Source organism: Streptococcus oralis (genome assembly GCF_004127215.1).
Lineage (GTDB): Bacteria > Bacillota > Bacilli > Lactobacillales > Streptococcaceae > Streptococcus > Streptococcus oralis_BD.
This window is the reverse complement of record NZ_QEWJ01000001.1, coordinates 230,687-288,357: the sequence shown is the minus strand read 5'-3', so window position 1 is coordinate 288,357 and position 57,671 is coordinate 230,687. Positions and strand designations below refer to the sequence as shown.

Annotated in this window: 50 protein-coding genes, 4 pseudogenes and 2 other annotated features (2 of these 56 running past the window's edge); of the genes and pseudogenes, 50 read left to right on the top strand and 4 right to left on the bottom strand. The window is 41.6% G+C overall.

What is annotated here, in order from left to right; all coding sequences use genetic code 11:
• Positions 1-506 carry the 5' portion of a DEAD/DEAH box helicase gene (locus tag DF216_RS01365; protein WP_129325704.1) on the bottom strand. It extends 577 nt beyond the left edge of the window, so 506 of the gene's 1,083 nt are visible here — the first part of the coding sequence; its start codon is at positions 504-506; its stop codon lies off the left edge, out of view.
• Positions 503-1,480 carry a Gfo/Idh/MocA family protein gene (locus tag DF216_RS01360; protein ID WP_129325703.1) on the bottom strand — a complete coding sequence of 326 codons (978 nt, stop codon included), beginning with the start codon at positions 1,478-1,480 and terminating at the stop codon, positions 503-505. The genes DF216_RS01365 and DF216_RS01360 overlap by 4 nt, the downstream gene beginning before the upstream one ends.
• Before the next feature lie 155 nt (positions 1,481-1,635).
• Between DF216_RS01360 and DF216_RS01355 the strand changes: the two genes are divergently transcribed.
• The 15 genes and pseudogenes from DF216_RS01355 (at position 1,636) to DF216_RS01285 (ending at position 21,811) form a co-directional block, all read left to right on the top strand.
• Positions 1,636-2,322, top strand: a complete 687-nt coding sequence (locus DF216_RS01355) for a YoaK family protein (protein WP_129325702.1) — start codon at positions 1,636-1,638, stop codon at positions 2,320-2,322.
• A 64-nt stretch (positions 2,323-2,386) separates the two neighbouring features.
• Positions 2,387-2,506: a sequence feature (ribosomal protein L21 leader region), on the top strand.
• Between the two features lie 33 nt (positions 2,507-2,539).
• Entirely contained in the window at positions 2,540-2,854 is a 315-nt protein-coding gene (rplU, locus tag DF216_RS01350) for a 50S ribosomal protein L21 (protein WP_125827743.1), read from the top strand.
• Positions 2,855-2,869: 15 nt separating this feature from the next.
• On the top strand, positions 2,870-3,214 hold the full coding sequence (locus DF216_RS01345; RefSeq protein ID WP_129325701.1) for a ribosomal-processing cysteine protease Prp: 345 nt from the start codon (positions 2,870-2,872) through the stop codon (positions 3,212-3,214).
• Positions 3,215-3,230: 16 nt separating this feature from the next.
• Positions 3,231-3,524 (top strand): 50S ribosomal protein L27, encoded by a 294-nt coding sequence (rpmA, locus tag DF216_RS01340; RefSeq protein WP_003032879.1) that lies wholly within the window; start codon positions 3,231-3,233, stop codon positions 3,522-3,524.
• A 413-nt stretch (positions 3,525-3,937) separates the two neighbouring features.
• On the top strand, positions 3,938-13,081 hold the full coding sequence (locus tag DF216_RS01335) for a beta-N-acetylglucosaminidase domain-containing protein (RefSeq protein WP_129325700.1): 9,144 nt from the start codon (positions 3,938-3,940) through the stop codon (positions 13,079-13,081).
• Between the two features lie 124 nt (positions 13,082-13,205).
• Positions 13,206-13,454: pseudogene (locus tag DF216_RS01330) on the top strand (DNA/RNA non-specific endonuclease); the annotation flags it as partial.
• 97 nt (positions 13,455-13,551) lie between these two features.
• Complete coding sequence (locus tag DF216_RS01325) at positions 13,552-13,788, top strand: DUF2829 domain-containing protein (RefSeq protein ID WP_000141913.1); 237 nt, start codon at positions 13,552-13,554, stop codon at positions 13,786-13,788.
• On the top strand, positions 13,781-14,479 hold the full coding sequence (locus tag DF216_RS01320; RefSeq protein ID WP_129325699.1) for a 3-oxoacyl-ACP reductase: 699 nt from the start codon (positions 13,781-13,783) through the stop codon (positions 14,477-14,479). Before DF216_RS01325 ends, DF216_RS01320 begins: the two co-directional genes overlap by 8 nt.
• A 9-nt stretch (positions 14,480-14,488) precedes the next feature.
• On the top strand, positions 14,489-14,989 hold the full coding sequence (locus tag DF216_RS01315) for an NUDIX hydrolase (RefSeq protein ID WP_129325698.1): 501 nt from the start codon (positions 14,489-14,491) through the stop codon (positions 14,987-14,989).
• Positions 14,976-15,704 carry a GNAT family N-acetyltransferase gene (locus DF216_RS01310; protein WP_129325697.1) on the top strand — a complete coding sequence of 243 codons (729 nt, stop codon included), beginning with the start codon at positions 14,976-14,978 and terminating at the stop codon, positions 15,702-15,704. Before DF216_RS01315 ends, DF216_RS01310 begins: the two co-directional genes overlap by 14 nt.
• A 41-nt stretch (positions 15,705-15,745) precedes the next feature.
• Entirely contained in the window at positions 15,746-16,594 is an 849-nt protein-coding gene (locus tag DF216_RS01305) for a putative PEP-binding protein (RefSeq protein ID WP_129325696.1), read from the top strand.
• A complete protein-coding gene (locus DF216_RS01300) occupies positions 16,591-17,031 on the top strand; it encodes an ASCH domain-containing protein (protein WP_129325695.1) in 441 nt (146 codons plus the stop codon). The genes DF216_RS01305 and DF216_RS01300 overlap by 4 nt, the downstream gene beginning before the upstream one ends.
• Positions 17,032-17,153: 122 nt before the next feature.
• Positions 17,154-19,700: a M1 family metallopeptidase gene (locus DF216_RS01295; protein WP_129325694.1), complete on the top strand. Its 2,547-nt coding sequence runs from the start codon at positions 17,154-17,156 to the stop codon at positions 19,698-19,700.
• Positions 19,701-19,809: 109 nt separating this feature from the next.
• The gene (gene ciaR / locus DF216_RS01290; protein WP_000590630.1) at positions 19,810-20,484 is read left to right on the top strand and encodes a two-component system response regulator CiaR; all 675 of its coding nucleotides are present in this window, start codon (positions 19,810-19,812) and stop codon (positions 20,482-20,484) included.
• Entirely contained in the window at positions 20,474-21,811 is a 1,338-nt protein-coding gene (locus DF216_RS01285) for a sensor histidine kinase (RefSeq protein WP_129325693.1), read from the top strand. Before ciaR ends, DF216_RS01285 begins: the two co-directional genes overlap by 11 nt.
• Positions 21,812-21,874: 63 nt before the next feature.
• Here DF216_RS01285 and DF216_RS01280 read toward each other — a convergent pair whose 3' ends face one another.
• Entirely contained in the window at positions 21,875-22,159 is a 285-nt protein-coding gene (locus tag DF216_RS01280; RefSeq protein WP_001276160.1) for a DUF3270 domain-containing protein, read from the bottom strand.
• Between the two features lie 385 nt (positions 22,160-22,544).
• Here DF216_RS01280 and DF216_RS01275 point away from each other — a divergent pair, with 385 nt between their 5' ends.
• The 9 genes from DF216_RS01275 (at position 22,545) to deoD (ending at position 30,356) form a co-directional block, all read left to right on the top strand.
• Positions 22,545-23,600 carry an ABC transporter permease gene (locus tag DF216_RS01275; RefSeq protein ID WP_129325692.1) on the top strand — a complete coding sequence of 352 codons (1,056 nt, stop codon included), beginning with the start codon at positions 22,545-22,547 and terminating at the stop codon, positions 23,598-23,600.
• A 13-nt stretch (positions 23,601-23,613) separates the two neighbouring features.
• Positions 23,614-24,294, top strand: coding sequence for an ABC transporter ATP-binding protein (locus tag DF216_RS01270; RefSeq protein WP_129325691.1), 681 nt, complete (start codon positions 23,614-23,616; stop codon positions 24,292-24,294).
• A 127-nt stretch (positions 24,295-24,421) separates the two neighbouring features.
• On the top strand, positions 24,422-25,351 hold the full coding sequence (locus DF216_RS01265; RefSeq protein WP_049518552.1) for a peptidase U32 family protein: 930 nt from the start codon (positions 24,422-24,424) through the stop codon (positions 25,349-25,351).
• A gap of 105 nt (positions 25,352-25,456) precedes the next feature.
• Positions 25,457-26,140: a ribose-5-phosphate isomerase RpiA gene (gene rpiA / locus DF216_RS01260; RefSeq protein ID WP_129325690.1), complete on the top strand. Its 684-nt coding sequence runs from the start codon at positions 25,457-25,459 to the stop codon at positions 26,138-26,140.
• A 13-nt stretch (positions 26,141-26,153) separates the two neighbouring features.
• Positions 26,154-27,365 (top strand): phosphopentomutase, encoded by a 1,212-nt coding sequence (locus DF216_RS01255; RefSeq protein WP_129325689.1) that lies wholly within the window; start codon positions 26,154-26,156, stop codon positions 27,363-27,365.
• A 1-nt stretch (position 27,366) separates the two neighbouring features.
• Positions 27,367-27,927, top strand: coding sequence for a DUF1697 domain-containing protein (locus DF216_RS01250; protein ID WP_129325688.1), 561 nt, complete (start codon positions 27,367-27,369; stop codon positions 27,925-27,927).
• A complete protein-coding gene (locus tag DF216_RS01245; protein ID WP_129325687.1) occupies positions 27,924-28,733 on the top strand; it encodes a purine-nucleoside phosphorylase in 810 nt (269 codons plus the stop codon). Before DF216_RS01250 ends, DF216_RS01245 begins: the two co-directional genes overlap by 4 nt.
• Positions 28,734-28,742: 9 nt before the next feature.
• Entirely contained in the window at positions 28,743-29,456 is a 714-nt protein-coding gene (locus tag DF216_RS01240) for a LemA family protein (RefSeq protein ID WP_129325686.1), read from the top strand.
• Between the two features lie 189 nt (positions 29,457-29,645).
• On the top strand, positions 29,646-30,356 hold the full coding sequence (gene deoD / locus DF216_RS01235) for a purine-nucleoside phosphorylase (protein ID WP_129325685.1): 711 nt from the start codon (positions 29,646-29,648) through the stop codon (positions 30,354-30,356).
• Positions 30,357-30,389: 33 nt separating this feature from the next.
• Here deoD and pavA read toward each other — a convergent pair whose 3' ends face one another.
• Entirely contained in the window at positions 30,390-32,045 is a 1,656-nt protein-coding gene (gene pavA / locus DF216_RS01230) for an Rqc2 family fibronectin-binding protein PavA (RefSeq protein WP_084973743.1), read from the bottom strand.
• A gap of 104 nt (positions 32,046-32,149) precedes the next feature.
• On the opposite strand from pavA, the gene ybeY reads away from it, so the two are divergent.
• From ybeY to DF216_RS01100, 26 genes and pseudogenes are all read left to right on the top strand, one after another.
• Positions 32,150-32,647, top strand: coding sequence for an rRNA maturation RNase YbeY (gene ybeY, locus DF216_RS01225; protein ID WP_084973741.1), 498 nt, complete (start codon positions 32,150-32,152; stop codon positions 32,645-32,647).
• Complete coding sequence (locus tag DF216_RS01220; protein ID WP_061409093.1) at positions 32,628-33,023, top strand: diacylglycerol kinase family protein; 396 nt, start codon at positions 32,628-32,630, stop codon at positions 33,021-33,023. Before ybeY ends, DF216_RS01220 begins: the two co-directional genes overlap by 20 nt.
• A 16-nt stretch (positions 33,024-33,039) precedes the next feature.
• Positions 33,040-33,939 carry a GTPase Era gene (gene era / locus DF216_RS01215; protein WP_000143274.1) on the top strand — a complete coding sequence of 300 codons (900 nt, stop codon included), beginning with the start codon at positions 33,040-33,042 and terminating at the stop codon, positions 33,937-33,939.
• A 108-nt stretch (positions 33,940-34,047) separates the two neighbouring features.
• Positions 34,048-34,596 (top strand): hypothetical protein, encoded by a 549-nt coding sequence (locus DF216_RS01210; protein WP_129325684.1) that lies wholly within the window; start codon positions 34,048-34,050, stop codon positions 34,594-34,596.
• A gap of 12 nt (positions 34,597-34,608) precedes the next feature.
• A pseudogene (locus DF216_RS01205) lies at positions 34,609-34,740 on the top strand (DNA mismatch repair protein MutT); the annotation flags it as partial.
• A 1-nt stretch (position 34,741) separates the two neighbouring features.
• Positions 34,742-35,086, top strand: a pseudogene (era, locus tag DF216_RS01200) (GTPase Era); the annotation flags it as partial.
• A gap of 48 nt (positions 35,087-35,134) precedes the next feature.
• A complete protein-coding gene (mutM, locus tag DF216_RS01195; RefSeq protein ID WP_129325682.1) occupies positions 35,135-35,959 on the top strand; it encodes a DNA-formamidopyrimidine glycosylase in 825 nt (274 codons plus the stop codon).
• Positions 35,959-36,564, top strand: a complete 606-nt coding sequence (gene coaE, locus DF216_RS01190; RefSeq protein ID WP_129325681.1) for a dephospho-CoA kinase — start codon at positions 35,959-35,961, stop codon at positions 36,562-36,564. The genes mutM and coaE overlap by 1 nt, the downstream gene beginning before the upstream one ends.
• A pseudogene (locus tag DF216_RS01185) lies at positions 36,551-37,750 on the top strand (multidrug efflux MFS transporter). Before coaE ends, DF216_RS01185 begins: the two are co-directional and overlap by 14 nt.
• Positions 37,750-37,899 (top strand): 50S ribosomal protein L33, encoded by a 150-nt coding sequence (gene rpmG / locus DF216_RS01180; protein ID WP_001809104.1) that lies wholly within the window; start codon positions 37,750-37,752, stop codon positions 37,897-37,899. Before DF216_RS01185 ends, rpmG begins: the two are co-directional and overlap by 1 nt.
• Before the next feature lie 39 nt (positions 37,900-37,938).
• A complete protein-coding gene (secG, locus tag DF216_RS01175; RefSeq protein WP_007519515.1) occupies positions 37,939-38,172 on the top strand; it encodes a preprotein translocase subunit SecG in 234 nt (77 codons plus the stop codon).
• A 95-nt stretch (positions 38,173-38,267) separates the two neighbouring features.
• Positions 38,268-40,622, top strand: coding sequence for a ribonuclease R (rnr, locus tag DF216_RS01170; protein ID WP_129325680.1), 2,355 nt, complete (start codon positions 38,268-38,270; stop codon positions 40,620-40,622).
• Positions 40,585-41,052, top strand: coding sequence for an SsrA-binding protein SmpB (smpB, locus tag DF216_RS01165; RefSeq protein ID WP_061416701.1), 468 nt, complete (start codon positions 40,585-40,587; stop codon positions 41,050-41,052). Before rnr ends, smpB begins: the two co-directional genes overlap by 38 nt.
• A gap of 14 nt (positions 41,053-41,066) precedes the next feature.
• Positions 41,067-41,927: an SAM-dependent methyltransferase TehB gene (gene tehB, locus DF216_RS01160; RefSeq protein ID WP_129325679.1), complete on the top strand. Its 861-nt coding sequence runs from the start codon at positions 41,067-41,069 to the stop codon at positions 41,925-41,927.
• 171 nt (positions 41,928-42,098) lie between these two features.
• Positions 42,099-43,247 carry a DUF1887 family protein gene (locus DF216_RS01155; protein WP_129325862.1) on the top strand — a complete coding sequence of 383 codons (1,149 nt, stop codon included), beginning with the start codon at positions 42,099-42,101 and terminating at the stop codon, positions 43,245-43,247.
• Between the two features lie 74 nt (positions 43,248-43,321).
• On the top strand, positions 43,322-44,278 hold the full coding sequence (locus DF216_RS01150; protein ID WP_129325678.1) for a competence protein CoiA: 957 nt from the start codon (positions 43,322-43,324) through the stop codon (positions 44,276-44,278).
• An 18-nt stretch (positions 44,279-44,296) separates the two neighbouring features.
• A complete protein-coding gene (gene pepF, locus DF216_RS01145) occupies positions 44,297-46,099 on the top strand; it encodes an oligoendopeptidase F (protein ID WP_129325677.1) in 1,803 nt (600 codons plus the stop codon).
• A 1-nt stretch (position 46,100) separates the two neighbouring features.
• On the top strand, positions 46,101-46,814 hold the full coding sequence (locus DF216_RS01140) for an O-methyltransferase (protein WP_129325676.1): 714 nt from the start codon (positions 46,101-46,103) through the stop codon (positions 46,812-46,814).
• Positions 46,815-46,862: 48 nt separating this feature from the next.
• A complete protein-coding gene (locus DF216_RS01135) occupies positions 46,863-47,438 on the top strand; it encodes a recombinase family protein (RefSeq protein WP_129325675.1) in 576 nt (191 codons plus the stop codon).
• 352 nt (positions 47,439-47,790) lie between these two features.
• Positions 47,791-49,377 carry an LPXTG cell wall anchor domain-containing protein gene (locus DF216_RS01130; protein WP_129325674.1) on the top strand — a complete coding sequence of 529 codons (1,587 nt, stop codon included), beginning with the start codon at positions 47,791-47,793 and terminating at the stop codon, positions 49,375-49,377.
• Between the two features lie 189 nt (positions 49,378-49,566).
• Positions 49,567-50,514 carry a peptidylprolyl isomerase PrsA gene (prsA, locus tag DF216_RS01125; protein WP_061453507.1) on the top strand — a complete coding sequence of 316 codons (948 nt, stop codon included), beginning with the start codon at positions 49,567-49,569 and terminating at the stop codon, positions 50,512-50,514.
• 190 nt (positions 50,515-50,704) lie between these two features.
• On the top strand, positions 50,705-51,928 hold the full coding sequence (ftsW, locus tag DF216_RS01120; RefSeq protein WP_084972253.1) for a cell division peptidoglycan polymerase FtsW: 1,224 nt from the start codon (positions 50,705-50,707) through the stop codon (positions 51,926-51,928).
• Positions 51,929-51,951: 23 nt separating this feature from the next.
• The gene (gene ppc / locus DF216_RS01115) at positions 51,952-54,648 is read left to right on the top strand and encodes a phosphoenolpyruvate carboxylase (RefSeq protein WP_129325673.1); all 2,697 of its coding nucleotides are present in this window, start codon (positions 51,952-51,954) and stop codon (positions 54,646-54,648) included.
• Between the two features lie 96 nt (positions 54,649-54,744).
• Positions 54,745-54,961, top strand: a binding site (T-box leader).
• A 114-nt stretch (positions 54,962-55,075) separates the two neighbouring features.
• Positions 55,076-56,071 carry a tryptophan ABC transporter substrate-binding protein gene (trpX, locus tag DF216_RS01110; protein WP_129325672.1) on the top strand — a complete coding sequence of 332 codons (996 nt, stop codon included), beginning with the start codon at positions 55,076-55,078 and terminating at the stop codon, positions 56,069-56,071.
• Between the two features lie 65 nt (positions 56,072-56,136).
• Positions 56,137-57,003, top strand: a complete 867-nt coding sequence (locus tag DF216_RS01105) for an ABC transporter permease (RefSeq protein WP_129325671.1) — start codon at positions 56,137-56,139, stop codon at positions 57,001-57,003.
• Positions 57,000-57,671 carry the 5' portion of an ABC transporter ATP-binding protein gene (locus tag DF216_RS01100; RefSeq protein WP_129325670.1) on the top strand. 87 nt of this gene lie beyond the right edge of the window, so 672 of the gene's 759 nt are visible here — the first part of the coding sequence; its start codon is at positions 57,000-57,002; the stop codon falls past the right edge of the window. The genes DF216_RS01105 and DF216_RS01100 overlap by 4 nt, the downstream gene beginning before the upstream one ends.

Genomic DNA, 57,671 nt, shown 5'->3' with positions numbered 1-57,671 from the left:
CGAGGTGCGTAGTGGGTAATTTTCTCAACAAAGTGAATCTGAGAATCATCGAGCAATTGGTCAAATTCATCTAGAATGATGGTTTCCACATTCATCATCTTGATTTTTTTCAATTTAATCAACTCAAAGATACGGCCGGGAGTTCCAATCAGAATTTCTGGTCCTTTTTTTAGGCGTTCAATCTGACGTTTCTGACTCGAACCTGATAAGAAGAGCTGAGCAGTCAAGCCGATAGCCTCTGCCCACGTTTTACATACATCAAAAATCTGTCCAGCAAGTTCCGTATTTGGTGCTAGAATCAAGAGTTGCTGGGCTTTTTTCTTTTGTAGTCTGAGTAGACTTGGGAGTAAGTAAGCGAGGGTCTTACCAGTTCCTGTTGGGCTCACTCCTAGGAGGTTTTCTCCAGCAAGAATGGGTTCAAATAGTTGAGTTTGAATGGAAGTAAATTCTTGGAAACCGAGTTGGTCGCTCAATTCCTGCCATTCAGTGGGTAGTTTGGTTTTCATTTTTCTGCCTCAAATCTAATGCCAGCAGTCTGGCGCATAGTATATAGTAGCTCATGAACAGAGCCTGCATCATCCAGCCAGTTCTGGTAACGTGTCTTGTCTGGTTGCTGGATCATGTGTGCAAATGCAGCGACTTCCTCAGTCATCGTATGAGGAGCCTGTTGGATAGGGAGCTGGACTCGATTTCCTTTGTGGTCAGTAAAAATAGCTGAGTGGACATGCTCAATCGTGTTGAGAGTCAAGGTTCCATCTTCTGTGTAGATCTCGCAAGGAAGATTGGAAGTGATGTTTTTTCCAGCCTTGATATGAACTTGAAAGTCAGGGTAGAAGAGCATACCGTCTCCATTTAGGTCAATGCTATTGTCGAGCTGTTGAGCCTGATAGGTCGCGTCCTGAGCTTTTCCAAAGAGGCGAACGGCAGCGTAGAGAGGATAAATCCCCAAGTCCATAAGAGCTCCGCCAGCAAAACGGTCTGAAAAGACATTTGGCGTCTGCCCAGCCAACAAGTCCGGCATCTTGGAAGAATACTTGGCATAGTTGAAATCTGCTCCCAGCACTTGCTTGTCTGCTAAAAAGTTTTTGATAGTAGTAAAAGCTTCCTCGTGGTAATTACGAGCGGCTTCGAAGATAAAACAGTGATTTTCCTTAGCCGTTTGAACCAAATCTAGCCATTCATGTGGCTGAGTGACAGCTGGCTTTTCAAGAATGACATGCTTACCAAAAGACAAGGCAGCCTTGGCTTGAGCAAAATGCAAGGAGTTTGGACTGGCAATATAGACAACATCAAAGGAACTCTTGAAGAAGTCCTCTAATTGATCAAAGAGCTGGATATCTTGATAGCGAGAAGCAAAGGTTGCTGCGGTTTCTAGTTTTCTAGAGTAGACAGCGACCAGCTGGTATTCTCCACTGGCATGGGCTGCTTCTATGAAGTGATGACTGATAGCACTAGTTCCGATAACACCTAATTTAAGCATAGATACTCCTTTTCCGACTTTAAATCCTTCCTTCATTATAGCATAGAAAAGAAGGACTATCCAACAGATGGTAAAAATTTTCAAATGGACTACGAATTTCTCAAAGAAAGTGGTACAATATTTAGATAAGTAGATGAAATGAGAAGGGGGAGAAAATGAGATTATTACCAATAAGAAAAATATCACGTCAGTCTAAAAGACTAGCGCTTTTTTTGACTTTTTGTGCAGGATATGTAGATGCCTATACCTTTATCGTGCGAGGGAATACCCTAGTAGCAGGCCAAACTGGGAATGTCGTCTTTCTTTCTGTAGGACTCATTCAACACAATGTGTCAGATGCCAGTGCAAAAGTAATGACCTTGCTTTCCTTTATGATGGGGGTCTTTTTACTGACATTGTATAAAGAAAAACTACGAATAGTTAAAAAGCCAATTTTGTCCTTGATACCACTTGCAGTCCTGTCCCTAATTATTGGCTTTGTGCCGCAAACAGTTGATAATATCTATCTAGTACCGCCCTTGGCCTTTTGTATGGGACTGGTAACAACTGCTTTTGGAGAAGTGTCAGGTATTGCCTATAATAATGCTTTTATGACAGGGAATATCAAACGAACCATGTTAGCTTTTGGGGATTACTTCCGGACCAAACATACGCCTTTCCTACGAGAGGGCTTGATTTTTGTTAGCTTGCTTAGCAGTTTTGTCTTTGGAGTCATTTTTTCGGCTTATTTGACGATTTACTATCAGGAGAAGACCATTCTTGGTGTTCCTATTATGATGAGTATCTTTTACATCAGTATGCTTTTTGCTTCTTGGAGGAAAAAAGGAAAAGAAAAAGCTTAAATTTGATTGATTTCGCTTGTAAGAAAAAAGAAGATATGCTATACTTGAAGAGTTGACTATGCACAGTCCTGTGCAACCGCACGAACATCGTTGCTCATCGTATAACAAATTTAAACTTTGTTATACTTAGAGCTCATTTACTAAGTGGTTCGTCCCACGATGCTAGGCGAGTCTTCACAAAATACGGGGAAACCCAAAAAATCATAGGAGGTGCATAATGAGCACATACGCAATTATCAAAACTGGCGGAAAACAAGTTAAAGTTGAAGTTGGTCAAGCAGTTTACGTTGAAAAATTGAACGTTGAAGCTGGTCAAGAAGTTACTTTTAACGAAGTTGTTCTTGTTGGTGGTGAAAACACTGTTGTCGGAACTCCACTTGTTACTGGAGCTACTGTAGTTGGAACTGTTGAAAAACAAGGAAAACAAAAGAAAGTTGTTACTTACAAGTACAAACCTAAAAAAGGTAGCCACCGTAAACAAGGTCACCGTCAACCATATACAAAAGTTGTCATCAACGCAATCAACGCTTAATTTTAAGGAGAACACATGATACAAGCAGTCTTTGAGAGAGCCGAAGATGGCGAGCTGAGGAGTGCGGAAATTACTGGACACGCCGAGACAGGCGAATACGGCTTTGATGTCGTGTGTGCATCGGTTTCTACGCTTGCCGTTAACTTTGTCAATTCCATTGAGAAATTTGCAGGCTATGAACCAATCCTAGAATTAAACGAAGATGATGGTGGTTTTTTAAGGGTTGAACTACCGACGGCTATCCCGTCACACCAGAGAGAAATGACCCAGTTATTCTTTGAATCATTTTTCTTAGGTATGGCAAAATTATCGGAGGACTCATCGGAGTTCGTCCAAACCAGAGTTATCACAGAAAACTAACACGGAGGAAAACATAATGTTAAAAATGAATCTTGCAAACTTGCAACTTTTCGCCCACAAAAAGGGTGGAGGTTCTACATCAAACGGACGTGATTCACAAGCGAAACGTCTTGGAGCTAAAGCAGCCGATGGACAAACTGTAACAGGTGGATCAATCCTTTACCGTCAACGTGGTACACACATCTACCCAGGTGTAAACGTTGGTCGTGGTGGAGACGATACTTTGTTCGCTAAAGTTGAAGGCGTAGTACGCTTTGAACGTAAAGGTCGCGATAAAAAACAAGTTTCTGTTTACCCAATCGCTAAATAAAAAGGTCCAGTGAACCTTTTTATCCCGAGCCTTGAAATGTAAAGGCGAGGAAGCTAGAAGTAGCATTAAATAAGGCTTTCCGAGTTTCTCGGAGAGCCTTTTTGTTATATGTGTATTAATCCGTCTCACGCTGTAAGGTCTCAAACAAGTAAATTAATCACTATGCTAGTGTGATATTTGATAAGTTTATTAGAGATAGTGTTCAGTAATATCATGATTTCTTTGAGAGGCATATAAGGAATCAAAACCGTTAGTTACTCTCTAGAATGTTTGATACTTGAGTTAATTAGAAACTTTAAATTTTTTTATAAAAAGACTTGACATTTTTAGGGAAGGGTTGCATAATAGAGATAATAATATATAAAATGCGTTATTTGAAAGCGCTTACTCAATTTTAGGAGGAGAAAAGGAAAATGGATAAGAGATTTTTTGAAAAAAAATCTACCTATAGCATTCGGAAATATGCTGTAGGAGTGTGCTCTGTTGTGATAGGAACTATGTTATTCAGTTCCCAACCAGCTGCAGCTGCAGAAGTTACCCCTACAAGTCCTGTTTCGAGTGCTAGCTCGGCGACTGAGACTGATGAGACTGCTTCGGGGGCGGTAGAGAAGATTCAACCCTTAGATGAATTGCCAGCAGATTTAGCTGATAAACTAGCTAAAGCAGAGGCGGGGGGAAATGATACTCCAAGTATAGAAGGTCATGAACCAACTTCCGAAGCATCTGCAGAAGCGACTTCACCTAAACCAGCTCAACCTAAGGTGAGCAATGAACCAACTCATCCAGAATCAGCAACAACTGCACCAACAACAGAAGTGGAAAAGACCCCTGATATCAATCATTTATTAAATGTTCGTGTAAGCGCATCCAATCACGAACAAAACACTTCTTTTACTGCTGATAAGGCAGTCGATGGAGATAATACTAGTCGTTGGGCGACAGATAAGGATGTAGTCAATCCTCAGTTGACTATGACACTAGATAAAGTGACATCAGTCAAACGGATTGAGATTGATTGGGATCGTAGACAGAGGACAGGAAAGCCGAACGATCCAAATATTCAAGGATGGAAACTATACTATGCTACAGCTGAAGCTATCAATGAAGAGGAAGCGACACGTAAGTGGAAATTGGCTTATGAAAAAGATGGTCAACCAGTTTTAGACGAAAGAGTCAATTTGGATGTTCCGATTGAAGCTAAATATCTCAAATTGGAAATCACTAAATATGCTGAAGGTAGTATGCGCTGGCGCAATGTCGGTATTCAGGAAATACGAGCTTATTCTAACATTCCAGAACCAGGTAAGGTGACAAGTCTTAACCAAGTAGAGTCGCTGACTTTGGCTCAAGATGGCCATTCACTTGTCCTACCTAAATTACCGGGTAAGGTTAGCTTAGTTGGTAGCAATAAAACAGGTGTGATTGACCTGAATAATAAAATCTACCAGCCTCTAACGGAGCAGACAGTTAAAGTTTCTTTGCAACAAGTGCATGAAGGTCAAACCATTACCAAGGAATTTGAAGTTAGAGTTCCTGGTCGCTATGTAGATGAGGGAGTTGGAGACAAACCAACAGTGGCTCCAACTGTTCAGCAATGGCATGGTGAGGAAGGACGTTCTTCTATTTTGGAAGATACCGTTCTATCTGTTGGAGATTCAGGATTTGACAAGGCAGCTAATTTCTATGCCAATGATTTGATTTCTCGAGGTTTAGAGCTTGCCAAGGGAGACAGTACTTCCGCGCATCGTATTGAGTTTAAAAAGGTAACGGACAAGGGCTATGGTGAAGAAGGCTATGGTATTACGATTCGTGATAATGTCTTTACCATTGAAGCGCAGACCAATAAAGGTGCCTTTTATGCTACTCGAACCTTACTTCAAATGGGGCAAGAGAATATCCAAAATGGTGAAATTCGAGACTTTCCAAGTTTTAGCCACCGTGGATTTATGCTAGATACTGGTCGTAAGTTTATTCCTTATGATACTCTTGTGGACATTATGCTAAACATGGCTTACTACAAGATGAATGACTTGCAGTTGCATTTGAATGATAACTATATTTTCCTCAAGGAGCACTTAGCAGGTAAAAATCTGACCAAGGAGCAGGAAATTGAGTATGTGCTCAATCATGCAGATACAGGTTTCCGTTTACAGACAGATATTGTCGGTGACAATGGTGTGCCTTTGACTTCCAAGCAACACTATACCAAAGATGAAATGCAAAGACTCATCGCTTTGGCTGATGAGCTAGGAATCAACTTGGTGCCAGAAATTGATACACCGGGGCATGCTTTATCATTTGTGAAGGTTCGTCCAGACTTGATGTATAAAGGACAGCTGAGTCCGAATAAGCACAATGTAGAGCGTGTTGCGATGCTTGATTTGGATAAGAATTATGATGAAACATTGCGCTTTGTCAAGTCTGTTTATGATAAATTGTTGGATGGAGAAAATGCCCCACTTCGAGGTGTTAAGACGATTCACATCGGAACAGATGAGTACTATGGCAACAATGAAAACTATCGTCGTTATGTCAATGATTTGATTACCTACATTAAAGGTAAGGGTTATACGCCACGAATTTGGGGTTCACTTAGCCGTAAGAGTGGTCAAACCCCAGTTGATTTGAAGGATGTCGAAGTGGATATCTGGAGTCTAGGATGGCAACATCCCCAAGCGGCTTTGAAGGCTGGTGCTAAAATTATCAATATTACTGATGTTCCGACTTACAGTGTGCCAAATGGTAATAACCAGCAAGGAGCATATGGTGATTACTCTTCTTATGAGTATCAATATAATCGTTGGACACCAAATGATTTTACGACAGCAGGAAATGGTCCAAAATTAGCGGCTTCAAACCCTCATATCTTGGGTGGTGGACATGCTGTTTGGAATGATAATATTGATCTCCACGAAACAGGCATGACTTCTTATGATATTTTCAAGCGCTTCTTTGAAGCAACAAGAGTTACTGCTGAAAAGACATGGGGATCAAATCGAGCTGCTAACAACTTTGAAGGAAGAACCTTACCACACGCAGACTATGTTTATGCACCAGGTAGTAATCCAGAGTACAAGATTGATGATACTGAGACCTATGAAATCAATTCAAAGACAATCAAGCGTTACGATGCAGAAAACATCACACAAAGCGCTAAAGGTCTAGTCTTCAATAAAGAAAGTAAGATTGAAAATGCTATTGGGAACGTCGGTCCAAGTCACGTCTTAAAAGTTGATGTGACGGTTACAGGTGATGGTGTGCAGGAGTTAGCTTCTAGTGAGGGGAACAAGCTCTATTTGTCTGATGAGTCAGGTAAAGTAGCCTATAAGTTTGAGCAACACCATATTCAGTTTGATAAGACATTGGAAAAAGGTAAACGCTATGAGCTAGTCTTTGTCACCAAACCTCAGTCAACTGAGCTCTATGTCAATGGTGAAAAGATCAATCGTATTGCTAACCCAGCTCACCCAAGATTGGCTCACACAAGTCTTGTCCTACCTCTTGAAAAAATCGGAGGTTTTGAAGGTACTTTGCACAATCTCAGCTTGTCTGATAAGCCATTTGTCAATCCACGTTTGATTGCACAGGATCAGATTGCTCGTGTGGAGGCAAGCAGTGAGCAACTACCAGGAAATGCGACAGAAGGAGCTGTTTCTAAAGCCTTTGATGGCAATCCTGCAACCTTCTGGCATTCACATTGGACGAAGAAGGATCCGTCTTATACGGTTACTATGACCTTGAAGCAAGCGACAGCTGTAAATGCTTTGACTTATCTTCCTCGTCCAGGTGGCGGAAATGGTCTTGTGACTAAATATGAAATCTATGCTAAAAAGGCTGATCAATTGGTTAAGGTAGCTGAAGGTACTTGGGATAATAATGCAGCTGAAAAGATTGCAAACTTTGAAGCTGTCGAAACGGATACAATCCAGTTGAAGATTCTACAGGGAGTAGAAGGATATGCTAGTGCAGCTGAAATCAATCTTTTGAAACCAATAGCTACATCAGATGAGCCTGCTACACCACCAGCACCAAAACCAGATCCAAAACCCGAAACTCCAGCTCCGAAAGATGACGGAACTGTTGAATTGGAAGATACCTTTATCGCTAAAAAACCAGCAGATCCAAGTGTAGTAGAAGCAGCTTTGAGAAGCCAAGAATACCTTAAGAAACAGTATAAGATTTTCCCAACTCCTCATAAGGTTACTTATGGCGATGGCTTGGTACGTCTAGATAAGAAAGTTCATTTGGTAATTGGTGAGCAAGTTGATATTTATACTCGTAATCGACTCAAGTCTATTTTGCAAAATAGCAATATCTCCTATACTACTGGTAAGACAGCCGAAGCTGGAGCAACTAATATCTATCTGGGAGTTCACCAGACTGGCTCAAAAGCGGAAGAAGCTCAGAAAACAGAGTCTGTCAACCAAGGACTATTTGATAAGATTGATGCTTATTCATTAGTGGTTAAAGGTCAGCAAATTTCCATTGTCGGAAAAGATACAGATGCTGTCTTCTATGGACTAACAACACTCAAGCATATGCTAAATGATAGCTCTGCTCCAGTTCTGCGTGAGGTCAATGTTGAAGACTATGCTGATGTGAAGAATCGTGGTTTTATCGAAGGCTATTATGGTAACCCATGGTCCAACGAAGATCGTGCGGCCTTGATGCGCTACGGTGGTGATTTGAAACTGACCCAGTATTTCTTTGCACCAAAAGATGACCCATATCACAACAGCAAGTGGAGAGAACTTTATCCAAAAGAAAAACTAGAAGAAATCCGTCAGCTCGCTAAGGTGGGGAACGAAAACAAGACTCGTTATGTTTGGACCATTCATCCATTTATGAATAGTCGAATTCGCTTCCAAAACGAGACGGTTTACCAAGAAGACTTGAATGCAATCAAGGCTAAATTTACCCAGTTACTGGACGTCGGCGTTCGTGAGTTTGGTATCCTTGCAGATGATGCAGCTCAGCCTTATGGTGGTTATGAAAGTTATAACCGCTTGATGAAAGATATGACCGATTGGTTGACTGAAAAACAAGCGACTTATCCGGGCTTGAAGAAAGAGATGATCTTTGTTCCAAGTCAGTATTGGGGCAATGGTCGGGAAGACGAATTGCGTTCCCTAAACCGTAATCTTCCGAAAAGTAGCATTATGACTCTGACAGGAGGAAAGATTTGGGGTGAAGTTTCTGAAAACTTCTTGACTCAACTTAAGCAAAATATAGAGGCATCTGGTCAACCATATCGTCCTGTTCAACTTTGGATCAACTGGCCGTGTACAGATAATTCTAAACAACACCTTATCTTGGGTGGTGGTGAGAAATTCCTACACCCTGGTGTGGATCCAAGCCTAATCGGTGGGGTCATGCTCAATCCGATGCAGCAATCAGAACCATCTAAAATTGCTCTCTTCTCAGCTGCAGAGTACAGCTGGAATATCTGGAAGAATGAGGCGGAAGCCAAGGCTGTTAACGATGTAGCTTTCAACTTTGCAGAAACAGGTCGTTTCACAGAGACCAAAGAATCTGCAGCCTTCCGTGAGCTAGGTAAGCACATGATTAACCAACATATGGATAATCGTGTTGTGAAGCTAGAAGAGTCTGTAGAGCTAGCTCCGAAACTGACAAACTTCATGAGCAAGCTGAAAGCAGGTCAAGATGTCTCAGCTGAGCGCAAAGAGTTGAAGGCAGAATTTGCTAAGCTAAAAGCTGCAGCTGAGACCTATAAAGCATCAGGAAATGAACAGATGCGTGAGCAGATTAAGTACTGGCTTGACAATACCATTGACCAGATGAATGCCTTAGATGCTCTCTTGACAGCTACTGAATTTATTGGTAGTAAAAATGCTGACGGCCTTTGGAATAATTACTACAAGGGCTTGAAAGATTATGAGCAATCTAAGAAACATTCCTTCTGGTATGTTGACCATTACGAAAATGCTGAGCTAGGTGTACAGCATATCCGTCCATTTATCCTTAACCTTAAGGAATATCTGGCCAAGGAAATCGAAAAAGAACTGAACCCAGATAAAGTTGTAACGACCTTTATTACTAACCGTACAGGTGGTGAAGGAGATTTGACTCAGGTCTTGGACGGAGACTTGTCAACTCAAGTTATCTTTAAAAATCCAACCAGAATTAGCACTGGTGATTATGTTGGTCTGCAGTTTAACAAGCCTGTTTCTATCAAGAAGTTGAGCTTTGCTATGGGAGCTGTTAGCAATCCGAAAGACACCTTTAATAAGGCTAAGGTTGAATACCTAAATGAAGCCGGTGAATGGACTGCCCTTCCTCAAGGTAACTATGTCGGCAATGAGTCTGAGATTACCTTAGATAATCTTGATATCAAAGCCAAAGGTATTCGAATGGTTGCAACAGAAGATCGAGACAATACTTGGTTTGCAGTCCGTGAAATCGCAGTTAACCGTCCTCTTGAAAATGCCAAGAAGAAAGCTGGAAGTATTACCATCAGTCCAAATCTGGTCTATAAACTCAATACAACGGCTGCCAAGATGACTGACAATAGTGATAGCACAGAAGCAATGTTGGCAAGTTCTTCAACAGCAAATGGAGAAAGAGATACAACCCCAGTAGATGCTTGGGTACAGTTGGATCTTGGTTCTCAACAAACAGTCAAGAAGATTCGTTTGGTACAAGGAGTGACAGATAAGCTAGCAGCTGGTGTCATCGAAGTCTCTACTGACGGACAAAACTGGACAACGGTAGCCAACTTAACAGGTGAGCAAAGCAAAGAAGTTGAAACCAATCAGAATATCCGTTATGTACGCGTTAGAAATACGCAAAAGACTAATTTCTGGTGGCGAATTGGCAACCTATCTGTCGAGTCAGAGACTGGAACAGACCAATACACAGACACTAATGTTGAACAACTCAAGACTACTCAAGTCCATGAAAAATTGGGCCGCTACGAGATGGATATTCCAGCTGGAACAACTTTAGATGCGGGCCAATATCTTGGAATGAAACTAGATCGTCTCCATGAAATTGAGGATTTGAAACTGGGTGAGAATGCTAATCAAGCACTCCAGCTCCGCTATTCTCCAAATGGAGTGGAGTGGTATAGTGCCTCTGAGTTACAAGATCACCAGCTTGTCCGCTATGTACGTCTTGAAAACAAGACAGGTCAGAAACAGGCAATCGGAACGACTTCCTTGTTCTTGACTACTAAGGAAATTCAACCAACATCAATTGAGTCTACCAGCATGGGTATCAATCCTAACTATGGTAGCGGAGATGTTCGTAAAGCGAAAAACCTAGACCAGCTCTTTGATGGTGATTTAAACAATTATGTTGAATTTTCTGATTATCCACAAACCGATGGTCATATGACTCTCAATCTTGGAGCAACCCGTCAAATCAAGAAGATTCGTGCCTACATTAAAGATGGTACACAGAACTATCTTCGTGATGGAAAGATTCAAGTTAGCGCAGATGGCAAGACCTGGAAAGATGTAGTTTCAGTAGGAGACGGTCAGGAAAATCCAGCACGTGATGACTCCTTAACTGATGGCTGGAAACATGATTCACAGCGACCTGGAAATCGCTATATTGAGGGAGAATTGCCAGAAGCAACTGCAGCGAAATATCTCCGAGTGCTCTACACAGCTCCTTATCGTCATCGCTTTGTTGGATTTACAGAGTTAGTTATCAATGATGGAGAATACACTAAGTCAGTCAATAATCCAACTGTGGAAGGTGCGGGTACAGAGAGCAAGTCATCTGAAAAGAATAATATAGCAGATGGCAATATTCTCAGCAGTTACAAGGCGACCCAAGACAGCGGTGAGTTGATTTACCATCTATCTGAAAAGACAGAATCAAATCATGTTCGCCTGATTTCAGATATTCCAGCAGGAAGCTCAGCGCACGTTTGGGCAAAAACCATTTCCAAAGATGGGCAAACAGCTTGGCAAGACTTGGGTGCGGTTACCACAAGCTTCCAAACCTTCCAGCTCGCTAACAGCGCCTACTTATTAGATGTTAAATTGAAGTGGGAAGGTGGTCGCCCTGAGTTTTATGAGGTTTCTACCTATCATGCTGAGATAGCTGAGACACCTAATCCAGATACACCAATACCACCAGTTCACAAGACGACACCAGCTGAAGGCGTTCAAGCTCCTGTAGTTGAACAGCCGCGCTTGGATGTGGTAACTGAAGAAGTTGGCTTCAAGACCGTCGAACGCGAAAATCCGCAATTGCCTAAGGGCACTCGAAAAGTTGTCCAAGAAGGCAAGGTTGGTGAGAAAACCACGCTTGTTGAAGTGACGATTGAGAAGGGCAAGGAAATCGGTCGAGTGACTCGAGATAGCTTTGTTTCCAAAACTCCAGTCGATCAAATCGTGGAAATCGGTAAACCAGTTGAGCAGGTAACGCCAGCTGCGGGCGATAAAGAACTTGTAGTTGAACAGCCACGCTTGGATGTGGTAACTGAAGAGGTTACTTTCAAGACCATCGAACGCGAAAATCCGCAATTGCCTAAGGGCACCCGAAAAGTTGTCCAAGAAGGCAAGGTTGGTGAGAAAACCACGCTTGTTGAAGTAACGGTTGAGAATGGCAAGGAAAGCAGCCGAGTGACTCGAGATAGCTTCGTTTCCAAAGTTCCAGTGGATCAGATCGTGGAAATCGGTAAACCAGTCGAGCAAGTAACACCAGCTGAAGGCGTTCCAGCTCCTGTAGTTGAGCAGCCACGCTTGGATGTGGTAACTGAAGAGGTTGCTTTCAAGACCGTCGAACGCGAAAATCCGCAATTGCCTAAGGGCACTCGAAAAGTTGTCCAAGAAGGCAAGGTTGGTGAGAAAACCACGCTTGTTGAAGTGACAATTGAGAATGGCAAGGAAATCGGTCGAGTGACTCGAGATAGCTTCGTTTCCAAAGTTCCAGTGGATCAAATCGTGGAGATTGGAAGTAAGGAAGAAAAACCAAGCACTCCACCAGTACCATCTAAACCGGAAAGTGATTTGCGTATTCTGACTGATAAAGCTACCAAGGTTCAAGTCATTGGTACCAAGGCTACACTGGATAAAGTTGTTAGTCTGAAAGTCAAGAAAGTGACAGCACAAAACTTGGAAGGCAAGACTTATGATGCCTACGATATTACTCTGGAAGATCAAGATGGTCAGCCAATCCAGCCTAAAGGCAAGGTATTTGTCAGTCTGCCTCTAGCTGCGAACAAAGAAATTGAAGCTGTCTATACTGTTAAAAGTGCTCAGCAAGTGGATAGACTTGTTTTCCAACAAAAAGGTCGCTATGTCGAATTCATGACAGATCAACTTAGTGTTTATGCAGTTGTGTACAAGACTAGTGCGAGCCAAGTACAGGAAGAAAAACCAGAAATTCCTTCACAAGATCAAACTAACAAGCCTGATTCTCCTCAGAATCAAGAAGCTAAACCGGATGTACCGCTACAGACTCCAGAAAGAAAAGAGACTGCAGTTTTGCCAAATACAGGAACAGCAACAGATTCCGCCTTCTTACTTGGTATTTTAACGGCCTTGACAGGATTGTTCCTGTTCAAAAAGAGGGAAGAGTAAGTATTTGACAAGGATCTTGTGGTTGATGGACGATAAAGAGTTCCTGAAATCGAAAGTTTAGGAGAAGGCCATATGGTCTTCTCCTTTTTCAGGCTTTTTGTCAACTGAAATGAGCGACTTATGTAGAGGTCATTTGATTGGGTATCAGTTTAGTGGATTGGATGATTAAAAGAGAAACCTGGTCTCTATGACCGACTGGCTCAATGCTGGAACAGATAATACTAATCAAGAAAGCATGCTTTACTATGAAAACCGTTTGGATTATTGGTTGGGCAATCACCCGAACTACTATCTTGACTACAAAGTGACTCCGATTTATCAAAAGGATGAATTGATCCCGAGAAAGATTGAGTTGCAGTATGTGGGAATCAATTATTTGGAAGCTGTTGCTAAAAACACAGTCAAAAAGCCGTTGGAAAACGGTTTTTTGTTATAATTAAATTATGATTTCAGAATTAAAGGAGAAAAACATGACATTTGAAGAAATCTTGCCTGGATTAAAGGCTAAGAAAAAATATGTACGAACGGGTTGGGGAGGGGCTGAAAACTATGTGCAACTTTTTGACACCATCGAGCAAAACGGGGTTGCACTTGAAGTGACGCCTTATTTCCTCATCAACGTGTCTGGTGAGGGAGAAGGATTTTCCATGTGGAGTCCGACACCTTGTGATGTTTTGGCGACGGATTGGGTAGAAGTGCATGACTAGACGCGTATTGATTACGGGAGTAAGTTCAGGGATCGGTCTAGCTCAAGCTCGCCTCTTTTTAGAGAATGACTATCAAGTTTATGGTGTAGATCAAGGAGAAAATCCAGTTTTAGATGGTGATTTTCACTTTTTACAGAGAGATTTAACCTTGGACTTGGATCCTATTTTTGGCTGGTGTCCTCAGGTGGATATTTTGTGTAATACTGCTGGAGTCTTGGACGAATATAAACCCCTATTGGAACAATCAGCGCAGGAAATGCAAGAGATTTTTGAAATCAACTATGTGACTCCTGTCGAGCTGACTCGCTATTATTTGACACAAATGCTGGAAAATAAAAAGGGAATCATTATCAATATGTGTTCTATTGCCTCAAATCTAGCTGGTGGAGGTGGACATGCCTATACTTCCTCTAAGCATGCCCTGGCTGGTTTTACCAAGCAGTTGGCTCTAGACTATGCTGAAGCTGGGATTCAGATCTTTGGTATTGCTCCAGGTGCTGTCAAGACTGGCATGACTGCTGCGGACTTTGAGCCAGGTGGATTGGCGGACTGGGTGGCTAGTGAAACGCCTATCAAACGCTGGATTGAGCCAGAGGAAATAGCAGAGATTAGCCTTTTCTTAGCAAGTGGAAAAGCGAGCGCTATGCAAGGACAAATCCTGACCATTGATGGTGGTTGGAGTTTGAAGTAGGGGAATCTGATGGAAATCAAAAATCACTTTGGCGTCTATGGCGTTTGCTTTGAAAATGGGGAGTTACTTTGCATTGAGAAAACGAGAGGACCCTATCAAAATCGTTATGATCTACCGGGTGGTAGCCAGGAAGTAGGTGAGGGGCTCACGGAAACACTTGCCAGAGAGCTTCAAGAAGAGACAGGATATACTCTCAGTAGTTATTCAAAACTTAGAATCTATGATGTGCTGGTTCAAGAAGATGGGCAAGACTTTGCAGTACACCATATCATGGCCTTTTATGATATAGTACTTGATTTCGAACGCTATCAAAAATCACTTCCTCATGAAGTTCTTGATAGAAGTAATGATTCAGCAAATGCACTTTGGTTGAATTTGGAAGAAATTACTGCCGATAATGCTTCTCCTTTAGTGTTGCAGGTTAAGGCAGAGTTACTAGGATTTCCAGAATTAGATATGACAAGCTATAGAAATTGGAAGGTAAAGATGGGGGATAATGGAACTATTTAAAACATGGAAGAAAAATATGGTTCTCTATGGTCTTCAATCTCAAATCGGAGCTGTCTACCGAAACAGTGATAGGACAACAAGCTTTTATGATGTTGGGAATTTTCTATACCTAGCAGGGGAGTTGAATTCCAGATTTTGGGAAGATTTTGTTAGGAAATATGGTTTAGATTATAAGATTATTATTTCAGAAAATACTAATTGGCAAGATTTTCTGCATCGGAGAGTGGGGCTAGTTTCTTTTACTCGCTATTCTTTTAAAGATAAGGCAAATTTTCAAGTTGAATTTCTAAATGATCTAGTTACTCATTTAGAGGAAGGTTACAGTATTGTGCCTATTGATAATCATATTTATAACTGCTTTTCTGAGGAAGAATGGTCACAAGATTTAAAGGGAGATTTTGAGTCTTATCAGGATTTCGCTTTAAAAGGTGGATTTGGCTTTGTGGTTCTTAAAAATAATGAACTGATTGCTGGGATTTCCTCAGGGTTAGTTTACCGTGGAGCAGTTGAAGTGGAAGTTGCAACTAGACCAAACGAACAAGGAAAAGGATTTGCTAAAAAGCTTGGTGCTGCAATGATTCTAGAGAGTTTAAATAGAGATATGTTTCCTCTCTGGGATGCTCATAACGAGGCTTCCAAAAAAGTAGCAGAATTTTTAGGATATGAGTTAGTGGAACCTTATGAAGCTTTTGAACTAGATGAAAGCGGCATATAATGATATCTGATATTGTATCTCTTAAGACGAGGTGAATGGACATGCAAAACCAACTGGCTTTTAGTGGAGAAAAAATTATTGAAAAAGTTTATCCTCAGTTATTGCACCATGTTGGAATGATTCGTGGGGAATATTTGTTGAGAGAGCTCAATCAAAACATACTGTTACCAAGTTGTCAGCAATTTGTGAAAGATTATCTAAGCTCAATTTGCTCCTTGTACTCAGATGAAGAGGTTTGGTATCGTTTTTCTGAATTAACGAGTATGGAAGCTAATTGTTTAGAGGGGACTAAAGAGTATTTTGATGAACGCCATCCTTTGTTTGGTTACAGAGGGACTAGGCGTTTACTGGCGTGTCCGGATGAATTTCAGGCTGAGGCAAATGTCGTTACAGATGTTTATCAAAATAATCCCAATCTGTCTGTTATTTTTCCTTTTGTGAATGATGCTGAGCAGTTAAAGCAAGCTATTACAGTACTGCGTCAGCATGGTTTTACTGGGAAAATCGGCACAATGATTGAATTGCCGTCAGCTTATTTTGACTTGGACAGAATATTGGAAACAGGTATTTCAAAGATTGTAGTTGGAATGAATGATTTGACTTCTTTTGTTTTTGCGACTGTGAGAAACAGTCAATGGCATGATATGGAAAGTCCAATTATGTTAGACTTACTCCAACAAATGAAGGAAAAAGCAAATACTAAAAAGATTAACTTTGCTGTGGCAGGTTATTTGAATGATTCTTTCATACAAAAAATGAATCAGATGGGGATTAAGTGCATTATCCACTATAGTTCTATTCCAGAGATTTTTGATTTAGAAATTGAACATCCAGACCATCTCAAACACATAAAAGAAAAAAGTAAAAAATTACAAAGGAGCAACCTATGACACCGCAAGAAATGTGGAATGCCTACAAGAAAATTAACCCTTCTATCGGAGGTGAGATAGATGCCTGGGCTTTTGGAGTGGAAGCCGATCTCTTGGCAGAATTGGTTTTAAAAGGCGAAAAGACGGCAACCGCCTCAGCCTACGACCTCTACGCACTAGAGGATGAACCCCTTCCGCAAGAAGGGACCTTTGATGTTATTTTAGATAGCCAAGATCAGGCTGTCTGTATTGTCGAAATTACCAAGGTTTCTGTTGAACCCTTCAATCAAGTTTCTGCTGAACATGCCTTTAAGGAAGGGGAAGGTGACAAATCCCTAGCCTATTGGCGTCAGGTTCATGAGGACTGTTTCGCCGAGTGGCTGAGAGAGGCAGGACTGACTTTTACACCTGATAGTAAGGTTGTATTAGAAGAATTTCGCAAGGTTTATCCACAGTAGACCGCTAGAAGGAAGAAAGTTTTGGAAATCGCCGTCCAATCCTTTTTTCTTAAGCAAAACATGATATAATAAGTTTGTTTGAAGAAGAGCAGCAGCTCTTAAACTTAGAATAGGAGAAAACTATGCAAGCAGTTGAACATTTTATTACCCAATTTGTTCCTGAACATTATGATTTGTTTTTAGACTTGAGTCGTGAGACCAAGACGTTTTCTGGGAAGGTGACCATTACTGGTCAAGCACAGAGTGACCGTATTTCCCTTCATCAAAAAGACTTGGAAATCGCTTCTGTAGAAGCTGCAGGTCAAGCTCGTCCATTTACAGTTGACCATGAAAACGAAGCCCTTCATATCGAATTGGCTGAGGCTGGTCAAGTTGAATTAGTCATTGCTTTTTCAGGAAAAATCACAGACAACATGACAGGGATTTACCCTTCTTACTATACTGTTGATGGAGTGAAGAAGGAAGTCTTGTCTACTCAGTTCGAGAGTCATTTTGCGCGTGAAGCCTTCCCATGTGTGGATGAGCCAGAAGCCAAAGCAACCTTTGATCTCGCTCTACGTTTTGACCAAGCAGAAGGTGAGTTGGCCTTGTCTAACATGCCTGAGATTGATGTTGAAAACCGCAAGGAAACAGGCATCTGGAAGTTTGCGACAACACCTCGCATGTCTTCATACTTGTTGGCCTTCGTCGCAGGTGATTTGCAAGGGGTTACCGCTAAAACGAAAAACGGTACCCTTGTAGGTGTCTACTCAACCAAAGCCCACCCACTATCTAATCTTGATTTCTCTTTGGATATCGCAGTTCGCTCCATCGAGTTTTACGAAGATTACTATGGAGTTAAGTACCCAATCCCTCAATCGCTCCATATCGCCCTTCCTGACTTCTCAGCGGGTGCTATGGAAAACTGGGGTCTGGTAACTTACCGTGAAGTTTACTTAGTTGTGGATGAGAACTCTACCTTCGCTAGTCGTCAACAAGTTGCCCTTGTCATTGCTCACGAACTTGCCCATCAATGGTTTGGTAACCTCGTTACTATGAAATGGTGGGATGACCTCTGGCTCAATGAAAGCTTCGCTAACATGATGGAATACGTCTGCGTGGATGCCATCGAGCCAAGTTGGAATATCTTTGAGGACTTCCAAACAGGTGGTGTTCCAGCGGCGCTTAAACGCGATGCAACAGATGGCGTTCAATCTGTTCACGTCGAAGTCAAACACCCAGATGAAATCAATACACTCTTTGATGGAGCTATCGTCTATGCCAAAGGAAGCCGTCTCATGCACATGCTTCGTCGCTGGCTCGGTGATGCTGATTTTGCTAAAGGTTTGCATGCCTACTTTGAAAAACACCAATATGGAAATACCATTGGTCGTGACCTATGGAATGCCCTTGGACAAGCGTCTGGACGTGATGTCGCAGCCTTCATGGATTCTTGGTTGGAACAGCCTGGTTACCCAGTTCTCACTGTCAAAGTTGAAAATGATGTCTTGAAGATTTCACAAAAACAATTCTTCATCGGTGAGCACGAAGACAAGAACCGTCTCTGGGTGGTGCCACTGAATAGCAACTGGAAAGGCTTGCCAGATACACTCGAAACTGTAAGTATCGAAATCCCTGGCTACGCCGCTCTTCTTGCTGAAAATGAAGGAGCTCTTCGTCTCAACACTGAAAATACAGCCCACTACATTACAGACTACCAAGGAGACTTGTTAGAATCTGTTATTGCTGAGCTAGAGACACTTGATAACACAAGCAAACTGCAAATCGTTCAAGAACGTCGTTTGTTGGCTGAAGCAGGGCACATTTCTTATGCTGACTTGCTCCCAGTCCTTGATAAACTTGCTAAAGAAGAGTCTTACCTTGTAGTTTCAGCTGTTTCTCAAGTGATTGCTGCCCTTGAGCGCTTTATCGATGAAGGAACAGAAACTGAGAAAGTCTTTAACAGTCTAGTTGCTAAATTGGCTCGTCACAACTATGACCGTCTTGGTTTTGAAGCCAAAGATGGGGAATCAGATGAGGATGAATTGGTTCGTCAGTTGACCATTTCCATGATGATTCGCTCCAATGATGCAGAAGCTAGTCAAGTCGCTAGCCAAATCTTTGCAGCTCACAAGGAGAACCTTGCAGGACTTCCAGCAGCCATCCGTGCACAAGTTCTTATCAATGAAATGAAACACTATGAGACCAAGGACTTGGTCGCAACTTATCTGGACCTCTACACTCATGCGACGGATGCGGTCTTCAAACGCCAGTTGGCAGCTGCTCTAGCCTACAGTACAGATGCTGACAATATCCAAACCTTGATTCGTTCATGGAAGGACAAATTTGTGGTGAAACCACAAGACCTTTCTTCATGGTACCTCCAATTCCTCGGACACCAAACAACTCAAGAAACTGTTTGGGTATGGGCGCGTGAAAACTGGGATTGGATCAAGGCAGCTCTTGGTGGGGATATGAGCTTTGATAGCTTTGTCATCTTCCCATCACACATCTTTAAAACAGAAGAACGCTTGGCTGAGTATAAGGAATTCTTTGAACCGCAACTTTCTGACCTAGCTCTTAGCCGTAATATCCGCATGGGGATCAAGGATATCGCAGCGCGTGTTGACTTGATTAAGCGTGAGAAAGCAGCAGTCGAAGCTGTTGTAGCCCAATATGGCAAGGCTTAATTCGTTCAAAATGTAAACAAAAACTCAACTTTCTATCTGAAAAGAAGAGAGAGTTGAGTTTTTTTTAAGGCAATTTTGGTATAATAATCATAACAAGGAGGAGTTTCTGATGATAAAAATCTTATTAGTAGAAGACGACCTAGGCCTGTCAAACTCAGTATTTGACTTTTTAGATGATTTTGCAGATGTCATGCAGGTTTTTGATGGAGAAGAAGGTCTCTACGAAGCAGAAAGTGGCGTCTATGACTTGATTTTGCTTGACCTGATGTTGCCGGAAAAAAATGGCTTCCAAGTTCTGAAAGAATTGCGTGAAAAAGGAATTACGACACCAGTCCTTATCATGACAGCTAAGGAAAGTTTGGATGACAAGGGACATGGTTTTGAGTTGGGAGCGGACGACTACCTTACCAAACCTTTCTACCTAGAAGAACTTAAAATGCGGATCCAAGCCCTTCTCAAACGTTCAGGTAAGTTTAACGAAAACACCTTGACCTATGGGGATATTGTCGTCAACCTTTCAACGAATGAGGTTAAGGTGGAAGACACGCCTGTGGAACTACTCGGAAAAGAGTTTGAGTTATTGGTTTATTTCCTTCAAAATCAAAATGTTATTCTTCCCAAGACACAAATTTTTGACCGTCTATGGGGATTTGATAGCGATACGACGATTTCCGTTGTAGAAGTCTATGTCTCAAAAGTTCGTAAGAAATTGAAGGGAACAGCCTTTGCTGAAAATCTTCAAACCTTGCGTAGTGTCGGGTATATTTTAAAAGATGTTCAATAAACTAAAAAAAACATGGTATGCAGATGATTTCAGCTATTTCATTCGAAACTTTGGAGTGTTCACACTGATCTTCTCTGCTATGACCTTGATTATCCTCCAGGTCATGCACTCGAGTCTCTACACTTCTGTAGATGAAAAACTCCAAGCTCTTAGTAGCAGTTCCCAAGCTGTTATCCAGTTAGCCCTGAATCGGGCAACTGAAGAGGTCAAGGATATTCAACCAGCAACAGCGGATGCCAACAAGGCTGAAATCAAGCCCAATGTCAGCTCCAATACGGAAGTCTTGCTCTTTGACAAGGATTTTAACCAACTCTTACTGGGCAATCGTTTTTTAGGTTTGGACAAGATCAAGCTGGACAAAAAGGAGTTGAATCACATTCGCCAAATCCAAGTTGTCAATAGCTACGGTCAGGAAGAAACCTACCGAATGATCTTGATGGAAACAAATTCGTCCACTGTTTCAAGCAACGTCAAATATGCGGCGGTTTTAATCAATACCAGCCAGCTCGAGCAAATCAGCCAAAACCACGAGCATTTAATTGTTGTAGTCATGGCTAGTTTCTGGCTCCTGTCTTTAATTGCCAGTGTTTACTTGGCACGTGTCAGTGTCAAACCCTTGCTGGAAAGTATGCAAAAGCAGAAGTCCTTTGTTGAAAATGCCAGTCACGAACTGAGAACGCCTTTGGCCGTTTTACAAAATCGGTTAGAAAATCTCTTTCGAAAACCAGAGGCGACGATTATGGAATCCAGTGAAAGTATCGCTTCGAGTCTTGAAGAAGTTCGCAACATGCGTTTCCTCACGACCAATCTTCTCAACCTTGCACGTCGCGATGATGGAATCAAACCAGAAATAGCAGAAGTTTCTCCGCAATTCTTTAAAACAACCTTTGCTAACTATGAGTTGATTGCTTCTGAAAATGATCGTATTTTTGAGTATGAAAATCGGATTTATCGTCCCTTCATGACCGATCAGTTGCTCCTAAAACAACTCATGACCATCTTGTTTGACAATGCCATCAAGTATACAGAAGAAGATGGGAAAATTGAGTTTGTAGTTCATGCTACAGATCGCCACCTCTATCTAACAGTAACGGATAACGGAATTGGAATTTCAGCTCCTGACAAGAAGAAAATCTTTGACCGATTTTACCGTGTGGACAAGGCGAGAACCCGTCAGAAAGGTGGCTTTGGTCTTGGACTATCCTTGGCCAAGCAGATTGTTGATGCTTTGCGAGGAACGATTAGCGTGAAAGATAACAAACCTAAAGGAACGATTTTTGAAGTTAAGATCGCTATTCAATCTCCTTCAAAACGAAAGAATAAATAAAAAGACAGTTTTATAACTGTCTTTTTAGATAACTGAAAAAGAGGTTGGTAGTAGTACCAACCTTTATTTTGAAAATTTTCGTTTCATCATCTTTCGTTGAAGTTGTAAAAGGGCAAAACTAAGACCCATTGCAGCGACAAAGGATAAAGCTGTATTTAATTTTATAGCTAAAAAGATAAAACTAAAAAGTGCCATAAAAATACAGAAACAAGCGATATTTACAAAAAATAAAATCTCTTTTAGGTTAGGGCCGACTGGGGCTTCAGGTGTGTAATCTTGGTAAAGCGGAGTTTGTTTCGATTCGGGAGCTTGTTCAAACTCATATGCTTCTAGTTTTCTTGCGGACATGATTCTCTCCTTAACAGTACATAACTATTTTATCATTTTTTATGCAGAGAATTATTACAGAATTGTTACAAAACTACTAAAGTCTCTTATCAACTTCTAAGTCTCTCTTCTTGACACCCACTAGAGAAAATGATAGCATGGATGTTACACTTAAAACAGATGACCTAACTTTCTCTATTATAAATATACTGAGAAAGGTAAGGATAACTTATATAAATTGATAGCAAGCTGAGGCTTTTTCCTAAGATGATTTGTTGAGTTGCTACCTGGATACTTTTGAAGAGTATTGATAGGAGTTGTTTTGAATGGATGATAAGACAGAGATTCTGTCTATTGGTCTGGGTGGCATTCTTGCTACCTCTGGGAAAAGTAAAAGGAGATAAGCATGTATCTTGCTATCAAAGAGATATTACGAAACAAACTTCGATATAGTTTGATCTTAACGACCATTTTTCTTATCGCTTTTATGGTCTTTTTTATGACCAGTCTAGCTCTTGGTCTTGTGCGAAACAACCGGGCCGCTATTGATAATTGGCAAGCGACGGGTGTCGTTTTATCCGACTACGCAAATGATAATTTGACGGCATCTTTTATTCCTGAAAAAGACTACAAGGAAAAGAGTTCTGAAGAGGCTGCTCCATTGGGCTATATGTTCGCTGTGACCAATCTAGTCGATGGTAGTGAAAAGATTAACGTTTCCATCTTTGCTCAAAACTGGGACTCTTTTATCTCTCCTAGTTTGACGGAGGGTCGTTATCCTGAGGGAGATAATGAGGTTGTCGTGGATCAGTCTTTTGAGAACTATGGGATGAAGCTAGGTGATGCCATTCAGCTCAATGGAAGTGAGACAAGTTACAAGATCGTAGGCCTGACTCAAGGAAATAAGTTTTTCACCGAGCCTGTTGTCTTTACGAGTCTGACAACTTATTGGACCTTACAAGGAACCTTGAAAGCCAATCGTTCCATCTCTGCCTTAGTTTTGAAAAATGACATAGAAGTGTCTGGCGATGGACTGAAACAGATTTCCATTCCAAAAATGATTTCGAAAATTCCTGGTTACACACCTCAGGTTAATGTATTTTCAGGAATGATTCTTGCTATGATTGTCATCACAGGCTTGATTGTGGGGATTTTTGTTTATATCATTACTATCCAAAAACTAGGACTTTATGGAATAATGCGGGCTCAGGGAATACAGATCAAAACCATTGTATGGTCTCTTTTCTGTCAAATCTTCCTCCTAGCTGGTATGGGGATTGCTTTAGCCTTGCTGGCTATTGGAGGAGTGATTTTATTCTTACCAGCTACCTTCTTTTTCTATCCAAGCTGGTTAGCCTACTCTATCCTAAGTTTGGTAATTTGCCTGATGGCCCTTCTAGGTGGTGTCATTTCACTTCCACGCTTGCTAAAGGTGGACCCGATTACTGCGATTGCAGAGTGATAAGGAGAATAGTATGACAGCATTGATTGAAATGACTCAAGTTACAAAAACCTACGGGGAAGGAAAGATGAAAGTCGTAGCTCTGCATGAGACGAATTTTCAGCTAAATGCGGGAGAGTTCGTGGCTATCGTTGGATCTTCAGGCTCTGGAAAGACGACCTTTCTAACGACTCTTGGACAACTTCAGGAAGCATCGAGTGGAAAGATTTTGGTAAAGGGGAAGGAAACAGGCAGTTTAACGGAGAAGGAGAAAACAGACCTCCGTTTTAGAGAGTTTGACTTTATTCTACAGGCTTCAAACTTAATTCCTTTTCTTACGGTCAAGGAACAGCTGGATTTGATTGACAGACTGGATAAGGGAAAAAATAGGAAGAGTGATCGAAAAAAGTTACTTGACTTGTTGGATTTGGAAAAAGTTCAAAATCAGTATCCCAAGGCTTTATCAGGTGGCGAACGTCAACGTGCGGCCATTGCTAGAGCGCTCTATAACAATCCAAGTATTGTGCTTGCAGATGAGCCGACAGCCAGTCTAGACACCCAGCGTGCTTATCAAGTAACGGAAATGTTGGCTGCCATTGCCCATGAACAAGGAAGAGGAGTTGTTATGATTACGCATGATACTCGTCTTCTTGATAAGGTTGACCGTATTTATGTTATGAATGATGGTCACCTAGTAGAAAAAACACATGCATAAAAAAGAGAGTGGATGGTACTGGTTACTGTTCACTTTTTGATTGCAAACTTTAAAAATGACGTTGACTTTTTTATAAAACTCTCAGTACCCATAGCTGATTTTTGAGAAATGTGGTATAATTTTTCTTATGGAAAAGATTATCATTACAGCAACTGCTGAAAGTATTGAACAAGTTGAACAGTTACTCGAAGCTGGCGTAGACCGTATCTATGTCGGTGAGAAAGATTTTGGCCTTCGTCTGCCAACGACCTTTAGTTATGAAGAGTTGCGCACCATCGCTAAGCTCGTTCATGATGCGGGTAAGGAATTAATCGTTGCAGTTAACGCCCTCATGCACCAAGATATGATGGACCGTATCAAGCCCTTCCTAGACTTCTTGGAAGAAATCAAGACAGACTATATTACAGTAGGAGATGCAGGTGTTTTTTATGTGGTCAACCGTGATGGCTATTCCTTCAAGACTATCTACGATGCTTCAACTATGGTGACAAGCAGTCGTCAAATTAACTTCTGGGGTCAAAAGGCAGGAGCTTCTGAGGCGGTTTTGGCGCGTGAAATTCCATCTGCTGAACTCTTTAAGATGCCTGAGATTTTGGAAATTCCTGCTGAAGTGTTGGTTTATGGTGCCAGTGTCATTCACCATTCTAAGCGTCCGCTCTTACAAAACTACTATAACTTTACGCATATAGATGATGAAAAGACACGTAAGCGTGACCTTTTCTTGGCAGAACCGAGTGACCCTGAGAGCCATTATTCCATCTTTGAAGATAATCATGGTACCCATATCTTTGCTAACAATGACCTTGATTTGATGACTAAATTGACAGAATTAGTGGAGCATGGTTTCACCCATTGGAAGCTAGAAGGACTCTACACACCAGGTCAAAACTTTGTTGAGATTGCTAAACTCTTTATCCAAGCGCGTAGCTTGATCCAAGAGGGCAACTTTAGTCATGACCAAGCCTTCTTGTTAGATGAGGAAGTGCGCAAGTTACACCCTAAAAACCGTTTCCTCGATACAGGATTCTATGATTACGATCCTGATATGGTTAAATAGGACACCAAAACCCGAAATAAAAATGTTCGGGTTTTTCAAGTGTATTCATGAAATAAAAACGGATACATGTTATAATAAAAGTAACTCTTTAATGGAGGTATTTAAGTGGAGAATCTGAAAAAGATGGCAGGTATCAAGGCTGCTGAGTTTGTCAAGGATGGTATGGTAGTCGGTCTGGGAACTGGCTCTACTGCCTACTATTTCGTAGAGGAAGTAGGTCGTCGGATTAAGGAAGAAGGTTTGCAGATTGTTGCTGTAACGACTTCCAGTGTGACCAGTAAACAGGCTGAAGGTCTTAACATCCCACTCAAGTCGATTGATCAAGTAGACTTTGTCGATGTGACGGTTGACGGGGCGGATGAAGTAGATAGCCAGTTCAACGGGATCAAAGGTGGTGGTGGTGCCCTTCTGATGGAGAAGGTTGTAGCGACACCATCAAAAAAATACATTTGGGTAGTTGATGAAAGCAAACTGGTAGAAAAACTAGGTGCTTTTAAATTGCCAGTAGAAGTGGTTCAGTATGGTGCAGAACAGGTCTTTCGTCGTTTTGATCGAGCTGGCTACAAACCAAGTTTCCGTGAAAAAGACGGCCAACGTTTTGTGACTGATATGCAGAACTTTATCATTGACCTAGCCTTGGATGTCATTGAAGATCCAATTGCCTTCGGGCAAGAATTGGACCATGTCGTTGGTGTCGTAGAGCACGGTTTATTCAACCAAATGGTGGATAAGGTCATCGTAGCTGGACGAAATGGCGTTCAGATTTTAACTTCAACAAAAGGGAAATAAAAGGAGACACACTATGTCAAAATTTAATCGTATTCACTTGGTGGTACTGGATTCTGTGGGAATCGGTGCTGCACCAGATGCCAATAACTTTGTCAATGCAGGGGTTCCAGACGGTGCTTCTGACACACTAGGACACATTTCCAAAACAGTTGGTTTGAATGTGCCAAACATGGCTAAAATCGGTCTAGGAAATATTCCTCGTGAAACTCCTCTGAAGACTGTACCAGCTGAAAGCAATCCAACAGGTTATGCAACGAAATTAGAAGAAGTTTCCCTTGGTAAGGACACAATGACTGGTCACTGGGAAATCATGGGTCTTAACATTACAGAACCTTTCGATACTTTCTGGAACGGATTCCCGGAAGAAATCTTGACGAAAATCGAAGAATTCTCAGGACGCAAGATCATTCGTGAAGCCAATAAACCGTACTCAGGAACAGCTGTTATCGACGATTTTGGACCACGTCAGATGGAAACTGGGGAGTTGATTATCTATACTTCAGCAGATCCTGTTTTGCAGATTGCTGCCCATGAAGACATCATCTCTTTGGATGAATTGTACCGTATTTGTGAATACGCTCGTTCGATTACCCTTGAGCGTCCTGCCCTTCTAGGTCGTATCATTGCTCGTCCATATGTTGGTGAGCCTGGTAACTTCACTCGTACAGCAAATCGTCGTGACTTGGCCGTATCTCCATTTGCTCCAACTGTTCTCGATAAACTCAATGAAGCAGGTATCGATACTTATGCTGTTGGTAAAATCAACGATATCTTTAATGGCGCTGGTATCAATCATGACATGGGCCACAACAAGTCAAACAGCCACGGAATTGATACATTATTGAAGACCATGGGACTTGCTGAGTTTGAAAAAGGATTCTCATTTACAAACTTGGTAGACTTTGATGCTCTTTACGGTCACCGCCGTAACGCTCATGGTTACCGTGATTGCTTGCATGAGTTTGATGGGCGCTTGCCTGAAATTATCGCAGCCATGCGAGAGAATGACCTTCTTTTGATTACTGCGGACCATGGGAATGACCCAACCTACGCCGGTACAGACCACACTCGTGAATACATTCCACTTTTGGCTTACAGTCCATCCTTTAAAGGAAATGGTGTCATTCCAGTTGGACATTTTGCAGATATCTCTGCAACAGTTGCGGATAACTTTGGTGTTGAAACAGCCATGATTGGAGAAAGTTTCTTAGATAAATTGGTATAAGATGAAGAGGTATGCTTTACTTGTTCGGGGCATTAATGTCGGTGGGAAAAATAGGGTTGTCATGGCGGAGCTTCGTCAAGAACTGACAGAGTTGGGACTGGAAAAGGTTGAAACCTACATCAACAGTGGCAATATTTTCTTTACTTCGACCGCTCCCAAAGCCCGATCGGTTGAACAGTTAGAGACTTTCTTTGAAGTCCATTATCCATTTATTCAGAGCTTTTCTTTGCTGAGTCTAGAGGACTTTGAGGCGGAGCTTGACAATCTACCAGGTTGGTGGAACGAAGACTTAGCACGAAAAGACGTCCTCTTCTACACGGAGGGCTTGGATGTGGATCAAGTCATCGAGAAAGTGAACGGTTTGGAACTGGAAGATGAAGTCGTTCATTTTGGAAAACTTGGTGTTTTCTGGGGAAAATACTCCGAAGAATCGTACTACGAAACGGCCTATCACAAATACTTACTCAAGATGCCTTTCTACCGCCAAATCACCATTCGTAATGCTAAAACTTTTGACAAAATCGATCAAATGCTAAAAAATAATAAAGGAGACACACAATGACATTTTTAGACAAAATCAAGGAAACAGCTACTTTTCTGAAAGATAAGGGAATCCAAGCGCCTGAGTTCGGTCTAATCCTTGGATCAGGTCTGGGAGAACTGGCAGAAGAAATCCAAAATCCTGTTGTTGTAGACTATACAGACATTCCAAACTGGGGTCGTTCAACAGTAGTTGGTCACGCTGGGAAATTAGTATATGGAGAACTTGCAGGTCGCAAGGTCTTGGCTCTTCAAGGTCGTTTCCATTTCTATGAAGGAAATCCTCTGGAAGTGGTGACTTTCCCAGTACGTGTGATGAAAGTTCTCGGATGTGAAGGTGTCATTGTAACCAATGCTGCAGGAGGTATTGGATTTGGTCCTGGTACCTTGATGGCTATCTCAGACCATATCAATATGACGGGTCAAAATCCATTGATGGGTGAAAATTTGGATGATTTTGGTCCACGTTTCCCAGATATGTCTAAAGCCTACACTCCAGAATATCGTGCTACTGCCCATGAAGTGGCTAAGAAACTTGGTATCAAGCTTGATGAAGGTGTCTATATTGGTGTAACAGGTCCGACTTATGAAACCCCAGCAGAGATTCGTGCCTATAAGACACTGGGAGCAGATGCTGTTGGTATGTCTACGGTTCCTGAAGTTATCGTGGCAGCCCACTCAGGTTTGAAAGTTCTAGGTATTTCATGTATCACTAACCATGCTGCTGGATTCCAAGAAGAACTCAATCACGAGGAAGTTGTAGAAGTGACTGAACGTGTCAAAGGCGACTTTAAGGGCTTGCTGAAAGCTATTCTTGCAGAATTGTAAGGGGGTACGATGTTAAGTTTATTTAATAATCCATTTTTTAGAATTATTCGTGGGATTTTAATAATCGTTCTCCTAACCTTGGTTTGGCTATTTATTTTTGCAGCCTTTAATAATTCTGGTAGTGAAACCAATTACGAGCCATTTCAAGGAGCGTCCATTGTTTTTTCAGTTTTGAGTTATCTAATCATAGTCTTTCTATTTCAATACCATAAAGTTATTAACTTAAAAGAACTCATTCGCTCTTCCTATAGTGCAATTCAAATTAAAGAACAGTATGTTGAAAAATTAATTATCCAGCTTCGTGAATTAACGGATAAGATTGTAGACCATGAATTAAAAATGTCCGTTCGTAAAAATGTTTCAGACTTGTTAGAAGAAACACGTTCTGTCAATAATTCCACAAATGATAAAAACCAGGCAAATCATTCGGAGTCTAAGCGTAAATTTTATGGAGAATCTGGGACGGTTTCATCCCACGCACACTCTTCTCAAGTAGAGGAAACGAAGAGCAAAATATTGGAACAAATTGAAAGGGACACCAATATTACAGCCGATCAAAGTATTAAGGATCTGATAGCTGAAATCAAAGAATCAGAAGTACTAGTTGCCAATCAAAAATTACACTACAATGAAATGGTGTCGGAATACAATAAGGCGATTTATAGTTTGCCCTTAGCTTTTTTAAGAACAACTCTAGGTCTATTTGAAAAAGAGTATTTATAATTTACACCTAGTATCAAAAGTCGAGATTCTATCTAAAATTTATAAAAATTATAGAAAGGTAGAGCGAGGTGTTCTAATTTGAACACGAGCGGAAAACTCGGAAAATAGATAATCTGACTGAGAAATCAGGATCTCTCGTCAGATTCCTAATTTTCAGTCGTTTTCTTGTCGCTCTTTGTATCATAAATTATGTCTATCCATATTGCTGCTCAGCAGGGTGAAATTGCTGACAAAATTCTTCTTCCGGGGGATCCTCTTCGTGCTAAATTTATTGCGGAGAATTTCCTTGAAGATGCTGTTTGTTTTAATGAAGTGCGTAACATGTTTGGTTACACTGGTACTTACAAGGATCACCGTGTATCTGTCATGGGAACTGGGATGGGAATGCCATCGATTTCGATTTATGCGCGTGAGTTAATTGTAGACTACGGAGTGAAAAAATTGATCCGTGTCGGAACCGCTGGTTCCTTGAACGAGGATGTTCATGTCCGTGAATTGGTTTTGGCGCAGGCAGCTGCGACTAACTCAAACATCATCCGCAATGATTGGCCACAGTACGATTTCCCGCAAATCGCTAGCTTTGATTTGCTAGACAAGGCCTACCATATTGCAAAAGAACTTGGTATGACAACCCACGTTGGGAACGTTTTGTCATCTGATGTCTTTTACTCAAATTACTTTGAAAAGAATATCGAGCTTGGTAAATGGGGCGTTAAGGCTGTGGAAATGGAAGCAGCAGCCCTTTACTATCTTGCTGCCCAACACCACGTTGATGCACTTGCTATTATGACCATTTCTGATAGTTTGGTCAACCCAGACGAAGACACCACTGCAGAAGAACGCCAAAATACCTTCACCGATATGATGAAGGTTGGCTTAGAAACCTTGATTGCAGAGTAAATTTGTAATAGAAAATCCTGATTTCAAGTGAAATCAGGATTTTTTCATAGATGCGATTTTTTCTGGGTCTGGTGTGACACGGAGGGTCTTTTGTCCAGTATAAGTAACAAAACCGGGTTTTCCACCTGTTGGTTTGTTGAGTTTCTTGACTTCAATCATATCCACTTGCACGAGATTTGATAAGCGCCCTTTGGAGAAGTAGGCTGCGAGCTCGGCTGCGTCTGTCTTCACTTCATCAGAAGGATTCAGATTTCCTGAGATAACAACATGGCTGCCAGGGATGTCCTTGGCATGGAACCAAAGTTCTTCCTTGCGAGCCATTTTAAAGGTTAGTTCTTCATTTTGCAAGTTGTTTCGTCCGACATAGATGATGGTTTTCCCGTCACTAGCCAGATACTGTTCTGGTTTTTTGCGTTTTTGGATTTTCTCGCGTTGTCGTCTTCTAATAAAGCCTGTTTGGATCAATTCTTCACGGATTTCAGCGATTTCCTCTAGTCCAGCTTGACTGAGAACAGTTTCCACACTTTCCAGATAGAGAATGGTATACTTGGTTTCTTCGATCAGCTCAGTCAGGTATTTGACAGCTTCTTTGAGCTTCTGGTAGCGTTTAAAGTAGCGCTGGGCATTCTGACTGGGTGTTAGAGCCTTATCAAGAGCAATGGTGATAGGCTGATTGGTGTAGTAGTTGTCCAAGGTAACCTGGTCTTGGTCATTAGGCACTTGGTGGAGGAAGGTTGTCAGCAATTCTCCTTTTTGGCGAAATTCCTCAGCATTATCTGTCGCCAGTAACTCTTTTTCTTGTTTTTTGAGTTTGTGGCGATTTTTCTGAAGCTCATTTTCAACGCGGCGAATGAGTTCACTGGCTTGCTGTTTGACGCGGTCGCGTTCAGCCTTGTCCTTATAGTAGGTGTCCAGCAAGTCAGAAAGGCTGGCAAAAGGCTCTCCTACATGATTGGCAAAAGGAACTGGACTGAAAGAAGTCTCCGTTAGGAAAGGCCTGGTTTCTTGCCCGAAGAAGTTTCGGAAAGTAGACAGTTTATCACTGACAAGAATGTTTTCCAATTCATTTGCCGTATCACGTCCTAGACCTTGAAAGAGACTTTGAAGATTTTTAGCTGTTAATTCCTGTGTTTGCAGGATTTCAAAGAGTTTTTCATCCTTGATAGTAAAAGGGTTGCGGGATTCGGTACTTGGCGGAGCGATATAGGTCGAACCTGGAAGTAAGGTGCGGTAGCTATTTTGTGAAAAGCCAACGTGTTTGATAACTTCGAGGATTTTATGGCTACTTTTATCCACGAGAAGAATATTACTGTGTTTGCCCATGATCTCTATAATCAGAGTCGCCTGGATGTGATCCCCAATCTCGTTTTTATTGGAAACCGTGATCTCTACGATACGGTCATTTTCGATTTGCTCAATGGACTCAATCACGGCACCTTGTAAATACTTCCTCAAAACCATGATAAAGGTAGAAGGTTGGGCTGGATTTTCAAAGGTCGTTTGGGTCAGCTGAATGCGTCCAAAAACGGGATGAGCAGAGAGGAGCAGGCGATGGCTTTGGCGATTGCTGCGGATTTGCAAGACCAACTCTTGTTCAAAAGGCTGATTGATTTTCTGGATGCGACCATTGACCAACTCACTTCGCAATTCCTCAACCATGTGGTGTAAAAAAAATCCGTCAAATGACATCGTTCTCTCCTTGTGATTGTATTCCATAGTATTATATCAAAAAGGTAGAATAAAATCATGAAAATATGGTATAATAAAGCCAAGTAAAGAGAATCGAGAAGTACATGTATATTGAAATGGTAGATGAAACTGGTCAAGTTTCACAAGAAATCTTGCAACAAACCCAAGAAATTTTGGAATTTGCAGCCCAAAAAATAGGAAAAGAAGACAAGGAGATGGCAGTTACTTTTGTGACCAATGAGCGTAGTCACGAACTCAACCTCGAGTATCGTGATACAGATCGCCCGACAGATGTCATCAGCCTTGAATATAAACCGGAATTGGACATCTCCTTTGATGAGGAAGATTTGCTTGAAAACCCTGAATTAGCAGAAATGATGTCTGAGTTCGATGCCTATATTGGGGAACTTTTCATCTCTATCGATAAAGCGCATGAGCAGGCTGAGGAATACGGTCACAGCTTTGAGCGTGAGATGGGCTTCTTGGCAGTACACGGCTTTTTACATATCAACGGCTACGATCACTACACTCCGGAAGAAGAAGCGGAGATGTTCAGTTTACAAGAAGAAATTTTGACAGCCTATGGACTCACAAGACAATAAACGAAAATGGAAAAATCGTGACCTGGTATCCAGTTTAGAATTTGCCCTTACAGGAATTCTGACTGCCATTAAGGAAGAACGTAATATGCGAAAACATGCAGTGACGGCTCTAGTGGTCATTCTTGCAGGTTTTGTTTTTCAGGTGTCACGAATCGAATGGCTCTTTCTCCTAATGAGCATTTTCTTGGTAGTAGCCTTTGAGATTATTAACTCTGCTATCGAAAATGTGGTGGATCTAGCCAGTCACTATCACTTTTCTATGTTGGCAAAGAAAGCCAAGGACATGGCAGCTGGTGCCGTGCTTGTGGTTTCCCTTCTTGCCGCAGTGATTGGTGCACTTATCTTTCTCCCACGCATTTGGGATTTACTATTTTAAACAATAAGAGGAAATTATGACATTTAAATCAGGCTTTGTAGCCATTTTAGGACGTCCCAATGTTGGGAAGTCAACCTTTTTAAATCACGTCATGGGGCAAAAGATTGCCATCATGAGTGACAAGGCGCAAACAACGCGCAATAAAATCATGGGGATTTACACCACGGATAAGGAACAAATCGTCTTTATCGACACACCAGGAATTCACAAGCCTAAAACAGCTCTTGGGGATTTCATGGTGGAATCTGCCTATAGTACCCTTCGTGAAGTGGATACTGTTCTATTCATGGTGCCAGCTGATGAGCCACGTGGTAAAGGCGACGACATGATTATCGAGCGTCTGAAAGCAGCCAAGGTTCCAGTGATTTTGGTGGTCAATAAGATTGACAAGGTCCACCCAGACCAACTTCTGGCTCAGATAGATGACTTCCGTAACCAGATGGACTTTAAGGAGATTGTGCCTATCTCAGCCCTTCAGGGAAATAATGTTTCTCGTCTAATCGACATTCTTAGTGAAAATCTGGAGGAAGGTTTCCAGTATTTCCCAGCTGATCAAATCACAGATCACCCAGAGCGTTTCTTGGTCTCAGAGATGATTCGTGAGAAAGTTTTGCACCTAACTCGTGAAGAGATTCCTCACTCAGTCGCAGTAGTGGTTGACTCTATGAAACGTGACGAAGAGACAGACAAGGTTCATATCCGAGCTACCATCATGGTCGAGCGCGATAGCCAAAAGGGTATCATCATCGGTAAAGGTGGCGCTATGCTCAAGAAAATTGGGACTATGGCTCGTCGTGATATCGAACTCATGCTAGGGGACAAGGTCTTCCTAGAAACTTGGGTCAAGGTCAAGAAAAACTGGCGTGATAAAAAGCTAGATTTGGCTGACTTTGGCTATAATGAGAAGGAGTATTAAAACTTAAGAGTAGCTTGATGTTTAGTTATAAGTCGAGGAGTTTGGGTTGGTTATCTTCTTATGATTAAAAATTTCTATGTAAAGTGAAGGGATTAATAAAGTGGGACTATGCAGGGAAATAAAAGAAATACTTTTTTAGGTTTGGTAGGTCTGCTACTAATTTTAGGAGTATTGTATTTTTCTTTCAATTGGTTTTTGAAGTTGTTCTCCATTCTAAAAACATATGATGCAATCATAGTTGTTGCGATTATTACAGGATTTGTCACCATTGCTACGACTACATTTAAAGTAATTTTTGATATAAAGCAGACTAGGTTACAATATTTAACGCAAAAACGTGAAACGGCTTATTATCATTTTGTTGAAATGATATATAAAATAAATCAATCTGATAAAGAAAATTCGCCATATCCATCTGAGGAACAAATTGCAGATTTGATAAAATTTAGTAAAGAAATAACGTTATGGGGTTCTAGAAAAGTTGTCGAAAAATGGATGGAATTCCGAAAAGTTGCTACTTCTGATTCGGATGGTAAAAAATTACTCAAAATCTCAGAACAACTAATGAATGAAATGAGAAATGATTTAGGTGTCTCAAGAGTTAAAGAAAAAGCCTTGCTATCGTTTTTTATAAATGATATTGAAAATTTAGATTAGAAAGTATTAAATATGACCCAAGACTATATTTCCTATATTCGCTCCAAGGTGAGGCATGATAAGGTTATACTGAATTTTGCTGGTGGAATTCTGGCAGACGAGGAGGGTCGTGTGCTTCTGCAGTTGCGAGGCGATAAGAAAACATGAGCGTTTCTTGGTTTCAGAAATGATTCGTGAGAAAGTTCTTCATTTAACTCGTGAAGAAATTCCTCACTCAGTTGCAGTGGTAGTTGACTCCATGAAGCGTGACGAAGAGACCGACAAGGTTCATATTCGGGCGACCATTATGGTCGAGCGCGATAGCCAAAAAGGCATTGTCATCGGAAAAGGTGGCGCTATGCTTAAGAAAATTGGGACTATGGCCCGTCGTGATATCGAACTCATGCTAGGGGACAAGGTCTTCCTAGAAACTTGGGTCAAGGTCAAGAAAAACTGGCGTGATAAAAAGCTAGATTTGGCTGACTTTGGCTATAATGAAAAAGAATACTAAGTAGAGGTGGGCTCATGCCTGCTTCTTGTTTTTACAGAAGGAGGAACCATGCCTGAATTACCTGAGGTTGAAACCGTTCGTCGTGGCTTAGAAAAATTGATTTTGGGAAAGAAAATTTCTAGTATAGAGATTGCTTATCCTAAGATGATCAAGACAGATTTGGACGAGTTTCAAAAGGGAGTGCCTGGTCAGATTGTTGAGTCCATGGGGCGTCGTGGAAAATATCTACTTTTTTACCTGACAGACAAGGTCTTGATTTCCCATCTGCGAATGGAAGGAAAGTATTTTTACTATCCAGACCAGGTACCTGAACGCAAGCATGCCCATGTTTTCATTCGGTTTGAAGATGGGGGCACGCTTGTTTATGAGGATGTACGCAAGTTTGGTACTATGGAACTGCTGGCACCCGACCTATTGGAAGCTTACTTTGTTTCTAAAAAACTAGGACCTGAGCCAAGGGAGCAGGACTTTGATTTGCAGGTCTTTCAAGCTGCCCTAGCCAAATCTAAAAAGCCTATCAAATCCCATCTCCTAGACCAAACCTTGGTCGCTGGTCTTGGAAATATCTATGTGGATGAGGTCCTCTGGCGGGCTCAGGTCCATCCAGCTAGAGCTTCCCAAACTTTGACAGTAGCAGAAGCGACAGCCATTCATGACCAGACCATTGCTGTTTTGGGACAGGCAGTTGAAAAAGGCGGATCAACCATTCGAACCTATACCAATGCCTTTGGGGAAGATGGAACCATGCAGGATTTCCATCAGGTCTATGATAAGACTGGTCAAGCATGTTCATGCTGTGGCACCATCATTGAGAAATTCCAGCTTGGCGGAAGGGGAACTCATTTTTGTCCTCAGTGTCAAAGGAGGGACTGATGGGAAAAATCATTGGAATCACAGGAGGAATTGCTTCGGGTAAATCAACTGTGACAACTTATCTTCGACAGCAAGGCTTTCAAGTGGTAGATGCTGACCGACTTGTCCACCAGCTACAAAGACCTGGTGGGCGTCTATATCAGGTCTTAGTTCAGCATTTTGGACAGGAAATTATCTTAGAAAGTGGAGAACTCAATCGCCCTCTCCTAGCTAGTCTCATCTTTTCAAATCCTGAGGATCAGGAATGGTCTAAGCAAACACAAGGAGAGATAATTCGTGAGGAACTGGCAGCATTGCGAGATCAGTTAGCCCAGACAGAAGCAATTTTTTTCATGGATATTCCCCTGCTTTTTGAACAGGGATATGCCAACTGGTTTGATGAAACGTGGCTGGTCTATGTGGACTATGATATCCAATTAGAACGTTTCATGAAACGGGATCATCTTTCTAAGGAAGTCGCCGAGTCGCGTCTGGCTACCCAGTGGTCTTTAGCAGAAAAGAGAAAATTGGCGAGTCGTATATTAGATAACAATGGCAGTCGTGATCAGCTTGTGAGTCAAGTAGTCAAGTTACTTGAAGGAGGCGATAGCTGTGCAAGAGATTAGTTGGAAAGAGAATCTTCGTGTCGCCTGGTTTGGTAGTTTTCTAACTGGGGCCAGTATATCCTTAGTCGTCCCTTTTATGCCTATCTTTGTGGAGCAGTTGGGAATCGAACAGGATCAGGTTGCTTTCTATGCTGGATTAGCCATCTCAGTTTCAGCTGTTTCCGCAGCTTTGGTTTCTCCCATCTGGGGCATTCTTGCTGACAAGTACGGTCGAAAACCCATGATGATTCGAGCAGGCCTTGCCATGACCATTACTATGGGAGGTTTGGCCTTTGTTCCGAATATCTATTGACTACTCTTTCTGCGCTTGCTTAATGGTGTATTTACTGGATTTGTCCCCAATGCAACAGCCTTGATTGCTAGTCAGGTACCTAAAGATAAGTCGGGAGCAGCTCTGGGAACTCTATCTACAGGTGTTGTTGCAGGAACACTAACGGGTCCCTTTGTTGGAGGTTTTATTGCTGAAATTTTTGGCATTCGTAATGTCTTTTTATTGGTAGGTGCTTTCTTATTTGTAGCTGCAATCTTAACTATTTTCTTTATCAAGGAAGATTTTCAGCCAGTAGCTAAGGAGAAGGCTATCCCAACGAAAGAAGTATTTTCTTCTTTCAAGTATCCTAGGCTTTTAGCGAACCTATTTTTGACGAGCTTTGTCATTCAATTTTCAGCTCAATCAATTGGCCCCATTCTAGCTCTCTATGTGCGGGACTTAGGGCAGAACGAAAATCTCCTCTTCGTCTCAGGCTTGATTGTATCTAGTATGGGATTTTCTAGTATGATGAGCGCTGGAGTGATGGGAAAGCTTGGTGATAAGCTAGGGAATCATCGACTTCTTATTCTGGCTCAGATGTATTCAGTCATCATTTACCTTCTTTGTGCCCATGCGACCAGCCCCCTTCAACTTGGCTTGTACCGTTTTCTCTTTGGTTTGGGAACGGGCGCTCTCATACCGGGTGTCAATGCATTACTTAGTAAGATGACTCCCAAAGTAGGCATTTCAAGGATTTTTGCATTTAACCAAGTCTTTTTCTATCTTGGAGGTGTTGTTGGTCCCATGGCGGGATCCGCAGTTGCAGGCTATTTGGGCTACCATGCTGTCTTTTATGCGACAGCAGCCTGTGTGGCTTTCAGTTGTCTATTTAACGTGGTGCAATTTAGATCGTTATTAAAAGTAAAGGAAATCTAGTGCGAGTAAAAATCAATCTCAAATGCTCCTCTTGTGGCAGCATAAATTATCTAACCAGTAAGAACTCCAAAACCCACCCAGACAAGATTGAAGTTTTAAAGTATTGTCCCAAGGAAAGAAAAGTAACCCTACATCTTGAATCTAAATAGAATTTATGGTAAAATAATAGGGATTTTAAGGAGTTTGATATGTACAACCTATTATTAACCATTTTATTAGTATTATCTGTTGTGATTGTGATTGCGATTTTCATGCAACCAACCAAGAACCAATCCAGCAATGTATTTGATGCCAGCTCAGGTGATTTGTTTGAACGTAGTAAAGCGCGTGGTTTTGAAGCCGTGATGCAACGTTTGACAGGTGTTTTAGTCTTTTTCTGGCTAGCCATTGCCTTAGCACTGACGGTATTATCAAGTAGATAAGAAATGGGCGAGACTAGGTCTTAGCCTATTTTTATTTTGAATAATGTTTACTAAAGTTATCCATCAAAAAAATTATAAAAATCTAGAAAGAAAATATGAAAGATAGAATAAAAGAATATTTGCAAGAGAAGGGGCGAGTGACGGTAAATGACCTGGCTCAGGCTCTCGGAAAGGATGGATCCAAGGATTTTCGTGAGTTGATTAAAACCCTGTCTCTGATGGAAAGAAAGCACCAGATTCGATTTGGAGAAGATGGTAGCTTATGTCTGGACCAAAAGAAGAAACATGAGATTACTCTCAAGGGGATTTTTCATGCCCATAAAAATGGCTTTGGCTTTGTCAGTCTGGAAGGCGAGGAGGACGACCTTTTTGTAGGGAAAAACGATGTCAACTATGCTATTGATGGCGATACTGTTGAGGTTGTCATCAAGAAAGTCGCTGATCGTAACAAGGGAACAGCGGCGGAAGCCAAAATTATCGATATCCTAGAGCATAGTCTGACAACAGTTGTCGGCCAAATCGTTCTAGATCAGGAAAAGCCCAAGTATGCGGGTTACATTCGTTCAAAGAATCAGAAAATCAGCCAACCCATCTATGTTAAGAAACCAGCCCTCAAACTTGATGGAACAGAAGTTCTCAAGGTCTTTATCGATAAATATCCAAGTAAGAAACACGATTTCTTTGTCGCTAGTGTGCTGGACGTGGTAGGGCATTCGACAGATCCAGGTATTGATGTTCTTGAGGTTTTGGAGTCTATGGATATCGTATCCGAGTTTCCAGAGGCTGTCCTTAAAGAAGCAGAAAGTGTGCCTGATGCTCCCACAGAAAAGGATATGGAAGGGCGTCTTGATTTGAGAGATGAGCTTACATTTACCATTGACGGTGCGGATGCCAAGGACTTGGACGACGCGGTGCATATCAAGGCTTTGAAAAATGGCAATATCAAACTCGGAGTTCACATCGCGGATGTTTCCTACTATGTGACCGAGGGTTCTGCCCTTGACAAGGAAGCTCTTAACCGCGCGACGTCTGTCTATGTGACAGACCGAGTGGTTCCAATGCTTCCAGAGCGTTTGTCAAATGGTATCTGCTCTCTCAATCCTCAAGTTGACCGCCTGACCCAGTCTGCCATTATGGAAATTGATAAGCATGGTCATGTAGTCAACTACACTATCACACAAACGGTTATCAAGACAAGTTTTCGTATGACCTATAGCGCTGTCAATGACATTCTGGCTGGCGATGAGGAAAAGAGACAAGAGTTTAAGAGAATTGTTCCTAGTATCGAGTTAATGGCCAAGCTTCATGAAAGGCTAGAAAACATGCGTGAGAAACGTGGTGCCCTTAATTTTGATACCAGTGAAGCTAAGATTTTGGTGGATAAAAAAGGCAAGCCTGTGGATATTGTCCTTCGTCAACGCGGCGTTGCTGAGCGCATGATTGAGTCCTTCATGCTGATTGCCAACGAAACGGTTGCCGAGCACTTCAGCAAGATGGATCTACCTTTTATCTATCGGATTCATGAGGAGCCCAAGGCTGAAAAAGTTCAGAAGTTTATTGATTATGCTTCGAGCTTTGGCTTGCGCATTTATGGGACTGCCAGTGAGATTAGCCAGGAGGCCCTCCAAGACATCATGCGTGCTGTTGAGGGAGAGCCATATGCGGATGTATTATCTATGATGCTTCTCCGTTCTATGCAACAAGCTCGTTATTCGGAGCACAATCACGGCCACTATGGACTTGCTGCGGACTATTACACTCACTTTACCAGTCCGATTCGCCGTTATCCAGACCTACTAGTCCATCGGATGATTCGCGACTATGGACGTTCCAAGGAAATAGCAGAGCATTTTGAGCAAGTGATTCCAGAGATTGCGACCCAGTCTTCCAATCGTGAGCGTCGTGCCATCGAGGCAGAGCGTGAAGTCGAAGCCATGAAAAAGGCTGAGTACATGGAAGAATACGTGGGCGAAGAGTACGATGCGGTTGTATCCAGCATTGTCAAGTTTGGTCTCTTTGTCGAATTACCAAATACAGTCGAAGGTTTGATTCACATTACCAATCTTCCTGAATTTTATCATTTCAACGAGCGTGATTTGACTCTTCGTGGAGAGAAGTCAGGAATAACCTTCCGTGTGGGGCAACAGATTCGCATTCGCGTTGAAAGAGCGGATAAGACGACAGGTGAGATTGACTTCTCTTATATCCCAAGTGAGTTTGATGTCGTTGAAAAAGGCTTGAAACAAGTTGATCGCAAAAAAAGAGGGCGTAGTTCAAGTCGTCGTTCGGATAAGAAGGAAGACAAGAAGAAACAAGGTCGTTTTAATGATAAGCGCAAATCGTCTTCTAAAGACAAAAAGAAAAAGGGTAAGAAACCATTTTACAAAGAAGTAGCTAAGAAAGGAGCCAAGCATGGCAAAGGGCGAGGGAAAGGTCGTCGCACAAAATAAAAAAGCGCACCACGACTATACAATCGTAGATACACTAGAGGCAGGAATAGTCCTGACAGGAACGGAAATCAAGAGTGTACGAGCGGCTAGAATCAATCTCAAGGACGGCTTTGCCCAAGTAAAAAATGGGGAAGTCTGGTTGAGCAATGTTCATATTGCTCCTTACGAAGAAGGCAATATCTGGAATCAGGAGCCAGAACGCCGTCGCAAACTCCTGCTCCATAAGAAGCAAATCCAAAAATTGGAACAAGAAACCAAAGGAACAGGAATGACCCTAGTTCCCCTCAAAGTCTATCTCAAAGATGGCTATGCCAAACTCCTTTTAGGCCTTGCAAAAGGGAAACATGACTATGACAAACGGGAGTCGATCAAGCGACGTGAACAAAATCGTGACATCGCGCGTGTGATGAAAGCTGTGAACCAGCGATAAGAAGAGGAATAATAATGGAAAAACTAATCGCCTATAAACGCATGCCCTTGTGGAATAAACAAACAATGCCCGAAGCTGTCCAGCAGAAGCACAATACCAAAGTGGGTACTTGGGGCAAGATTACAGTTGTAAAAGGAGCACTCAAGTTTATTGAGTTGACAGAGGATGGTGAGGTTCTAGCTGAACACCTTTTCCAAGCAGGGGCCGACAATCCCATGGCGCAACCGCAAGCCTGGCATCGAGTAGAGGCAGCCACAGATGATGTAGAATGGTACTTGGAGTTTTATTGTAGACCCGAGGATTACTTTTCTAAGAAGTACCAGACCAATCCAGTCCATTCAGAGGTCCTAGAGGCTATGCAGACGGTAAAACCTGGAAGAGCCTTGGACTTGGGTTGTGGTCAAGGACGTAATTCCCTCTTTTTAGCCCAGCAAGGTTTTGATGTGACAGCTGTGGATCAAAATGAACTATCTCTTGAAATCTTGCAAAGTATCGTAGAGCAAGAGGATCTAGACATGCCTGTTGGACTTTATGATATCAATTCAGCCAGTATTGGGCAGGCGTATGATTTCATCGTATCGACAGTTGTTCTGATGTTCCTACAAGCGGACCGTATTCCAGCTATCATCCAAAATATGCAGGAGAAAACTACGGTCGGTGGCTACAACCTCATCGTCTGTGCCATGGACACGGAGGATTATCCTTGCTCGGTTAACTTCCCATTCACCTTTAAAGAAGGGGAATTGGCTGACTACTATAAGGAGTGGGAGTTGGTCAAGTACAATGAAAATCCAGGACATCTGCATCGTCGCGATGAAAATGGCAATCGCATTCAACTCCGATTTGCGACCATGCTCGCCAAGAAAATCAAGTAAATCAAATCTTTACAAATGAATAGAAACCACTTTGCAAGGTTTCTGTTCGTTTTTATTTGTGGCGTCAGATCGGGACAAGCCTAATTTTATGCTATACTAGAAGTAGGAAATGCGAGCAGTAGAGCTGTATTGCTCTCGGCGCAAGAAAGTGTAGATGATGGAGGTGGTCCAATGGCGAGTCTTTTGGTGGAATTGTATGATCGGCATGTATTGGAAAAGAATGTCTACCAAGCCTTTGTCAGTGATTGTGACGAGATTCTCTTCCTTTCTTTGACGAAAATAAGCAATAACGATAAACTTTCACTGCGTCACTTTATCACGGACGAAGTCCCCCATATCCAGCGTGTGATCTTTCGTCAGCTGTCTTTAGAACAACTAGCGGACCAGTTAGATTATTGCCTAGCAGGCTATGACAAAATCCTTCTTGATGTTTTTGGCGGAGATTCACTACTAGCCTTATCTCTCTATCAATATGGCTTGGATCGCCACCTCCCCATCGTTGCCATGGATGTCGAGCGGGGCAAACAATACAAGTGGACAGCTAGTCAGTTGGAAAAAGAAGACTTGGACATTCCAACCCTAAGCATACAACAGTTGATAGCCTTACGTGGTGGAAAAATGCTCAAATCCAAACGCCCTATCCACTCAGTTGAGCAAATTGCAGCCATCAAAAAACTAGCTAGCTCTGCCATTTCCAACCCTGCCCACTGGTATCAAGTGACCCAATTTTTCTCTCTAGCTAAGACCAATGACCTGCATGCGGAAACCGAAAAGATACTGGAAAACAACGGCAGGTATTATCACTATCCAGAAACCGTCATCCCCTTACTAGTGGAAGCGGGGATGCTTCGTATTGAAAACGAGGACAAGGAGCGAATAAGCTACAGCTTTCCGAGTCAAGAAGCCCAAGTCTTTTGTCGCAACAAAGGGCATATTTTAGAGTTGTATCTTTATCTCTTGGCGCTTGAATCTCAGCTGTTTGATGAATGCATGATAGGCGCTGAGATTGATTGGAATGGTATCTTTCCAGAGACAGACAATGTTCAAAATGAGATTGATGTCATTCTGAGAAAGGGGCGCTCGATTACCTTTATCTCCTGCAAGATGACAGATTTATCAGTTGAAGCCATCAACGAACTAGAAGTCTATGCCAATCATTTTGCTGGGGAGAGTTGCCTCAAGTTAATTGTTTGTACGGGAAAAATCAATCCAGTTTATGCCAATCGTTGTCAGGAATACGGTGTCCTCGTCATTAGAAGCGAGCAAATTCCCAATCTCATTCTCATGCTGAAAAAATACTCTAAGAGGTTTAAAAGATAAAAAAGCAATATGAAAGACTGGAATTCCGGTCTTTTTTACTTCTTTTTCGAATAGAAAAGAAAAGGAGGTAGTCCATGTTTGTAGCCAGAGATAGCAAGGGAAATTTGGTAAATGCCCTCGAAAAAGAGGTGACCAAGCAGGCTTATACCTGCCCCGCCTGTGGGGGCGGACTGCGATTACGTCAAGGGCAGAGCATGCGAACGCATTTTGCTCATGAATCTTTAAGAGATTGTATGGCTATTTTTGAGAATGAAAGTCCAGAACACTTGGCCAACAAAGAGGCCCTCTATCACTGGGCCAAGAAGGACAATCAGGTTGCCGTAGAATATAGTCTGCCTGCGATTCAGCAGATAGCGGATGTTCTCGTAAATGAGAAACTAGCGCTAGAGGTCCAGTGTAGTCCCTTGTCCCAAAAGCTTTTATGCGATAGAAGTCAAGGCTACCGTAGTCAGGGCTACCAAGTTATCTGGCTACTGGGAGAAAAACTCTGGTTAAAAGAGAGACTGACACAACTGCAAAGGGGATTTCTCTATTTTAGTCAAAATATGGGATTCTATGTATGGGAACTAGATTTCAAAAAGCAAGTTTTGAGACTGAAATATCTTTTGCATCAGGACCTACGGGGTAAGCTTCATTTTCAGGTCAAGGAATTTCCCTTTGGTCAAGGAAACCTCTTGGAAATTCTACGATTTCCTTATCAAAAACAAAAGCTAGCTCGTTTTACAGTTTCTCAAGATTCCACTATCTGTCACTACATTCGCCAACAGTTGTACTACCAAACGCCTTACTGGATGAAAAAACAGGAGGAGGCTTATCAACGAGGAGATAATCTATTAAACCGTCAACTGGACGACTGGTATCCTCAAGTTAGACCAATAGAATCAGAAGATTTTTGTCAAATTAATCAAGATTTAAGTAGCTATTATAAAGAATTTTTCGCTTACTATCAAAAAAATATAAAAAATAATCGCCAAAAGCTCTATCCACCAGCCTTTTATCACTTATATTTTTCAGAAAATGTGATAAAATAGAAAGGATGGAGGAATCTTATGGTATTACAACGACATGAAATAAATGAAAAAGATACATGGGATCTTTCAACAATCTACCCAACAGACCAGGCTTGGGAAGAAGCCTTGAAAGATTTAACTGAAAAAGTACAAATAGCATCTCAGTATGAGGGGCATCTCTTGGATAGCGCAGACAGTTTGCTTGAGATTACAGAATTCTCACTTGACTTGGAACGTCAAGTTGAAAAGCTTTATGTCTATGCACATATGAAAAACGACCAAGATACGCGTGAAGCTAAGTATCAGGAGTACTATGCTAAGGCAATGACTCTATACAGTCAGTTAGAACAGGCCTTTTCATTCTACGAACCAGAGTTTATGGAGATTAGCCAAGAGCAGTATGCAGCCTTCCTAGAAGCTCAACCAAAACTCCAAGTTTACAAACACTTTTTTGACAAGCTCTTGCAAAAGAAGGACCATGTTCTTTCGCAACGTGAGGAAGAATTGCTTGCTGGCGCAGGAGAAATCTTTGGCGCTGCTAGTGAAACCTTTGCCATCTTGGACAATGCTGATATTAGCTTCCCATACGTCCTTGATGATGAAGGCAATGAAGTGCAGCTCTCACACGGTACTTACATTCGCTTAATGGAGTCTAAAAATCGTGAAGTGCGCCGTGGTGCCTATGAAGCCCTCTATGCGACGTACGAGCAGTTCCAGCACACTTACGCGAAGACTTTACAGACAAATGTCAAGGTGCAAAACTACCGAGCAAAAGTTCGCAACTATAAGAGTGCTCGCCATGCAGCCCTTGCAGCCAACTTTGTCCCAGAGAGTGTCTATGACAATCTAGTAGCAGCAGTTCGCAAGCATTTGCCACTCTTGCATCGTTACCTTGAACTCCGCTCTAAAATCTTGGGAATTTCAGATCTCAAGATGTACGATGTCTACACACCACTTTCGTCAGTAGATTATAGCTTTACCTACGAAGAAGCCTTGAAAAAAGCTGAAGAAGCCTTGGCGGTCTTGGGTGACGACTACTTGAGCCGTGTCAAACGTGCCTTTAGCGAGCGTTGGATTGATGTCTATGAAAACCAAGGCAAGCGTTCTGGTGCCTATTCTGGTGGATCTTACGACACAAATGCCTTTATGCTTCTTAACTGGCAGGATAACTTAGATAATCTCTTTACCCTAGTACACGAGACTGGTCACAGTATGCACTCTAGCTATACTCGTGAAACCCAACCATATGTTTACGGAGATTACTCTATCTTCTTGGCAGAGATTGCCTCAACGACCAATGAAAATATCTTGACGGAGAAATTACTGGCAGAAGTAGACGACGATGAAACTCGCTTTGCTATCCTTAATAACTTCTTGGACAGTTTCCGTGGAACAGTCTTCCGTCAAACTCAATTTGCTGAGTTTGAACATGCCATCCACCAAGCAGACCAAAATGGAGAAGTCTTGACCAGTGATTTCCTGAATAAACTCTACGCTGACTTGAACCAAGAGTACTATGGACTCAGCAAAGGAGACAATCCTCAAATCCAATACGAATGGGCACGCATTCCTCACTTCTACTATAACTACTATGTATACCAATATTCGACTGGTTTTGCAGCGGCTTCAGCCTTGGCTGAGAAGATTGTCCATGGTAGTCAGGAAGACCGTGACCGTTATATCGACTACCTCAAGGCAGGTAAGTCTGACTATCCTCTCAATGTTATGAGAAAAGCGGGAGTGGATATGGAGAAGGAAGACTATCTCAACGATGCCTTTGCAGTCTTTGAACGTCGCTTGAACGAGTTTGAAGCTCTTGTTGAAAAATTGGGACTAGCTTAAGATGGTAGAGTCTTATAGTAAAAATGCCAATCACAATATGCGTCGTCCCGTCGTCAAGGAAGAAATCGTTGAACTCATGCGCCAGCGTCAAAAGCAGGTGACTGGTTCTTTGAAAGAATTGGAAACCTTCGCTCGTAAGGAAAATATTCCCATTATTCCTCATGAAACAGTCGCATATTTCCGTTTTCTCATGGAAAGTCTGCAGCCCAAGAACATTTTGGAGATTGGAACGGCAATTGGCTTCTCAGCTCTCCTGATGGCGGAACATGCCCCAAATGCTAAGATTACAACTATTGACCGTAATCCTGAGATGATCGGCTTTGCCAAGGAAAATTTTACCCAGTTTGACAGGCGCAAACAAATCACCCTCCTAGAGGGAGATGCAGTCGATGTCTTGTCAACCTTGACAGAAACTTATGATTTTGTCTTTATGGATTCGGCCAAGTCTAAGTACATCGTCTTTCTACCAGAAATCCTCAAACACTTGGAAGTTGGTGGAGTAGTAGTTTTGGATGATATCTTCCAAGGAGGCGATGTTGCCAAGGATATCATGGAAGTCCGTCGGGGTCAACGCACCATTTACCGTGGTTTGCAAAGACTGTTCGACGCAACTTTGGACAATCCAGATTTAACGGCGACTCTAGTTCCACTTGGAGACGGCATTCTCATGCTACGAAAGAATGTGGAAAATGTAACTTTGCCAGAAATGGAATAAATTAAAAAATAGTACAATCCTCCTGTACCAAGTAATAGGAGGATTTTTATGTCTCAAAACATCATCAATATCGGCTATGCACGCGTTTCAACCCACAAGCAAGATTTGGGCTTAGAGGTGCAAATTGATGCTCTCAAGCATTGTGACCAGCTTTTTATCGAGCGTGAATCTGGTTCCAACAATGTACGTCCAGAACTCGAAAAGGCCTTAAAATTGGCTCAAACGCTTTCAAAAAAAGGAATGCAAGTCACTTTCACCATCTACAAGCTTGATAGGCTCACCCGCTCCATGTTCAAATTGCTAGAACTAATTGAACAATTTAATGCTTCTGATATTCAGCTAGTTAGTTTGCATGAAAAACTGGAAACCGATTCGCTCATTGGTAGGTTACTTTGTATGATTTTAGGATTTGTGGCAGAAAGTGAACTGGAAAATCTGCGATTTCGTACCCGTGAAGGACTTCGGAAAGCCAAGGAAAATGGTGTCAAACTAGGTGCTAAGCGAATATCAAGAGATAAGGAAGAGAGAATTGTTGAGCAGTATTTGGCAGGGGAATCAAGCATCAGAACAATAGCAAAAACAGAACGAATTTCGACCTCAACCATCTATAAAGTCTTGGAATGAAACAAGGTGGCCATCAATCGTAAAAATGTTTCGCAAAATTCTTGCTAAAAACAAGATAAAATGCTACAATGAAGGCGTAAATATGTTTCGATTAACGACCGTTTTGCGAAACATTCAAAATAACAATGTGAATATTTCAGAAAATACGAATTTAACAAGGATTTGAGCCTGTGTTGGATTTGTATTTTTTTGTTTTTTAAGTGTATCGTTTAACGGTCGTTACACGATACACCAAAACCTTTGTCGTTTAAGTGGTTGAGGTGAATTGTTCGAAGCACTAATATCAAAAAATTAGGATTTTTGTAGTATTTACACACATTCAAAAGTAGTCTACATTCCTAAGGAGGAAATTATGAAAACAAATAAAGTGACCAAACTTGGTATTTCTTTGCTCTCTGTTGCAGCTCTTGGTGTTGTTGCTCCAGCTTTGACTGATTCACCTATTTTTGGGTATACTGTCGTAAAAGCTGAAGAACGGCAAGGGCAAATCAAAATCCGCATTAGGTATTTAGATGAGCATAGTAGAGAAATAGCACCTATGTATACTGGGGTCCTAAACCCTGGTGAGTCTGTAAATATCTACAAGGATATTGAAGGACACCAAGTGGTATCAAATTTTTCCTGGATGCCGGGCTATAACTTAACCTATAATATCGCAAGCACATACTTTTACGGTGCTAATGATGGGTATCTGGAAGGATACCTAAGATATAAGAAGTTAGATCCAGCACCAACGCCAGATCCAGCACCAACGCCAGATCCAGCACCAACGCCAACTCCGACTCCGGAACCAGAAGTAAAACCGGAAACTAAACCTTCAGAAACACCAAAACCAGAAGTGAAACCGGAAACTAAGCCTTCAGAAACTCCGAAACCAGAGGTTAAGCAGGAAACTAAGCCTTCAGAAACACCGAAACCAGAAGTAAAACCGGCAACTAAACCTTCAGAAACTCCGAAACCAGAGGTGACACCTGAGACTAAACCATCTGAAACTCCAAAACCAGAAGTGAAACCGGAAACTAAACCTTCTGATACGCCAAAACCAGAAGTAAAACCAGAGACTAAACCATCTGAAACTCCAAAACCAGAAGTAAAACCGAAAACTAAACCTTCAGAGGCTTCAAAACCAGAAGTAAAACCAGAAACTAAACCTTCAGAGACTTCAAAACCAGAAGTTAAACCGGAAACTAAACCTTCTGATACACCAAAACCAGGAGTTAAGCCGGAAACTAAGCCTTCAGAAACTCCAAAACCAGAAGTGAAACCGGAAACTAAACCTTCAGAAACTCCGAAACCAGAGGTTAAGCCGGAAACTAAGCCTTCAGAAACTCCAAAACCAGAAGTGAAACCGGCAACTAAACCTTCAGAAACTCCGAAACCAGAGGTAAAACCGGAAACTAAGCCTTCAGAAACTCCAAAACCAGAAGTAAAACCGGAAACTAAGCCTTCAGAAACTCCAAAACCAGAAGTTAAGCCGGAAACTAAGCCTTCAGAAACTCCGAAACCAGAAGTGAAACCGGAAACGAGACCTTCAGAAACTCCGAAACCAGAGGTAAAACCGGAAACTAAGCCTTCAGAAACTCCGAAACCAGAAGTGAAACCGGAAACTAAGCCTTCAGAAACTCCAAAACCAGAAGTTAAGCCGGAAACTAAGCCTTCAGAAACTCCAAAACCAGAAGTGAAACCGTCAGAAAAGCCTGTTGCTAAACCAGAAACTAACAAACCAACTACCAAACCACAAACTGGTTTAAATAACGCTCCAACAGCTCCTATAAATCCTGTTGGGCAAGATTCAAACACTAAAGCTGACAAACCTGTTTCGAAAACCGAAACTACAGCTTTACCAAACACTGGCGAACAAAATTCAATTCTTGGATTTGCAGGCTTCCTTCTTGCAAGTCTTGGTCTAGCAGGCTTGACTTACAAAGGACGTCACTAAAAAATAATACAAGACAAACAAAGGACTTGAACGATTGTTCAGGTTCTTTTTGGAATGAAAAAAATTGAATCGTTAAAAATTTAAAAGCTACTATTTTTAGTCTTATTTAAGTTATCTGCTATAAAATATGGTATAATGATTGAGTCGGTCTAGAGAAATTTTTGACCGTTTTTAGAAAAAGGAGTAAACATGAAGAAAAAACTATTGGCAGGAGCCATTACTTTATTATCTGTAGCGACTTTGGCTGCTTGTTCAAAAAGTTCTGAAGGGGCTGACCTCATCAGCATGAAGGGTGATGTTATCACCGAACACCAATTTTATGAACAAGCTAAAAACAACCCAACTGCACAACAAGTCTTGCTCAATATGACGATAGAAAAAGTATTTGAAAAGCAATATGGGTCTGAAGTGACTGAACAAGAAGTAGATGACGCTGTTGCCGAAGAGCAGAAGAAATATGGGGACAGTTATCAAAATGTTCTTTCACGTGCAGGAATGACTCCTGAAACTCGTAAAGCTCAAATTCGCACCAGCAAATTAGTTGAATTGGCAGTTAAAAAAGCAGCGGAAAATGAACTGACTGATGAAGCTTACCAAAAAGCTTTCGAAGCTTACACACCCGATGTGACAGCACAAATCATCCGTATGGATAATGAAGACAAGGCAAAAGAAGTGCTCGAAAAAGCAAAAGCTGAAGGAGCTGATTTTGCCCAGTTGGCAAAAGACAACTCAAATGATGACAAGACAAAAGAAAATGGTGGAGAAATCACTTTTGACTCGGCATCTACTGAACTTCCAGAACAAGTCAAGAAGGCTGCCTTTGCCTTGGATGTGAATGGGGTGTCTGATGTGATTAGAGCAACTGGTCCCCAAGCTTATAGTAGCCAATTCTACATCATCAAAGTAACCAAGAAAACAGAAAAATCCTCAAATTTAGATGATTACAAAGAAAAATTAAAAACTGTCATTTTGACACAGAAACAAAACGATGCTTCCTTCGTTCAGAGTGTCATCGGAAAAGAATTCCAAGCAGCAAATATTAAAATAAAAGACCCTGCTTTCCAGAGTATTTTTGCTCAATATATTGGAAGTGGAGACTCAAGCTCAAGTTCAAGCAGTAGCTCATCAGCAGAATAAAAAAGAAAAATACAAACTTTGTCTTGAAGTTTGTATTTTTTTCTAATCAATTTAGTCCAAAGAGCAAAATTCGAAGGATTAAAGGATAAGAGTTTTTTTCTTTCTGAAAAAATGGTATAATAGCAATCAAAACTAGAAAATAAAACGGAATTGGGAACAGATTTCTCTGTTCCTATTAGAGTGGTGACATATGAAAATTAGTAAAAGGCACCTATTGAACTATTCCATTTTGATTCCTTACCTCCTTTTATCGATTTTGGGTCTAATCGTCGTTTACTCAACGACGAGTGCTACCCTGATCCAAGAGGGGAAAAGCGCTCTTCAGTTAGCTCGGAACCAAGGAATGTTTTGGATAATCAGTTTGATTTTGATTGCCTTAATTTATAAACTGAAACTTGGTTTTTTAAGAAATGAACGCTTGATTTTTATCGTTATGTTTGTGGAGATGATTCTCTTGGCTTTGGCGCGGTTAATTGGTACCCCAATCAATGGTGCCTATGGTTGGATTTCTGTAGGGCCAGTGACGATTCAACCCGCAGAGTACCTAAAGATTATTATTATTTGGTACCTAGCCCATCGATTTTCAAAACAACAAGATGAGATAGCGGTCTATGATTTTCAAGTCTTGACCCAAAATCAATGGCTGCCTCGTGCTTTTAATGACTGGCGTTTTGTTTTGTTGATTTTGATAGGTAGTTTGGGAATTTTCCCAGATTTGGGAAATGCGACTATCTTGGTGATGGTATCACTGATTATGTATACAGTCAGTGGGATTGCCTACCGTTGGTTTTCAACTTTCTTAGCTCTTTTGGCAGGTGGTTCGATTCTAGTCTTGTCTGTCATTCGCTTTGTCGGGGTTGAAAAGTTTTCTCAAATTCCAGTGTTTGGCTACGTTGCTAAACGTTTCAGTGCCTTCTTTAATCCTTTTAATGACTTGGCAGGCGCAGGACATCAGCTTGCAAATTCCTACTATGCCATGGTGAATGGTGGCTGGTTTGGACTTGGATTAGGAAATTCCATCGAAAAGCGTGGTTATTTGCCAGAAGCCCACACAGATTTCGTCTTTTCGATCGTTATTGAGGAATTTGGATTTGTAGGAGCGAGTATGATTTTGGCACTCCTCTTCTTCTTGATTTTGAGAATCATCCTAGTCGGTATTCGAGCTAAGGATCCCTTTAACTCTATGGTTGCTATCGGTGTCGGAGGCATGATCCTTGTTCAGGTCTTTGTCAATATTGGTGGGATTTCCGGGTTAATTCCTTCTACAGGGGTAACCTTCCCCTTCCTTTCACAAGGGGGGAATAGTCTCCTGGTCTTATCCGTAGCCATTGCCTTTGTACTAAATATCGATGCCAGTGAAAAACGTGCCAAACTTATCAGAGAATATGAAAGTCAAACTTCTGCTACTCTGTAAAGATTGTATGGAAAGGAAAGTTTATGTCACTTCAAAAATTAGAAAACTATAGCAATAAAGCCGTTGTCCAAGAAGAAGTCTTGATTTTGACGGAGCTATTAGAAGATATCACAAAAAATATACTGGCCCCAGAGACCTTTGATAAAATCATGCAGTTGAAGAACTTGTCTACAAGCGAAGACTATCAAGGACTCAATAAATTGGTGACCAGTCTTTCGAATGAAGAAATGATTTATATTTCTCGCTATTTCTCAATCCTTCCACTCTTGATCAATATCTCTGAAGATGTGGATTTGGCTTACGAGATTAACCATCAAAACAATATCGACCAGGACTATCTAGGAAAATTATCTACAACCATTAAGATGGTGGCTGAAAAAGAAAATGCAGCTGAAATTTTAGAAAAGTTAAATGTCGTTCCTGTCTTAACTGCCCATCCAACGCAAGTACAACGCAAGAGTATGTTAGACTTGACCAACCATATCCATACTCTCTTGCGCAAGTACCGTGATGTCAAACTAGGTTTGATTAATAAAGAAAAATGGCACACGGATCTCCGTCGTTATATTGAAATTATCATGCAAACGGACATGATTCGCGAGAAGAAATTGAAAGTAACCAACGAGATCACCAACGTGATGGAGTACTATCAAAGTTCTTTCTTGAATGCTGTTCCTCGTTTGACAGCTGAGTATAAGAAACTAGCTAAGGAACAAGGAATCGAACTCCAACATCCAAAACCGATTACCATGGGGATGTGGATCGGAGGAGACCGTGATGGAAATCCTTTCGTAACTGCAGAAACCCTCAACAAATCAGCCTTGACCCAGTGTGAAGTCATCATGAATTACTACGATGAGAAGATTTATAACCTCTATCGTGAATTCTCACTTTCAACCAGCATCGTGAATGTCAGCGACAAGGTTCGTGAGATGGCGCTGAAGTCTCAGGACAACTCGATTTATCGTGAAAAAGAACTCTATCGTCGTGCTCTCTTTGATATCCAAGCTAAGATGCAGGCAACCAAGGCTTATTTGATTGAAGACAAGGACCTTCAACCTAGATATGCCACTGCAGATGAATTTTATCAAGATTTGTTGGCCATTTGCGACTCTCTCCTTGAGAACAAAGGAGAATACCTGATTTCAGGAGAATTTGTCGAGTTGATGCAAGCTGTCGAAATTTTTGGTTTCTACCTTGCTTCTATTGATATGCGCCAAGATTCTAGTGTTCACGAAGCCTGTGTGGCAGAATTGCTAGCATCAGCTGGTATTAACGACCATTATAGCGACCTTTCTGAAGACGAAAAATGTACCCTCCTCTTAAAAGAGTTGGAAGAAGATCCTCGTATCCTCTCAGCGACTCATGCTGAAAAGTCAGAACTGCTTGAAAAAGAACTCTCTATCTTTAAAGCTGCGCGCAAGTTGAAGGATAAACTGGGTGAAAATGTCATTCGTCAAACCATCATTTCTCATGCAACTAGCGTGTCTGATATGCTCGAACTAGCCATCATGCTCAAGGAAGTCGGCTTGGTAGATGCTCAAAAAGCCCGCGTTCAGATTGTTCCCCTCTTTGAAACGATCGAGGACTTAGATCACTCAGAAGAGACTATGAGAAGATATTTCTCTCTTCCTTTGGCTAAAAAATGGATTGCTTCAAAAGACAACTACCAAGAAATCATGCTTGGCTATTCTGATAGTAATAAGGACGGTGGATACCTGTCATCATGTTGGACATTATATAAAGCTCAACAACAACTGACTGCTATTGGGGATGAATTTGGCGTTAAAGTTACTTTCTTCCACGGTCGTGGTGGTACCGTTGGTCGTGGTGGTGGCCCTACTTATGAAGCTATCACATCCCAACCACTCAAATCCATCAAGGACCGTATCCGTCTGACTGAGCAAGGAGAAGTGATTGGAAACAAATACGGAAACAAAGATGCTGCCTATTATAACCTTGAAATGTTGGTTTCTGCAGCCATTAACCGTATGATTACCAAGAAGAAGAGTGATACCAATACATCAAATCGTTACGAAGCTATCATGGATCAAGTAGTGGACCGTAGCTACGATATCTACCGTGATTTGGTCTTTGGAAATGAACATTTCTATGACTATTTCTTTGAATCAAGTCCAATCAAGGCTATTTCAAGCTTCAATATCGGTTCGCGTCCAGCAGCTCGTAAGACCATCACTGAAATTGGCGGTTTGCGTGCCATTCCTTGGGTCTTCTCATGGTCACAAAGCCGTGTCATGTTCCCTGGATGGTACGGAGTGGGATCAAGCTTCAAAGAATTTATTGATCAAGATCCAAAGAATATCGAGTTTCTTCGTGATATGTACCAAAACTGGCCTTTCTTCCAATCCCTGCTCTCTAATGTGGACATGGTCTTATCTAAGTCTAATATGAACATTGCTTTTGAATATGCCAAGCTCTGTGAAGATGAAGAAGTGCAGGCTATCTACTACACTATTTTAGATGAATGGCAGTTGACTAAGGACGTTATTTTAGCTATCGAAGGTTATGACGAACTCTTGGCAGAAAACTCTTACCTAAAAGACAGTCTAAACTATCGTATGCCTTACTTTAATATCCTGAACTACATTCAGTTGGAGTTGATCAAACGTCAACGTCGCGGCGAATTGTCAGCTGACGAAGAAAAACTGATCCATACAACTATCAACGGAATTGCAACAGGTTTGCGTAATTCAGGCTGATATTCTACAAACTTCCTCTTTTTTCAAGGGGAAGTTTTTGAATTGTTTAAAAAATTCTAAAAATAAGCTTGACAAGTAGTTGAAAAATGATATAATTTAAACATTCAGAAAGTAATCATTGAAGTTTTTTAGAGAATCTGTGGTTGGTGGAAACAGATAAATGAAAGTGATGAAAATTGGGCTGAATGTTCTTAGGAATTTGAAATCATAAAAATTCGGTGAGCACACCTTACAGTGCAACTCGTGAATGCGAGAAAGAGCGATAGGGATAATCCCTATAATTGAGGTGGCACCGCGCATCGACGTCCTCACACAAGTTTTTTGTGTGAGGACTTTTTTGTTGGAGGAGACTTATGGAATTTAAACGATGGCGTCGCTTGTTTTGAGTGAAAAGAGTATAGTACAAGTGATTTAAAGGAGAAAAAATATGAAAAATAAACGTTTAATTGGAATTATCGCTGGATTAGCAGTATTGGTAGTGGCTAGCTTGATCTATTCTTCAATGAACAAGCCAGTAGCTAAGGAAGAGCAAAAGGTTGCTAAGGTTGGTGTCCTTCAATTTGTTAGTCACCCATCCTTGGACTTGATTTACCAAGGGATTCAAGATGGACTAGCTGAAGAAGGCTATAAGGACGACCAGGTAAAAATCGACTTTATGAACTCTGAAGGCGATCAGAGCAAGGTTGCAACCATGAGTAAACAATTGGTTGCTAATGGAAACGACGTTGTTGTTGGGATTGCGACACCAGCTGCTCAAGGACTTGCTAGTGTTACAAAAGACCTACCTGTTATCATGGCTGCTATTACAGACCCAATCGGTGCTAACTTGGTCAAGGATTTGAAAAAACCAGGTGGCAACATCACAGGGGTGTCAGACCACAACCCTGCTGAACAACAAGTAGAGTTGATAAAAACTCTCACACCAAATGTCAAAACAATCGGCGCTCTCTACTCAAGTAGCGAAGATAACTCAAAAACACAGGTAGAAGAATTCAAGGCTTATGCTGAAAAAGCAGGTTTGACAGTCGAAACATTTGCCGTTCCTTCAACAAATGAAATTGCTTCAACAGTTAATGTCATGACAAGCAAGGTCGATGCAATTTGGGTTCCAATTGACAACACCATTGCATCCGCATTCTCAACAGTTGTTTCAAGTAATCAAACAGCTAAAAAGCCAATCTACCCAAGTGCCACTGCCATGGTAGAAGCAGGTGGATTAGCATCTGTAGTAGTTGACCAACACGATCTTGGAGTGGCTACTGGTAAAATGATTGCCAAAGTTTTGAAAGGTGAAAAACCAGCTGATACGCCAGTTAATGTCTTTTCAACTGGTAAGTCAGTGATTAATAAAAAACTAGCGCAGGAACTTGGTATTACCATTCCTGAGTCTGTTCTAAAAGAAGCAGGACAAGTGATTGAATAAGGATAAAGGGGGAGTTGGAGACATCTCCTCCCATTTTTACTAAAGAAAGAAATGAGTGAAAGATTATGATAGTATCCATTATTTCTCAGGGAATGGTATGGGCGATTTTAGGTTTGGGAATCTTTATGACCTTTCGAATTCTAAATTTTCCTGATATGACAACTGAGGGTTCTTTTCCTCTAGGGGGAGCAGTCGCTGTAACCTTGATAACGCAAGGGGTGAATCCATTTTTAGCGACCTTGGCTGCAGTAGGAGCAGGCTGTCTAGCTGGAATGGCGACAGGTCTCTTATATACCAAAGGAAACATTCCAACTCTCTTATCAGGAATTTTGGTCATGACTTCTTGCCATTCCATCATGCTCATGATTATGGGGCGTGCCAATCTGGGGCTTCTTGGAACCAAGCAAATTCAGGATGTCTTGCCCTTTGATTCGGACCTCAATCAACTCCTGACTGGATTTATTTTTGTTGCCCTTGTTATTGGTCTCATGCTCTTTTTCCTAGATACCAAACTAGGTCAGGCCTACATCGCTACAGGTGATAATCCTGACATGGCTCGTAGTTTTGGAATTCATACTGGTCGTATGGAACTCATGGGTTTGGTTCTTTCAAATGGGATTATCGCGCTTGCGGGTGCTTTGATTGCTCAACAAGAAGGATATGCGGATGTTTCTCGAGGAATTGGAGTGATTGTCGTAGGACTTGCTAGCTTGATTATTGGTGAGGTTTTGTTCAAGAGTTTGACCCTGGCAGAACGACTCATGACCATCGTTGTAGGGTCTATCGCTTATCAGTTCCTCGTTTGGGGAGTGATTGCTCTTGGATTTAACACAAGTTATCTTCGTTTGTACAGCGCCTTAATCTTAGCGGTTTGCCTTATGATTCCAACCTTCAAAAGCAAATACCTGAAAGGAGTCAAGTTTAGCAAATGACAGCAATTGTAGAATTAAAAAATGCTACCAAAGTCATCACGAATGGCTTTGACGAGGAAAAAATCATTCTGAATGATATTTCTCTGGAAATTTTTGAACATGATTTCATTACCATCCTAGGTGGAAATGGAGCTGGAAAGTCAACGCTTTTTAACACTATTGCAGGCACCCTACCTTTAACAAGCGGAAGTATCCGTATCATGGGCGAGGATGTGACTCATTTTTCACCTGAAAAGAGGGCTAAGTATTTGTCTCGCGTCTTTCAGGATCCTAAGATGGGTACGGCTCCCCGTATGACGGTAGCGGAAAATCTCTTGATTGCCAAGTTTCGTGGTGAGAAGAGAGGACTCCTTCCTAGAAGGCTATCAAGCCATAGAGAAGAGTTTCAGGCAACCATTGAAAAAGTGGGAAATGGCCTTGAAAAACATTTGGACACTCCGATTGAGTTTCTATCAGGCGGTCAGCGCCAGGCCTTGAGTCTCTTGATGGCAACCTTAAAGCGACCAGAGTTGCTCCTGTTGGATGAACACACAGCAGCTCTCGACCCAAAGACCAGTGTTGCATTGATGGAGTTAACAGATGAATTTGTCAGCAAAGACCATCTGACAGCCTTAATGATTACCCACCATATGGAGGACGCACTAAAGTATGGAAATCGTCTGATTGTC

Coding starts and splice junctions, on each gene's coding strand:
- DF216_RS01105 (WP_129325671.1), top strand. CDS start 56,137: ATGATAGTATCCATTATTTCTCAGGGAATGGTATGGGCGATTTTAGGT.
- DF216_RS01280 (WP_001276160.1), bottom strand. CDS start 22,159: ATGTCCGCAAGAAAACTAGAAGCATATGAGTTTGAACAAGCTCCCGAA.
- DF216_RS01150 (WP_129325678.1), top strand. CDS start 43,322: ATGTTTGTAGCCAGAGATAGCAAGGGAAATTTGGTAAATGCCCTCGAA.
- DF216_RS01135 (WP_129325675.1), top strand. CDS start 46,863: ATGTCTCAAAACATCATCAATATCGGCTATGCACGCGTTTCAACCCAC.
- DF216_RS01245 (WP_129325687.1), top strand. CDS start 27,924: ATGACATTTTTAGACAAAATCAAGGAAACAGCTACTTTTCTGAAAGAT.
- DF216_RS01315 (WP_129325698.1), top strand. CDS start 14,489: ATGGAAATCAAAAATCACTTTGGCGTCTATGGCGTTTGCTTTGAAAAT.
- rpmA (WP_003032879.1), top strand. CDS start 3,231: ATGTTAAAAATGAATCTTGCAAACTTGCAACTTTTCGCCCACAAAAAG.
- mutM (WP_129325682.1), top strand. CDS start 35,135: ATGCCTGAATTACCTGAGGTTGAAACCGTTCGTCGTGGCTTAGAAAAA.
- ftsW (WP_084972253.1), top strand. CDS start 50,705: ATGAAAATTAGTAAAAGGCACCTATTGAACTATTCCATTTTGATTCCT.
- DF216_RS01345 (WP_129325701.1), top strand. CDS start 2,870: ATGATACAAGCAGTCTTTGAGAGAGCCGAAGATGGCGAGCTGAGGAGT.
- DF216_RS01270 (WP_129325691.1), top strand. CDS start 23,614: ATGACAGCATTGATTGAAATGACTCAAGTTACAAAAACCTACGGGGAA.
- pavA (WP_084973743.1), bottom strand. CDS start 32,045: ATGTCATTTGACGGATTTTTTTTACACCACATGGTTGAGGAATTGCGA.
- rplU (WP_125827743.1), top strand. CDS start 2,540: ATGAGCACATACGCAATTATCAAAACTGGCGGAAAACAAGTTAAAGTT.
- DF216_RS01305 (WP_129325696.1), top strand. CDS start 15,746: ATGCAAAACCAACTGGCTTTTAGTGGAGAAAAAATTATTGAAAAAGTT.
- DF216_RS01140 (WP_129325676.1), top strand. CDS start 46,101: ATGGTAGAGTCTTATAGTAAAAATGCCAATCACAATATGCGTCGTCCC.
- coaE (WP_129325681.1), top strand. CDS start 35,959: ATGGGAAAAATCATTGGAATCACAGGAGGAATTGCTTCGGGTAAATCA.
- DF216_RS01275 (WP_129325692.1), top strand. CDS start 22,545: ATGTATCTTGCTATCAAAGAGATATTACGAAACAAACTTCGATATAGT.
- ciaR (WP_000590630.1), top strand. CDS start 19,810: ATGATAAAAATCTTATTAGTAGAAGACGACCTAGGCCTGTCAAACTCA.
- DF216_RS01355 (WP_129325702.1), top strand. CDS start 1,636: ATGAGATTATTACCAATAAGAAAAATATCACGTCAGTCTAAAAGACTA.
- smpB (WP_061416701.1), top strand. CDS start 40,585: ATGGCAAAGGGCGAGGGAAAGGTCGTCGCACAAAATAAAAAAGCGCAC.
- DF216_RS01285 (WP_129325693.1), top strand. CDS start 20,474: ATGTTCAATAAACTAAAAAAAACATGGTATGCAGATGATTTCAGCTAT.
- deoD (WP_129325685.1), top strand. CDS start 29,646: ATGTCTATCCATATTGCTGCTCAGCAGGGTGAAATTGCTGACAAAATT.
- prsA (WP_061453507.1), top strand. CDS start 49,567: ATGAAGAAAAAACTATTGGCAGGAGCCATTACTTTATTATCTGTAGCG.
- secG (WP_007519515.1), top strand. CDS start 37,939: ATGTACAACCTATTATTAACCATTTTATTAGTATTATCTGTTGTGATT.
- DF216_RS01265 (WP_049518552.1), top strand. CDS start 24,422: ATGGAAAAGATTATCATTACAGCAACTGCTGAAAGTATTGAACAAGTT.
- DF216_RS01310 (WP_129325697.1), top strand. CDS start 14,976: ATGGAACTATTTAAAACATGGAAGAAAAATATGGTTCTCTATGGTCTT.
- DF216_RS01335 (WP_129325700.1), top strand. CDS start 3,938: ATGGATAAGAGATTTTTTGAAAAAAAATCTACCTATAGCATTCGGAAA.
- DF216_RS01320 (WP_129325699.1), top strand. CDS start 13,781: ATGACTAGACGCGTATTGATTACGGGAGTAAGTTCAGGGATCGGTCTA.
- ppc (WP_129325673.1), top strand. CDS start 51,952: ATGTCACTTCAAAAATTAGAAAACTATAGCAATAAAGCCGTTGTCCAA.
- rnr (WP_129325680.1), top strand. CDS start 38,268: ATGAAAGATAGAATAAAAGAATATTTGCAAGAGAAGGGGCGAGTGACG.
- DF216_RS01295 (WP_129325694.1), top strand. CDS start 17,154: ATGCAAGCAGTTGAACATTTTATTACCCAATTTGTTCCTGAACATTAT.
- tehB (WP_129325679.1), top strand. CDS start 41,067: ATGGAAAAACTAATCGCCTATAAACGCATGCCCTTGTGGAATAAACAA.
- DF216_RS01240 (WP_129325686.1), top strand. CDS start 28,743: ATGTTAAGTTTATTTAATAATCCATTTTTTAGAATTATTCGTGGGATT.
- ybeY (WP_084973741.1), top strand. CDS start 32,150: ATGTATATTGAAATGGTAGATGAAACTGGTCAAGTTTCACAAGAAATC.
- DF216_RS01155 (WP_129325862.1), top strand. CDS start 42,099: ATGGCGAGTCTTTTGGTGGAATTGTATGATCGGCATGTATTGGAAAAG.
- pepF (WP_129325677.1), top strand. CDS start 44,297: ATGGTATTACAACGACATGAAATAAATGAAAAAGATACATGGGATCTT.
- DF216_RS01250 (WP_129325688.1), top strand. CDS start 27,367: ATGAAGAGGTATGCTTTACTTGTTCGGGGCATTAATGTCGGTGGGAAA.
- DF216_RS01360 (WP_129325703.1), bottom strand. CDS start 1,480: ATGCTTAAATTAGGTGTTATCGGAACTAGTGCTATCAGTCATCACTTC.
- era (WP_000143274.1), top strand. CDS start 33,040: ATGACATTTAAATCAGGCTTTGTAGCCATTTTAGGACGTCCCAATGTT.
- DF216_RS01325 (WP_000141913.1), top strand. CDS start 13,552: ATGACATTTGAAGAAATCTTGCCTGGATTAAAGGCTAAGAAAAAATAT.
- DF216_RS01210 (WP_129325684.1), top strand. CDS start 34,048: ATGCAGGGAAATAAAAGAAATACTTTTTTAGGTTTGGTAGGTCTGCTA.
- trpX (WP_129325672.1), top strand. CDS start 55,076: ATGAAAAATAAACGTTTAATTGGAATTATCGCTGGATTAGCAGTATTG.
- DF216_RS01255 (WP_129325689.1), top strand. CDS start 26,154: ATGTCAAAATTTAATCGTATTCACTTGGTGGTACTGGATTCTGTGGGA.
- DF216_RS01130 (WP_129325674.1), top strand. CDS start 47,791: ATGAAAACAAATAAAGTGACCAAACTTGGTATTTCTTTGCTCTCTGTT.
- DF216_RS01220 (WP_061409093.1), top strand. CDS start 32,628: ATGGACTCACAAGACAATAAACGAAAATGGAAAAATCGTGACCTGGTA.
- DF216_RS01300 (WP_129325695.1), top strand. CDS start 16,591: ATGACACCGCAAGAAATGTGGAATGCCTACAAGAAAATTAACCCTTCT.